Origin of the sequence: Pseudomonas sp. NBRC 111133, from assembly GCF_001320605.1 — a bacterium.
GTDB classification, from domain to species: Bacteria; Pseudomonadota; Gammaproteobacteria; order Pseudomonadales; family Pseudomonadaceae; genus Aquipseudomonas; species Aquipseudomonas monteilii.
In genome coordinates this window covers 1-48,365 of sequence record NZ_BCBJ01000117.1, presented here as the reverse complement: position 1 = coordinate 48,365, position 48,365 = coordinate 1, and the positions used below count along the sequence as shown (strand labels likewise).

The following is a 48,365-nucleotide window of genomic DNA, read 5'->3' as shown; positions in this document are numbered from 1 at the left end:
ACATTTTAGCCTCACTAAATGACATATCAAGCCGCATATCAAGTCTAGAGTCCAACTCCAAACAATCAAGACTGCGCACTCTTCCTGCGCCGCCACCAGGAAAAAAGTTTTCATTTAATGATGAATATTTTGGAAAGGGTGACGAGCTGTACGTCAATGGCAAAAGCATTGGACGCATGTATGACATCGAGAATAGTGGAATAGTGGTAGAAAACAACGGCGCACTCGAATCTATAAATTTTTCGGACCCCGCATTCCGTAAGGTTACTGGGATTCCGTTCTAACAAAAAAAGTTTCGTCATCTGGTTGCAGCACCAGGTGTTATGCGAACTCTTCAACGACATTGGTGTACCGCAATACACACCAATTGTGCTGCGGTAGGAACAGAAAAAGGCGGTAAAGCCCCACAGCATCAAGGCTTGGATGCCTTTTTCTGGCGACCCTTCAGATAAGAGAACCTGGCATGCTCGTATGGACGCGTTCCCCAGAAATACTTTCTAAAAACTGCTGCGGAAGAATCCTCTCTAGTACATCAAGTACGGAGCGCATGACGCTCAAATGTTGATCCCAATCCCCTCCTTCCACACGACGCCAAGCGCCCGGCATATATCTCACTAGAATTGAGAGGGAATATAAAATCGCAAGAGATGTTACTCTATATTCAGCCACTCCGCCTAACACAGGCATAATCAAAGTCGAACTACCTAAGTAAGGACTTTTGTGCAACAGCAGCGCCTCGTGCCAAGTTTCAAACCCCGAATGATCGATTCGCACTCGATAAACCTCTCCATCATCTGAGTTGTCAATTCTTGTTAACTCAGAAAATGGCCAATCTTGCGAGAAGATTTTAGATTCGGATATCTTATTTGATCGATCTTTAAGAAATATGTAGCTACTTGAAGGTTCCGAGCCTTTGAGCGCGCGGTAGGAGGCCATGTCAATATAGGGTATCAACCAGGCAGGTTCATCGTCGTAGACCTGAGTGAAGAGATCTCCCAATTCAGGTATCGCTGACAGTAGAGCTGACATATTTGCGTGAGACTGTGACGGATACTTAGCCAAATCGTCTAAATCGCTTACTGTTTTCGCCCTAGCTCGAGGATAAAAGCCCGTATCATATCCAAGAAAGCTGACCCAGTTTGGATAGAACCCGGTGGCTATAACCCCTACTTTCAAGTCTCCGAAGTTACCAGTGACTGGTGGTAGAGCGAAGAGACCGTGGCCTTGCTTAGTCATGCCCTCAAGCTCATCAAGATTGCCTGGCCCAATGGGGGATGCAAGCATCTCCGCGAAAGCAAGGCTCAGGGTACCGTAATATAAACTTAGAACACGCTTGTTTAGGCTTTCGTTAGGCGCCCCCTTATAGTAATCGGAGGCATTACTCAAAGAGAACGAAACCCCCAAAGCTTTTGAGTGAACTTGCGCATCAGTAAGCACAACTCCATCCGCTTTGGCACGTTTCAGAATCAGCTTTTTTGCGAGCTCTGCGCTGGAGAATTGGTTGAGTCGAGACCAAATCCCTTTCAACGGATTTTCTGAAACTATTCTTAGAATAGGACCATTGGTGGTTTTTCTAAGTTTAACTGGCTTAACGGGCGCCAATTCACTATTCCACTTGACAAGCAGTGGAAAAAAATCATCAATCGAAGAAACTGGTACAGTTATGCCTCTCGCATAAGCCTCAACATTATACAGCTGACCATTAGTGAAGATATGACTGACAGCTTTTTCTAAATCCTTATAGTGTAAATTGTCTGTAGCTGACGTATACATAAGAGCGACTGAATGTTTCACACTGTTTTTTTCAGCATCTATTACCAAATACTCTCCAGATATTGACTCGCTTTTGATTGCGGCCACCCAACCATGGGATAAGAGAGGGCCAAGTATTTGTTGCTTGGCTGCATCACGTAAAATCCCCATACGCAATTCTATGCCTGCACCGCCCATGCATTTAACTCCTTTATTGCTGAACACACCGCTACGAAATTATATAAACCCAACTAAGTCAAGGCTTACACCCAAATCATGCGTAGTAATCTTTTAAAGTTGCGCATCAGAGCGACTATTAGTCTCCTCTCTTCTGGCTACAACAAAATGCTCTGTATTCTCCAACACCCGAGACCACTGCTGTGAGATTTTTCGCTGAAATTCAATATCATCCGCGTGCCCTTGAGGGATGTAAAACTTGTCTATATCAGTCTGACTGAATTTGAAATATTTTAATTCTTGTGCCATTGCTCCAATTAGCTCAATCCAAGTATGGGCACGCTCCTCGCTAGGGGGTTGAGACAGTAAAGAATAGTACTTATGCCAGAGAATTTTAATGTTTGCACTGTCCGCATATACCACATCAATCATGTTGAGCGCCTGAGCAACTTGCTGCGATATAACCAACCCTTTTCTCTCCCCAACAAGAGTGAGAAATAGTTTTCGTTTTGCCTCAAGCTTATCTTTTCTTGCTTGGAACCAGATTGTAAAAATTACTCCAGTAATCGGCCCGGCAAAAATAGCTATAGCGGTTACCCACAACTGGAGCTGGGCTAATACCAGCTGTGCCTGAGCCAGTTCCTCTACTGTCATGTTGCCCCCCCTAAATGAAATTCGCACCTAGTAGCAAGTGGATATCTGGATAAAACATAGAATATGCCGACGCATTTCCTTTGTATTAGGAAACGGCTCCACGATGCTTTCGTAAGGCTAGTCGAAAAAACAAGAAGTAGCTTTTTTGACCGAACCCTGTAGTCAGTCTACTTGACGCTAACATGTTACCGCTCCCCAAAAAATTCCTCTCTCCAATTCATCTCTAATTGCGAAGGACCGTCCGTCGGGGACTTGGCAGCCCCCCCACAAAACCGCTCTAGATAGTGCCTTAAGGCAGCTAGTGAAAGCGGCCGGAGTGAAGAAATCTTCTTGTCAGAAGGCGTTGTTCCACAAAAAAGTTCCACGTTAACGCCGTGTATGCCGAGTGTTATGCTGCTTATCGATCATCTGTGGCTGCCGCTCGATGTCGAGAGGTAGGCCATCGCGTAACGCGTATGGCCGGTCAGAGCTCGACGCGAAATCCCTATAAACCAGCTTGCCCGGCAAACTTCACGAGGGTATCCAGCTTCGCCCAGGTCTTCACCTGGTCGCGCTTAGAGCCCACCGGGATCACCTGCGTGATGGCTCCACCGACGCGGATGCTCAACATCCACTGGCTGTGGTCACCTTCCCAGCGGCCGGCCACCGCGTCGCGCGCCTAGCGGGTGTTGGCCAGCACGCGCAGGGTATTCACATCCACCGCCTGGCCGATCACTGGCCGCGCTCCAGGGCCTGCAGGCGCGCCGTGGCGCCCTGCTCGATCACTAGGTACAGGCGCTCGATCTGATGAGCCTCCAGGGCCTTCAGTAGCTCCAAGGCTTCCACCATACCTTCTGCGCGCGCTTGGGCGATCAGGCAGTTGGCCGGGCTGTTGGCCATGTCGATTTCCATTAGGCGCTTGCGCAGCACCCCGTGGTAGGCCGATGGCAAGACCAGTCCGGGCATGAACTCACCGGCGTTACGCATAACGGTTCCCGTGTGTCGCATTTGACACAGGGGCAATCTCGAAATAGTCGCCGCTCTCGGCAACCCCCTGCACCGCGCCGGCCAGCACGGTGCCGTCGGGCAGCACCAGGGTGGCGCGGCTGACGCCCGGGGCCAGCAGCAGGGTCACGCCCAACTGGCGGTCGACCAGCACCGACACCGGCGCGCCGGCGCTGGGCCGGCTCACCACCACGTCGCTGCCTGGGCGCTCAGCGCTGCGGCCGAGCCCGGGCGCAGCGCTATAGGTCAGGGTCAGGTCGGCCGGTCCCCGGTAGGACAGCGCGCCGGCGCTCATCGCGCCTTGACCTGGGGCAAGGCCCGCATCAGGTCTTCAAACAGCTTGCCATCGATCACATTCAGGCTGTAAGCCGTGGTGACACTGCCAACCGTTTTGCCAAAGTGCACGCCCTGGTCATAGTCGCTCTCGGCCTGGCAGTGGTGGACCCCAAACAGCGCGTTGCCCAACATATGGCGGAACCCCTCGGGGGCGGACTCCAGGCGACGGCGCAGGTTGGCAGGCAACAGGGCCAGGCCCTCGGCAATTTGTAGAGCGAGGCGGTCGGTGGCTTGCTGCTGGGTTTCGCGCATGGAGAACAGTTCCTGATGCAAGGGGTGGGGTACGCCGAAATCACTTTAGCGGTTCTGGTCGCCCATTTCCGTCATTTTGGGTGACACGGGCCAAAAAAAGGCCCCCGCACCGTTCGGTATGGGGGCCTCTATTTAACGGAAAATCCGCTATAGACAACTAGCCCTTACGCAGCCGGCTCCTGCAGGACTAGGGTGCATTGGGTCAGTTGGCCGGGCGGGTCGTTACGGGTAACGGTCAGCCCCTCCAGCTTGCCAGCGGCCTCGCCGTTGTAGTGGAACACATCACCTTCGATGTACCCGATTTCCCAAGTGCTCTCGAAGTAACGGCCCTTGCGCACCTCGCCCAGCTTGAAGCCCTCCGGGTCGAGAAAGTCGTAATAGGCCTGGGGATCGTATTCGCTCACGGATTTTGTTCCTTGCTTGAATGATGGCCGAGTGTAATGAATTTGCCGACAAATGACGCTGCATCAAGGATTTCGTAACAATATTCTTCACGTTCCCCAGCATGCTCAAAGCATGGAGCTTGATCGGTTGGCTTGTCGTCCTCTGCGTAAATAGCTGATGCAAAGCGACTACGCGGATCAAAACAAGCCCCCGAGGGCTGAAGGCTGCCAATTCATGATTACCAGCTCACCAGTGACTTCCGCTTTGCAGTGGCGCTGGTTAGCAGTGCTGTAGCGGATATCCAGGCACTCAAAGTGGAAGCCATCAAAGGCGCGCCGGATGTCCGGATGGTCATTGATGCTGACCATCACCTTGCCCTTGCACCGCCGCATGAAGTCGGCCATGCGTTCGTACTCCTCAAACGGAAAGTCCACACCGTAGCCGACGGTCTGCCAGTAAGGTGGGTCCATGTAGAAGAAAGTATGCGCCCGGTCGTAGCGCTCGGCGCAAGCGAGCCAAGTCAGGTTCTCGACGTAGGTGCCGGCAAGGCGCTGCCACGCGGCGGACAGGTTCTCCTCAATGCGTAGGAGGTTGATGGCCGGCCCAGTGGTGGCGGTTCCAAACGTCTGCCCGGTGACCTTGCCGCCGAAGGCATGCTGTTGCAGGTAGAAGAACCGGGCCGCGCGCTGGATATCGGTCAGTATCTCGGGCCGCGTCATCTTCTGCCACTCGAAGATCTGGCGGGAGCTGAGCGCCCACTTAAACTGGCGCACGAACTCCTCAAGGTGGTTCTGCACAACGCGGTAAAGGGTGACCAGGTCACCGTTGAGGTCGTTCAGCACCTCCACCGGAGCGGGCTGGGGACGCATGAAGAACAAAGCGGCACCGCCGGCGAAGACTTCGACGTAGCATTCATGAGGGGGAAAGAGAGGGATCAAGCGGTCGGCCAGGCGGCGTTTGCCACCCATCCAGGGGATAATTGGAGAGGTCATAGGTTTGCAAGTCTTTACTGTATGGATAAACAGGTGTTAGGCTCGCCGCGCTTTGTGCACAAGGCAGAGGCCACGGCTGGACTTGCAGGAAAGGTCTGCGGGTTCGGCGGGCCGGGCTGGATGTTGACGCATCCGTCCCGGCTCGCCTCTTTACTGCTTGGTGACTTCGCGGACGTAGGCCTGGCAGGCCTGCAGTGCGATCAGCCCCCGGTCGCCTTCGTCGGTGATGGCGACAATTCGTTGAGCATGCGCTCGGTCAAGTTGGGCGCGTACGGCGCCAGGTACCACGCCTCCGGTGCCGGCGGTTTCTCGCACCCCGCCGTCACAACCCGGGCCGGTAAAGGTTCCTGCATCGACAAGGACTGACAACCGCAGATCAGAGGTAGCAAGCCGGTCACGCAGGCGAGCTTGAGTTTGTTGAGCATCTTCCATCTCCTTCCAGTGCGTTTGTGCCTGGACCTGCAGGCGGGATTCCAGGGCGCGCCGCGCCTCCTGTTCTTCAGCCAGCTGATCAAGCGCTGCTGCTGCAGCCTTCTCTCGCTCTAAACCGTGCGCGCGATCCTTCTCCGCCAACTGCTTGCCGAAGTCATCGGCCTGATCAGCGAGCTGCGCCTTGTAGGCGTTGGCCTGCCAAACCCAGGCTGCCCGGGCGCCGCCAGCGCTGGCAGCCAGCAGCAGCGCCACGGCGACCAGACGGGTGGCCCAGGCGCTCACTGCAGCACCTCGAGCGCTCGCTTGTAGAGCGCCTTGCGATCCTCCAGACCGTTGGCACCACCATTGATACGTTTGGTGATCGCCAGGATGTCGCCCTTGTCGGCCAAGCTGTTCAGGCCCTCTTTCTGCCAGAACCACCCAGCCGACATCGATGCGTAGACCGGATGCTCGAGCAGCTCGGGGGTATTGAGCAGGCGACTGTCACCGAACAGGGCCTCGCTGCACGCTTCGTAATTAAACCGGCCGGTCACCTGGATGAGCCCACGCCCTCTATACAGCTGGCCATCACCGTCTGCTGCAGGTGTGTTGCCCAAGCGCTGAGCCAGGCGACCGATGTCGTACTTCGACAGGTACTTGTCATTGCCGAGCTCACGCACGTACTGCAGCTGCCCGGACTCGTGCCCGATCTGGGCGAGAAACGCCGCCATACGCAGACGCGTGATGATGGCGAACTTACCCATGGTGGCGTTGAGCCCGGGAACAAAAACGCCGGCTTTCGAGCCGGCGTTAGGGAGAATCTTTTGAAGCTGTTGAATTGAGATAGCCATTGAGGTCTCCAGTCAGGGCCGCATGCGGCCGTGGGGTTACAGCTGCTCAACCTTGAGCGGCTTGGTATCTTTCATTTTCTTGCCCGAAGCCTTGGCCTTGCCCTTCTTGCCGCCGTTGCACTCGACGGTCGTAGTCCAGCCGGACTGGGTGAATACCTGCTCGACCCCGTCCACCAGGTACTCGCCATCGAGCCCCGGCTTGAAGCCCTGGGCGTTGATCGAGCGTTCGGCAAACAGGTCGGTGCGGCCGGGCATTTCCAGCCGCACGCCGGCGGTGCTGCGATTGAACGCAGCCAGGCGCGCCTTGGCGGCCTGCTGGGCAGCGGTTTTGTTGGGGTAGACATGACGGTCGGTGTGCACCGGCGGCAGGCCGTCCGGCGACTCCTCGTTGGCCAGCTCGACCACCTGCAACTTGCCCGTCTTCGGGTCCTGATGCTGGGTCTTCACCGCCTTCTGCGAGTTGCGATCACCGAGGCGGAACTGATAGCGGGAAACGTCCGTCTTGTTGATGGTGATGACCGCCAGCGCATTGCCGGTGGTGCTTTGCCCGCCTTGGCGCGGCATGACCAGCAGCTTGCTTTCGGCCACCTTGGCGGTGCAGTCGTACTGCTTGGCCAGGCGGGTGACAAAGTTGTAATCCGACTCATTGCGCTGGTCGACGCGCTCGACCTTGGTGTCGACCGGGCAAGACACCTCCCAGCCGTTGCGCTTGGCGATTTCGCCAACGATCTGCGACAGCGGCACGTTCTCCCAGCTGCCACTGCGCACGGTCTTGCCACTGCCACGCATGTCGCTGGCCTTGCCGCGAATGACGATGGTGTCGGGCGGGCCGCTCAACTCCACCTCGTCGACGGTGTAGGCCCCCATACGGGTCAATCCTTGGCCCTCATAGCCCATCATCACCACCACGTTGCCACCGCGCGCAGGCAGCGCAACCGCCTGATCGCGGTCATCAATGCGCAGCTCGAACTCGTCCGACTCCATGCCGGGCTTGTCCGAGGTGCGCAGCAGCAACAGACGGTCATTGATCAGCGCGGTAATGTCGCTGCCATCCGCGACGATTTGATACGTGGGTTTCATGCAGGGCTCCAGAAATGCAAAACCCCGCACTTGGCGGGGTTCGTTACGCGTAACGCGGGTTAGCCGAACAGCTGCAGCAGCTCGACTGCAGGCGCCGGAAGATCCGGCAGCAGGATCAGCAGGCCGGCGCAGTATGGCTGCGCCTGCCTGGCCAGATCCGGGTTGGCATCGAGCACGGCCTCGACCGTGCCGTTGAGGTGCCCGTAATGGTGCTGACAGATCACATCGAGCAGATCACCGTCAGACGTTCTGCAGGTCGTTGCCATAGCTCACAAACTCCAGGGTAAAGCCTTGTTTTCGAGGGATGCCGCCCGGCAACAGGTGGCTTTGTTCCTCCTCGATGCTGACCAGGCACCAGTCGCCCAGCACCTCGCCGTAGCCCGTCACCAGGTTCAACGCGCGCAGGTTGCGGCCGATGGAGCGCAGGGTGTTGAGCTGCTTGAGCCCGGCCTTGTGGTTGGGGAAGATCGCGCCCTTGAGCGTGATCTTTTCTTCACCCAGACCCACGGCCTGCTGCGCCACACTGCGGCGCAGGCGCTCCTGGCCCTGCCAACGAAACGACGCCTGCCGGCGCAGTTCGTCAAACGCGGCCGTGCCGAGGTTGAAGTAATACGGCTGGGCGTTGGGTTCATGCGGCTGGATGATCAGCAGGTGCGGGAACGGCGCCACAGCCTCCGGTGTCGGCGTGGCCGAGGCCAGCAGCCCGCCACTGGGCAGGATGTTGGACAGCGAGGGGCTGATTTTGCCAGCCACCCGGCCGACCTCCGACGACACCTTGCTGGCCATCTGCTTGAACGTGCCGAGGCGTTCTTGCACCTGACTGACGCCCGATACGGCGCGGCTATACATCGACGTCACCTGCCCGACACGGGCTTGCGCAACGCCGATGCTGCGCACCAGTCGGCCTGCCTTGGCGCCCAGCTCGGGCGGTAGAAACGGGATGCTCTCCAGCTCGGACGCGGCACCGGTAATGCTGCTGATAGCGCCGTTGAGCGGTGCCAGCATGCCGTCGGCGCTTTTCCGGCCGGCCTCCCCCGCTGCAACCAGGCTGGACAGTGACGACTCCAGCAGCTCCATGTAGGCCATAGGCCCTCCTTAAACGTGGGGTTGATCGAACAACTGCGACGAGGCTGTGCGCGCTGCCACCTCGCGCTGCCAGGCGTCAAACAGCCCGCGCATACCGTTCGCCATTTCGCTCAGCAATTGGTTCGGGTCTTTAACATCGCCGTGGACCGTGAGCGGCATGTTCGGGGCGAAAGTGAATGTGTTGTCCACTTTCGGCGCCGGCGGCGGTTCGGCTGCCTTGGCTGCCGGGGCTACCTCCGGCAGCTTGGGCGCCGGCGGCGCCGCTTTGGCCATCTCCCGCACCACATCACCCAGCCCGGCCGGCGGCAGGGCTTGAGGCTGCGGCCGCACCAGATCGGCACCAGGGAACCGCACCTTGGTGGCCGTCAGCGCCGGCACCAGGAACGGGTCTTTCGATGCAGGGTCGCGCGGGTCATACGACACCTCGGGCTTGGCCGGTACCGGGGCCGGTGCGGCTTCCCGCACAGCAGCCCCCAGTTTGGGCGCAGACGACTCGGGCTCAGCCTGCGGCCGCACCAGTCCAGCACCAGGGAACCGCACCTTGTTGGCGGTCAGCGCCGGCAACAGGAACGGGTCTTTCGACGCTGGGTCGCGCGGGTCATATGACACAGCCGGGTCCACCGGCGCCGGGGCAATCGCCTCTCGTACCGTGTCGCCCAACTTCGGCGGCGACGGTTCGGGTTGCGCCTCGGGCGCTGCAGGCGATTCGGGATCAGCCTTCGGCCGCACCAGATCAGCACCAGGGAACCGCACTTTGCCGGCCGTCAGTGCCGGCACCATGAACGGATCTTTCGACCCCTGATCGCTCGGACTATCCAGCACCGGGGGCGGCGTCGTGGTCGCCCGCACCGTATCGCCCAACTTCGGCGCAGGCGGTTCGGGTTGCGCCTCGGGCGCTGCAGGTGATTCGGGCGCAGCCTTCGGCGGCACCAGATCAGCACCAGGGAACCGCACTTTGCCGGCCGTCAGTGCCGGCACCTGGAATGGGTCTGTCGACGCTTGGTCGCGCGGACCGTCCGACACCAGCGGCTCCACCGGCGCCGGTGCGGGCTTGGTCGTATTGCGCACCGTATCGCCCACTGCAGGCGCTGGATCAGCCTTGGTCGGCGCAGTAGCGGCCTCAGGCTCGACTTCCTTGGCCGGCATCATCGTTACGCGTAACGCTTCACCCAGTGCCGGCGGCGATTCCGGCTCGGCTTGGCCATCGGCCGACTCATCACCAAACCAGCGCTTGCCCAGCCAGCCACCAAAGGACTCGCCCCCCATACCGCCTAGGACGGCGCCGACAGCACCGCCCACTGCGGTACCGATCACAGGCACCACTGAGCCTATCGCGGCCCCGGCTGCAGCTCCGGCAAGGGTGCCCGCCAGACTACCGGCGGCGCCGCCATAACCTTCGGCCTTTTCGTCCTTGGTCTCAGCGTTCAGCGCGACATCGATCGCAGCCGCACCGGCATCGATGATGTTGCCTCCTGGCAGATTCTTGGCCAGACGCGAGACACCCCGCACCGAGCGCGCCACCTTGCCCAGGTCATCGGTGGCGGTCAGGGCCGACAACGCTGCAGTTACCGGCCGAACCTTGGCCACGGCTGCCTTGGGCGGCTTTGGGGCCTCGACGGCAGGTGCAGGACGTACCGCAGTGCCCTGTCGCGCTGCGCGCCGACGCTCCCGGCGACGACTTCTGCGACTACCCCTTGCAGGCCCTCCAGGGCCGCCATTTGCAACGCTACTGCCAATCCCGCCGATAGCATCGGCGTTGACCACGAAAACGCGCTGGGTGTCGTTGGCGGCGGCGCCGGGGTCATCGGCTTGGCCAGGCGCTTTCGAGCCCGCCGAAAACACCTTGCCCAGTAGGCCCAGGCCGGTGTCGACCACCTTGTTACCGGTCTTGGGCAGTTCGATCGGCGCCCGCTCAGCACGCCCCACGCGCCCCGCCATGCCTTCCAGGCCACGGCCGCGCGCGATGTTGAACACCCCCCGACCGATCCGCAGTGCGCTGCGCGCACTCATGAATGCAATTACTGCCGCTGTAATGCCGCCAATACCCATTGCAATCGACGGGAACTGATCCGACAGCGAGGTGATGCCACGGGCGACCTTCGTCAGCCCCTGCGCCGCCATGTCGGTGGCCGGGCGGATGGCATCGCCAATGCTGCGCATTGAATCGTCCACCGCCTGGCCCAGCTCGGCCCACTGCTGCGCCGATGTCTCGCGGCGCTCAGCCAGGTTCTTGTCGAGGATGCCCGAGGCCTTCTTGGAGTCGGCCTTGAGTTCTTCGTACAGGCCCCGGTTCTGCCCGTAGGCAGTGAGCGCGGCCTTGACCTGCATGTCGGCGAAGATATCGCCGGTGCGCAGGGTCTTCTCCAGGGCTTCCAGCGCCGCCTTGGCCTTCTCCGGGTCGACCTCCTTGTCGATCTTGGCCTGGGCGTCCTTGATCTGCTTGGCCTTGGCCGGGTCGGTCTTCTCGACGTAACGCATGGCCAGGGCCATCGACGCCTCAATGACGTTCATGCCCTTCTGCAGGCCGGTATTCAGTGACGCCTGATAATCAATGCCAACATCGCTGTAAGCCTTCTTGATATCGCCGGCGCCAATCTTCTCCATCCAGTTTTTGAAGTTGTTCGCCGCTTCGTCGGAACTGCCGGCGGTCTTCATCTGGACCTGCAGCATGGAACCCAGCGAGGTCACCGCATCCAGCCCGGTGATGCCGTTTTTCTCCATGCCGGCCAGCAGCTGCGGGAACCACTTGGCCATGTCGCTGGCCTCGAAGCTGCCCGCCTGGCCTTGGTAGGCGATAGCCTCCAGCGCCTGCTGCATGACCTTCGGATCGCTGATTTTGGCGTTCTGCTCCAGCGCCTGGATCATCGACGCGGTGTCGACGCCCGAAGCGCCTTGGCCCACCGCGAACTTCGCCGCGACCGGCGCATACGACAGCGCCTTGTCCAGCTCCATGCCGGCGCCGACCAGCTGGTTGACCAGGTCGGCCACGTCATTGCGCGACATGCCCGTGTCTTTGGCCGTGTCGATCACCGTCCGGCTAAGCTGCTGCTCTTCGGGCTTGTTGGCAATGTCGGCCTTGATCGCAATGTCACGGATGACCGCTTGATAGTTCGCGCTGATCATCGTCGGCACAGCGGCCATGCCCGTGGCCACCACCGCCTTGCCGATATTCGACTTGAGCGATTCCTTACCCGATTGCAGCTGCTGGTGGCCCTTCATCTGCAACTCGGCGGCCCGCGCCTCGCGGCCCAGGCGCTGATACTCGCGGCCAAGCCTGCCGACCTCGATACCCTGCTTGCGCAAGGCATCCAGGTTGCTGTCCAGCTTGCGCTGCAGCTTGTCGGCACCGGCTGCGCCACTGTCGTGCGCGCGCTTCCACTCCTCGCGCAGCTTGATGGTTTCGCCAATGGTGCTTTTCAGCACCTTGGCCTTGTTACCTTTGGCTTCCAGCTTCTGGATGCCGTTTTCGGCGGTCTTGAACGCGGCACCGAGTGACGACGCGACGGCGCCGCCGACCACCAGCGATAACGCTACCTTGCTTGCCATCGGCTACCCCCTGTGCAAGCTCAATCGGTAAGCCACCAAACCATGTCGGCATACGACATGGTCATGATTTCAGCGGCCGAGAAATGCAGCTCGGCCGCGAGACGCTTGGCAGCGTGCTTGAGGGTGTCTGGATTACAGTTCGTCTTCTTGCACCAGAAATTTGTAACCAGTGGCGATGCGGTTGTAGTCCTTATAGGCGAGGCCTTCCAGGTCTTTGATGCCGACATCCGCCAGGGAGGCGAACAGGTTCAGCTCGCGCTGCTCATCGTCGCCGTCCGAGGTCTGCCCCGCGCTGCGAATATCCTTCACAGTCGGCGCACGTAGGGTGATGGTGGCCTGATCCACGCCATTGAGGGTGGTGGGCTTGGACAGGCGAACGGTGACGTTTTCAGCGGTCAGGGTCAGGTACTTCGGGGTTGGCTTGCTCATGAAAGAGTGTCCTTGATTCGGAAAGGGTTGCGGGAGGAAAGGTGTTACAGGCCGAGGTCGGCGCGCTGACTGGCCAGCTGGTCGGTGCCGTTGATGACACGCTTCATGCCGACCGGGTCAATCTCGTAGATGACCTCGCCGCCGACTTCGAGCTTGTAGTAGGTGACGGCAATACCGTGCTTGAGCTCGGCCTTGTCGCCGGCCTTCCAGTCGCCCATGTCCAGCTCTTTCAGGGTGCCGCGCAAGGTGACGACGACCGCGAGGGTTTCGCCCTTCTGGATCTTGAACGAGCCCCGGAAAACGCCGTTGAAGGCGTTGCCGTCGGCCAGGCCGAAGAACTTGAGGGAGTCCTTGCGCACACCGGTGGTGGTGAAGTTGGCTTCCATCTTCTCCATGCCCACGTCCATCTCAATCGGCATATCCATACCGCCTGGGCGGTACTCTTCCATTTTGAGAGCGAGCTTGGGCAGGGTCAGGCTGGGCACATCGCCCTGGAAGCTTTTGCCATCCACAAACAGGTTGGTGTTGGCGAGAATTTGGGGAATGAATGCCATGTCGGGGTCTCCTTAGGCGGCAGCGTTGAGCACTTCGGTCAGCCACTGGTTGGTGACATCGAAACGGAAATTGGGGTTTTCGGCCGGCGGCACGTCGGTGAGACGGATGTTCCAATACACCTTGCCCTGCTCCAGCTGGCTGGCCGTGTTGAGCACCGGGTCGGCGTAGACCTCGAAGTTGATGATCGCGCCCTGGTTCTTGAGGTCGCGCATGAACGCCAGTAGCCCCTCCGTCACGTCCTTGACGTAGGTCGCGGTGATCGAGCGGTCGACTGCCCACTTATGCCCGTACATGATCGCGTCCATCACAATGTCGAGCGTGCGAACGCGGGTGACAAAGGCCCACTTGGCATCGCTGGACAGTGTGCGGTTGCCCCACAAGCGGAAGCCGTCGTCGCGAATGATGGTGGCGATTTTGGCGTTGTTCAGCAGGTTGGCCCGACAGGTGTCGTCGCCGTCCAGGAACTCCACCGAGCGGGTGGTGCCAGTGATGCCGACGAATTCCTTGTTGGACGGCGAGGCCCAGAAGCCGTATTCGGTATCGGTCCAGGCAAACAGGCCAGCCGTCCAGGCCGATGCGGGCTGATCAACAGTGGCGTCAGCGGTGGTGTCCCACTGCTGCACGCCGGGGTCGACCATGAAGATGCGCTTAGAACCGAAGTTCTTGGCGTAGAGCATGGCGGCCTCGTCAGTGGTACCGGGACCGTCAACAATGGCAATGGCGCGCAGCTTGGCCGCCAAGGCATCCATGGCAGTGGCCACCGCCTGGGTGGCGCTGTGCTTGGGCGCCACGATCAGCCGCGGCTGGGCGTTGAAGCGGCTTTTACCGTCGAGCAGTGCCTGCAGGCCGGTACGCTTACCGTTGGCCAGCACTCCGCCGATGATCGAGGACGTTTGTGCGGCGGCATCGGTGGCCTTGGCCACGCCACAGCAGACGATCACTGCCTTGGCGCGGGTGTAGATGGCCCGGCAGGCCTTGGTGATGGCCGAGGCCTCACCGAACGCGGCCACCGCCTCGCGCTCGTTGGTGATCAGCACCAGGTCGTTGTACTTGGCCGTGGCACCTGCACCTTCGGTAAAGGTGTCGACCAGGCCAATGATCGAGGAGGACGGCAGCGCGATATTGCGCGCACCGGTGTCAACGAGCGTTACGGTAACGCCGTGAAAGAATCCAGCCATGGGAATGCTCCAGAAAGCACCAGGCCGCGACAGTGCGCGGCCCGGATACAAAAAAAGCCGCAGTGCGGCCTCAGGGGGTGACGTTGTTGCCTGGGAGGGGATCAGGCGGCGGCGTAGGCCTTGGAGACCGCACGAATCGCGTCGATTGCGGTGTCGGCGTAGCTTTCGGCCTCGGCGTGAGTAGTGGCCTTGAGCATGGCCTGCTTGCCTTTGAGACGGGCTGCGCGAATCTCGCACAACGCACCGCGCCAGGCTGCCGACTCGGCCAAGATCAGCTCGGCTGCAGCCTGGGGCGAAACCTCGGACGCGTCGACCACGGCTTGTACGGTCGCCGGCACCAGACCGTCGAAACCGGCCACCATGAACGCCTTGGCGTCGGCTTCGGCCATCTGGTTCTCGACCGCACGCAGCGGGTCACCCAGCACCGACGCGCGCGCCTGGTCAGCCGCCTGCTCGATCTGCTGCGCCGCGACCAGCAGGGCCGCACCAACCGGAAGTGCTTCGAAGTTGTAACCGAGATAGTTGCCGTCGCCAAACAGGATGTTCAGGTTATTTTTTTGCATGATTGCCTCAGAGGGTAGGAACGTTGGTGATGATGTTCGACAGCGATTTGGACTCAGTCCCGGCCGCTACGCTAGGCAAAATCCGGCCGGCCAGAGCAGCAGGGATAGTGGTATTGGTGACCCCCAGGCCGACCACCGAGGATTCGGGGCCAATGAGAAAGCCCCGGAAGGTCCCGCGAAGCTCCAGGCCGCAGTTGAAGAACCGCAGCGACAACATCAGCGGCGCGGTCGAACCACTGGAGAATGTCAGCGCGCAGTAACGATCAACGACTGCAGACGATGCCGGCAGCACCAAGGTGAGGTTGGCAAATTCCAGCGGCGAATGATTGGCCTGCCAGAAGGACCCCATCCGCACCAACCCGTCGGCTGTCGTGAACTCATTCAGAATCAGCTTGCAGGGACTCTCAAGCTCGGAGCGCACCATCAGACGCCGACCTTTCATCATGACGCTGACGTCCAGGGCGTAATCCCGCAGCAGGGTTACATCGAGATTCCCGCCTGATGGTGTCGAATCCACCGCGCGCTGCAGGGTTTTGAACGGGCTTGCGCGAGTACCGAGGTTTTCATCACTTCCGGTTTGAGAGTCGACGTAGAACGTACGACTGATCGCGGGCGCAGCGGCCACAGCAGCCGATACAGCGGCGTTAATGGCCGCCACTTTCCCGTTGAAATAATCAATCAGCTGTTTGCAAGTCGAGGACAGTTCAGCAACTTGAGATTCAAGACTCATAGGGGTCTAAGCTCCGTGAATATGTTTCATGACGATGGTTTGAAGGGAAATGATTGCCGTGGCATTGGCCACTGCTGCGCTCAACAGTCCATCACGCGCCTCGGTATGGGCCTGCTCGGCTAACGACATTCGTTTCAGCAGCTCGCTGATCTGATTGCCTGCAACTTCCTGGCGACGCTCCTGCGTAACGACCTGTTCCTGCTGCAGAACATTGCGCAGCTGCTCGGCGATCAAGGACGTGGCCATGGCGACAATCGGGGCAGCCATGGTCAAATTGAGCCCGGCGGCTGTGCTAACGATGGTCACACTGTCTGCCGGTAGCGCCTCCAGCGACAGGTCGTAAGCCATCAGCAGCTCGGTACCGGCGGCCTTGTAGGTCAGTGGCGTATCGGGACTCGACCACACCGCAAACAAGGTGCCGTCGGCAAAGTAGATGCCGACTTCGCGGACCCAGAAGGCTTTGTCGTCATCACCCAAAGCCGTCAGGTGAATCAGCGAACTGCTTAGCTTTTCTCCGCCGGAGATTGGGTATTTGACGACTTGGGCACGCAGCGCCTTCTGGTCGACAGTAGGTGTGTACCCCTGAGAACCGAGGCCGATGTAGGCGATTTCAGCCTGCACACCGGTGCTCGTTGCGTTCCAGATCGCCGCCAGGCCGGCCTTGGTGATCAGGGGTTTTAAAGCGGTACTCATAGAACAGCCTCCATCGTGACGCGCACGACAGTACGGGCGGTGACCGCATTGGCGGCCAGCAGCCCCGTTTCGTGGTGGATCGGCACGCCCTGCGCCTCGACAGACCATCGGGAGACGCAGCGCGCGTGGGTGGCATTGGCCAGCGATATGGCCTGCTCAGAAGGCGGTAACGGCACCGCCTGGGCTTCGGCAGAATGCCGCTGCAACTGCTGATGCCGGGAAACACTCACCAGCCCCATCGGCTGCTCAAAGAGCGGCAGCGGGATCGGCTGCACGTCTGCCGACCGACGCACCCAGCCTTGCAAGCGGGACGCATTGGCCGCCACCAGGCCGCCGTCGAAACGCGCACCGAGCCGGAAGGTGTAGTGGCTGCGCTCGTTCTTGGTCGCGTCGACCAGGGCGCGCAGGCGCTCCTCCAGTTGCGGTGAAATGATCGAGCCTTCACCCGGCCGGTTATCGTTGGCCCAGGCTGTGACCTGGAACGTGTACGGTGCGGCGTTGGGAATCTCGCGCCACTCCTTGTAATCCGCGTTCACCCGCACGGCCTTGAGCACACGCCGGATTGCGCCGACCGTGCCCTTGGTCTTGTGAACCGGGATCGCCTCGCGGATCAGCGCGCGTCGCTGCTCGTCGGTGTACGCCGCTTCCCAGCCCTCGACCTTCCACGCCCAAGCCAGCCAGGGCAGGAAGTTCGGCGGGCAACGTGCCGAGTCGGCCACGCCCCGGATAACGTCCGGGTCAAGGCCAAGGTCGGCGGCCGCCTCCAGGGCACGCTCCAGCTGGGTGGCGTTGAGCGGTAACAAGCTCATGCCACCACCTTCGCCGTCAGCGTGACCGAGGTGCAGCTGGGGTAATGCCGCTTATCACACACCACCCCGGCCGCTGGCTGCTTCAAGGTCACGCTACGAATCCCCGTTACGTGTAACGCGGCGTAGATGGCCGACAGGGGCAACTGCCCCTGCAGGCGGCGCGCTTCTGCGATAGCAGCATCCAGGCCAGCCCGTGCCGTGCCCTTCACCACGTCCGGGTCTGGCCCTTCTTCAATCTGCAGCTCGGCCTCCACCTTGAACTCAGCCGGCAAACCGGCGGCCACGCGGGGTCGGTCGGTGATCGGCCGTACTTCCTCGGCAGACAAGGCCGCCTTGACCTTCGCGACCAGCTGGGCCACCGGCGTGGTGCTGATGGGGCTGGGCAGGATGGCCACCGACACGTCGCCGGGCAGCGGGTTGGCCAGGCCAGCGTCGTAGTCGCAGACCACGACAATGGCCCCGGGGGGAAGCTGGGCACGCACGGCGGGCGTCAATTCCGCACCGATAAACCGGGGCGAATCGACCGACACATTGGTCAGCTCGGCCGATGCGCTCAGCCCGTGATACTCATAGGCCCCGCTGCTACCGGCCACTGACAGCGCCTCAAGCGACAGCCGCGTGCGGTAGCGCAGCGCTTCGTCGCCTTCCATCACCGCCTCAATCGGCGGCACCGCATCCGGGTCAGCCGGGCGAATGACCAGTTTCTCCACGCCGTAGTCAGCGGCGCGGTTCACCAGGTCGTTACCCTTGGCAAAGGCCAGCAAGCTCGCCTTGGCCGCCGCGTTGACCCGCGCACGCGTGAGCATTTCCCGGTAGGCCATGACTTCCATCAGCTTGACCACCGGGTCGGACTCCAAAGCTGCTGTCCATTGGTCCTCCATGAACTCGCGGAAGATGCCCAGTGTTTCCTGATACAGCTCCTCGAAATCCACGCTCTCCACCACGTCGGGCGGGGGTAGCAGGGAAAGGTCGATCATGCGGTTACCTCCATGACGGCAGTGCTGCCCAGGTATTCGCCGGTCAGCGTCATGCCGATCTGCCCATCAAGCACCGAGGTGACCACCACCCGCTCCAGCCTCAAGCGCGGCTCCCAGCGGCCCAACGAGCGAGCCACCTCGGCCTGCACCGCGCTTTTCCACCCCTCGTTGACCGGCATGTCGACGTAACGCCGCAGCTTGCTGCCGTATTCCGGCCGCATGCGACGGCTGCCGAGTGGCGTCGTCAGAATGTCCTCAATGGATTGGCGCAGGTGATCGAGGCCTGAGATAGCTTCGCCGGTGCGGCGATCCAGGCCGATCATGGTCAGCCGTCCAGGCGCTGCAGCTCAGGGTGGTCAGCCAGGAACGCCACCGCCTCGGCGTCATCGGCCGGTACGCTGACATGCTTGGCCACCACCTTGAATTCGCGCAGGTCCTCGCCCTTGGCCAAGTACAGCGAGCGCGAGGTGTAGACGGTGTCGGCGAAGGTGACTTGCGCCACTTCCTCGGTGACAGCCGGCGCGGATGCCGCAGAGGCTTCGCCAGCGTCCGAGGTGGCCGCCTCGTCGGTTGAAACGGTTCTCGCTTTAGTAGCCATATGGCCCTCCAGATAAGACAAAGCCCGCGAAAGCGGGCTGTCAGTGCTTGTGATTTGCCGTGTTGCCGGCGGTGTCGATGATTTTCCCGCCGCCGTTGATGTCGCCCGTTACGCGTAACGCGCCATTGATCTGCACGTTGCCCTCCAGGGTGATCGACGGCGCCTTGATCGTGGCGGCCTGTGCCTCGGCCGTCAGGGTGGTGGTCTTGGCGCTGATCGTGTCGTCGGTGATAACCGCCTTGCTGCCGCCGACCTCGATGGTGACCGTGCCCATGGGCAAGGTGATGGTGTAGGTGTTGGCTTCCCAGTCGTAGACCAGCGAGCCGCCATCATCGAAACGCCACACCTCGACATGGTCGCGGTTGTCCGGCTGGGGGCCGGCATTGCCGTACAGCCCCGGCACAAACGTGCCCTGGGCAGGGTCACCGCTCGGGCTGATCAGCGCGCCCTGCTCGCCCAAGCTGGGCGACCGCCAATGGCGGGCCTTGCCGGCGGCGAGGGCATGCCACTTCACCCAGGCACTGACCCAGTCGCTGCCGTCCGTCATGCGTAGCCTGCCGGCTATCAGGTCGACGGCGACCACGTAGCCCTTGATCACCTGGTCGGCCATCATCCGGTCATGCTGCGCAGTCACGTATGTCACACCAGATCCTCCGGCGCACCATACTGGTCCTCGTTGCCGGGGCCGGTGTCCGGGTCGAAGGCAAACAGCACCGGGCCGGGCTCTCTGGGCCAAGGCCACTCCTCCTCGCCCAAGTAAATGATCTGCGTCCACTCGACCACCCAAACCGCAAAGCCGTCCAACTCCGGCCTGCTCCAATCGCGCTCGGCCCGCACAAACTCAGCGAACCTCACCGGCAAGCCCCACGACTGCATACGGAGCAGCACAGCCAACTGAGCAGCCACAAATGCAGCAATGTGCAAGCACTTGTCTTCCTCCCCCGGTACAAGCACGCGCGCTTCAAAACGCGCATCGACCGCAGTCTGCCCCGTCCCCGGGTCCTCTTCGGCACTTTCGAATCCTGCCAGTTCGAGCACCACTGCAGGCGGTGGGACGACCTCAATGCCGCTCGGCATAGTCCCGACATACTGCAGGCCTGGAATGGCTTCCCTGATGTGCCGTTCCATGGCCGCGTACACCTGGCCTAGTGGAATGAAATCCTCATCCATTGCCTGACCTCCGAAGGTACTTCTGTAATTCAAAGTTCAGCTCTTGCTCCATGACGACTACCAGGCGTTCGTGCGCGCGACTGGTCCAAGCCTCGAAGTGAGGCCGGACGTCCTCCAGGGAGATCTTCGCCTTGGCCAACGGGAAGCGGCTGTCGTTCTCCGAGATCCAACCAGAACGTCGTCCACCGCCCCCTGATACCTCGCTATCCGGGTAGCTGTCCGCGTCGAAGTACTTGCTTGCAGTACGGATCCAGATATCCGGATTGCCGCCGTACACGGTCTTGAAGAACGCGCCTTGGTACTTGCGGCCCGCCACCGAAACGCCAGTCCGGCTCTGCCGGGGCCTACCCGCTCGACTGGCTTCGATGGGGTTGATGCCGAACCAGAGTTTGCCCTGACCGCTCCCGGACACCGGGAACGCCCTTAACCGCTGCCTCACCGCCGCGATAGCGATCCGCTCCTGGCGGCCTACCTCCCGAGCGACGTGCGTTCGAAGCCAACGCAACGTCTTGTTGATTGCCCGTCGTTGCGCGGCATGGGCCGCTTTGGGGACCAGTCTGGTGAATTCCTGAAAGCCCTTGAGCGCCTGCGGGTCCAGTTGCAACGAGATCAACCCGCTGCTGGCTGACTGCTTGTGATAGCTACCAACACTCATACCGCCTTCCTCAAGATCAGCGTCACAAGGCCATCGCCTCCAGGCTCGCTGCCGGCGATGGTGTAGATGCCACCACCGTCCTCTGGCGGCAGATCAATCACGACGCGTTGCTTCACCTCGACACCCGCGTTATCACCGACCCGGATTACCAGGTGCGGCTCACGCAGCGCGGTTCTGATCTGGCCGAGCTTGGGCTGCAGCCAAGGCGCCGAGAACATCCCAAGAACGGGGCGGCCTTCGATTTCCACCGGATCCGCTAGGACGTCGAAAACCACCTCGTCCACATCATCGATCAGATCGCGGAAAGCCATCGTCAACGCTTCAGGCGGATGATGGCGCGAGGGCGAGTAACCAGGTGCAGCGGGTTCGACTGTGCCTCACCGTCTACACCCTTCTTGAAAGGCATCATTTCCAGTTGGCTGTAGTAAGGCAGCCCCTCGGTATTGACCGTATCCATGTAGTCAGCCGGCGCGAACCGGGTGATGCACAGGCCGGGAACACCCTCCGGCACCAGGCGGGCCTCGTCATCCGGCACGAAGGAAACACCGCTCACCTTGCCGCGATAGCGTTCCCAGGTGATGCCGCCGAACTCGAATGCTTCGCGACCATCGGCACGCAGCGCAGCGGCGTATTGCGTACCTTCGTAGGTCTTCTTAACGCTCTGATGCGAGATCAGCGCCCGCCAGAAGTTCTTGCCGCAGAACGCTCGGGCACCGTTGCTGGTAGTCGCCCCCAGCGCCTCCTCCTGTGCATCCAGTGCGTCAACACACTTCACCCGAACATCGGTACCTGCGGTACCCAGCTCCATCTCGATCTCGATTGGCTGGAGTCCGAAACGATCATAGATATTGAGCAGCACGGTGCTACCGTCCGCATCCAGAACCACGCCGTTCAGAGCGCCCATACGGTGAAACTCATGCGTAGCGTCCAACTGGCGACGAGCCTTCGCCAGACGCTTGTTGACGACGTCCTGCACTGCCTGCAGTTCGGTTTGCTCACCGAAAGCACGAATGCCTTGGATCTCATCCGCCTTGATGGCGAAACGCTCGGGGAGATGCACAGTGTTGAAGGGGAGCAAGATTCGCTTACTGCCGTTGACCGCCAGCCCCGAGGTACCGCGCTCACCGGATGGCACCAATGCCAAGGTCTCGCCGTCTTTCTCGACTTGGACAGTCAACGTAGTGACGCCCTCCTCCTCGAACAGCCCCAGCTCGGCCAAGCGGCCGGGTACGAATGGTTGCTCGTTGATGGCAGCGGTGAGCGCTGGAACGGTGAATGCGTTGTCTTCAAAAATATCGATGTCGGCCATGAGCCACTCCAAAAATGCGAAACCCCGCACAAGGCGGGGTTGGGGTGAAAGGGGGTCGTTATTAGCGAACGATGATGAACTGGGCCGCCAGGGCCTTCTCCCCGTCAGGATCGAGGCCAGTCAGCAATGCTTCGCTCACTTCCGCCAGGCGTACGACAGCACGCCCACGGCGCACCACATCCGAGGACGCGACAGAAGCAAACAGGATGCACTTGGCCGTTTCGCTGCCGTCCTCGGCTTCAGGGCTGTACGGGGTGAACTGCCCGCTCGCTGTGAGCTGCCCGAGCACCTGGCCAGCCACCAGGGCATCGCCAGGGGCCAACTCGATCACTTCGCGGGAGATCTTGCCTGCGCCCTCGGACAGCAGGAATTCACCGGCATGGACCGGTTCTACATAGGTTTTGCTCATGTTCAGGCTCCTAGGCCGGGACGGGATTGTGTGGCCTGCCGACGGGCAGCCCAGATGCTGCTGGGGTTGGGTGCTTTCGCCTGGACCTTCTCAGGCAGGTCATCAGCTGGCGGCAGGCTGTTGTCGATCTCGAACCCCTTGCCGCCACCGACCAATTTGTCGAACAACCGCGCACGAACGGCCGTTGCGTCTAAGCCGGCCTGGACGAATTCAGCGGTCATCTCTGGCAAGCGGGCTGCAACGCAGAGGTCCCGTACCGACTTGGCGCGGGTCAGTGCTGCCTGCACAGTGGCTTCGTCTGCGAGCTTGGTCGATGCAATCAGCGGCTCGACCAGGTTGCTGATCCCGGCCTTGCTGCAGGCCTGGGTGATCATCAAGGCCAAGGCTGCTGAGTCGCTTGCGTTCGGCGCCGGGGGAGCAGGCTCGCTTTCGGGTGCGGGATCAGCCGGCTCGGTCACCACATCCTTACTGGCCTTGAGCTGATCCAACAGCGCTTGCGGGGTGTTGCGGTAACGCGCCATCGCCGCGCCATGCCCAAGGCAAGCCTGAACTTTGACACCATTCCCGACCTCATCGGCCAGCCCCAGCGCGACGGCCTCCGAGGCCGTGAGCCAGGTTTCGTCATTGACCAAACGTCGCAGCTCTCCGTCATTAATGTTCGGAGCCTTGGCCTTGTAAGCTGCGATCATTGCCTCGAAGGCCTGATCGAGCACGTCAGCCACCCGACGAAGATCCTCGGCATCACCGCCAACCCAGGTGTAAGGGTTGTGGATCATCAGCATGGCATTCGATGCCATGACCACTCGGTGAGCGCCGCAGACTGCCACACTGCCTGCACTCGCGGCCAAGGCATCGACTCGGCCAGTGCAACGCTCACCCAAGCGGTTGAGCGCGTTGTGGATGGCAAGGCCCTCGAACAGGTCGCCGCCGTTGGTGTTGAAGGCCACTACAATCGGCGAGGTGCCATCGTCAATCGCCTTGAGGTCCTGGATGAACTGGTTGGCAGTGATGCCCCAGGCACCAATCTCGCCGTAGACATAGACCTCGATGACCTTCGAGTCGGCATCACCCTCAGTCGCTGCGGTGATCGAATACCAATGCCCATCCTCGACCTGCGGGAGGGCCTTGGCCTTATTGAAGATGCGAAACGGCATCAACGGTTTCATGTTTTCCCCTTGTCATCGGAATCATCCGACTCGTCATCGATTGCCGACAAGCCGTTGTATTTGAGGCCCAGGCCATGCGCCCGAGCGATGTCGGCGGCGTTCTCTTCGTCCACGATCTCAGCATCGGTACCCGAGCGCAGGCACATCTCGCTGCGAGAGGTGAGCCCTGCCGCAACTTCGAGCATGCGCGCCTGCACGTCCTGAACTGGCTGGATGTAGGCCCAGCCCTGTGGCACCCACCGTGTCCGCAGGTACTGGCGGCGGTTCAGGGTGTAGTCCACCAGGTCCAGTGCCCCGGCCAGCACCGCCATGTCCATCCAGGCCGCTCGCACCGGGCGACACAGCTGGTGGACGTAGACCGAGAACTGCAGCTGCTCCAGGCGGCGGCGAAACTCGTTCAGCACCACCCGGATGACACGGTCGTTAACGCCGCGCATATCGCCGGTCATCAGCTCGTAAGGCAGACCCGCGCCGGCGGAGGCAGCCATCAGTTGCTGCCGCATAAAGTCGGGGTAGTTGTTGCCGCCGTCGGGCGGGTCGGAGAACTCGACCTGCTCGCCCGGCCCCAGCTCCTGCATCGTGCCGGGCTCCAGTGCCACCATTGGAGTGAAGGCATCACGGTCATGAACAACCGCTCCGCCGGTGATCATGTCCATTGGCGGGCCACCCAGCCCATCCGGCGCCGGTTTGCGAACAAAGCCGGCGAACAAGTTGGCCACCTCCTGCCGGAAGAGCACCGCGTCGTCGTAGTTGTCCAGGCTGCGCAGGCGCTTGAGGATCGGCGCCAGCCGGGGGACACCCCGCAATTGGCCAGGCTCCAACGGCTCGAAGATGTGCAGCATCTGATCGGCCGGGACACGCACAAGCGGGTTGTAACCGGCGTTGAGCGAAGCCTTGTCGCTGGGGTGGTTGCGGTAGCACCAGTAAGCCACCCTGCGGCCAATACCATTGAACTCGATACCGGCACGGATGGTGTTGCCGGTGCGCGTCACCTCGAATTTGTCGTGTGGCACAAACTCCGGCGCGAGACATTGGACCTGCAGCGGGACCGCCAAGCCATCCTCCAGCCGGCGTGGCCGCAAGCGCACGAAACATTCGCCAGACTGCTCAACAGTGCGCGCCACCAGGGCCTGCTGCCCGTAGAAGTCGGTGCGCTCGTCGGCGTCCGACTCGTCCACCCAGTCCTCCCACAGCTCCTGCATGGCTTTGCGCAGGGCCTTGTCGAGCAACCGTGGCTGCGGCGTGATACCGGTGCCGATCAGATTGCTGACCCGTTTATCAATGACGTTGGCCGCATACGGATCATTGCGCACCGCAGCCCGCGAACGTGACCGCAGATTGCGAAGGGCCGGCATGATCAGGCTGTTAGGGCCAGTATCCGGGGCGTCCCAACCAGAGGAGCGCCGCCCCTCGGCAGCGCCTTCATAGCTGGCCTTGATCCGCTCGGGCACCAGAAGTCCCGAACGCGTGGAGATGTAGCGGCCGCTCACAACCCCTTACCCCCATGGTAAAGCCGAACCACGCGGGAGCGCGGGCCGGCGGACTGGGACAGTTCGGTGCGGATCAGATCGCGGGCCTTGATCAGCTCGTCTACCGTCCGATACTCCACGGTGCGGTCGCTGTAACGAACTACCCGTTCGCCACGCGCAATCGCGCGCTCGACGGCCGCAAGGTGTGCCTGGGTATATGCCATGTCAGCGTCTCTTCAGATAGCCGCTGCTGGAGCTGCGGCGTTGCATTGGTTGAGGTGCCGGACGAGGCGGCGGTGGAGTGGATCGTGGAGCGGGCCGAGCTGGTGGCGATGTCGCTGAAACTGGAGCGTCGTCGGGCTCATCGTCGTCATCGTGTTGGTGCTCAATGACTGGTGGCTTTGCAGGTGACGGCTCATCAAACAGACTCGCCTGGGCCAGCGCCTGGCGCAGCTTGTCCCAGTCTTGCTCGCCGTAGCGATGCAACCCGAGGTAATAGGCCATGGCCAAGTTGTACACCTGAAGGTCCAGCGCTTCGTTGCGGTCGGCCTTGCCCTTGACCCACTCGATTCGCTTGTACCCTTTCACATAGCGGGCGATCTTTCGTTCCGCCACGCACTGCTGGAAGAACTCGTCGGGAAGGTCCTTTGCGAAGTGCACCGCGCCGGGACCCGACTCGAAGCCGTAGCGGTTGTAGATCCAGTCCTTGGCGGTGTCGGTACCAATCATCCACAGCTCGGCGCCGTTGCGTTCGGTCTGGCCCTTCCAGGTGACATCCACCAGCGAGGGCCGCTGGGCGATTACCGGCTTGCCCGGTTTGCTCGCCCCTTTGAGGGCAAAGACGTTGCGCCAGCGGCGCACACGGCAGAACTGATACACCTCATGAGTGTGATGACCACCGGAGTCAATGCCCGTGGCCAGAATGCCCAGGGCAACACCACAAGGATGGCGGTATCGAGCTTTCAGCAGCTCATCGAGCAAATCCCATGTCCGTTGGTCTGCTGGGTCACCAGGTATCACCCGGAAGTCAACAACCCAGCGTTCCATCCCGACGCCCCAGCCGATGACCATCACCTCCAGGCGATTGGCCTGGACGTCGACTGAGCAGGTCAACACCAGAACGCCAACGGTGAGGGTGCCGAGTACATAGTTTTCTTGCAGCGCTCGCGCCTGAAGAACCTCGGCCTTGGTCTGCTCGACCGCACTGTCCCATACCTTAGCTAAGCGGGTGTTGTAGAAAACCTGCATGGGCTCAAGGTCGCCTCGGTCCTGGGCACGTTTGGCCTTCTCGAATTGCTTGGCCAGATCAGCCCATGAGGTCCAACCAAGCGGGGCATACAGAGCGTTGAGGTGGAAACCAACCGTTTCCCCATCGCCCTGGGCGTGCGAACGCCATTCCCCTTTGGTGAGCATTTCACCCTTGTGGTGCTCCTCGATCAGCACATCGCAATCGGGTGAGGAGCACTTGTAGTGGACGGTCTGGAAATCAGCGGAGTACAGAAGGCGCTCCCACTCCAGTACCTGCATATGACCGCAGGTTGGACAGGGCACGTAGTAATACCGCTGGTCGCTGGTCTCGAACAGATCGGCGATGCGTGAGGCCCCCTTGATGGTCGGCGAGCTGGAGAAATAGAACTTTGCATTGCGGCCAAAGGTGCTGCCCCGTGTTTCAGCCAGATCGATAGGGTCACCCTCTTCATCGACGTCAATGTCCCAGCGGTCAATCTCATCGCCGTAGATAAATCGCGCAGCCAGCTCTGCCAGGTTGGAGGCCGAGCCAGCTGTGGTCGCGTAAAGCGTGCCACCCTCGAACTCCTTGGTATCCATGGTGTTGCGTGCATCCCGTGACCGAGAGGCAGCAACACGTGCTCTCAGCTCGGGGGTCGCGGCGATGGTCTTACCGATCCTCGCTGACACCCGCTTGGCCAGAGCCAGACTCGGCAGCAAGGTCAGGATGTTGGACGGCGACATGTGGATCAGCGCGCCTATCCAGTTCAGGGCGATCTGCGTTTTCATGAGCTGCGAGGCGACCATGGTGATGACGCGCTTGCAGGGGTGCGCTGGTGAGAGGCAGCGCATGGGTTCACGGGCATACGGTGTCCGCGCCGTGCGGTATTTGCCGGGCTCGGCGGCCCCGGTATCACGCGGAATGCGCATGTACTCGTCGGACCACTCGTCGACCCAAAGTTCGGGGTCTGGTTTAAGCCCTCGCGCATACGCAAGATGGTGGACCGCCGCCCCATCTGCATATGGAAATTGCATGGGTTTAGCTCTGTGAGTGAATGGCTTGCTCAAATTCAGCAGCAGTCATAGATGCAGCGTCATCAAGAACACGCCGCAACGCAGTGGCCAGCATCCGTTCAATCTGCCAGGGATCAGATATCGCGGAGAGCTCTGGAGCTAACTGAGCAGGAAGTGAGAGAACCTGGTCGCGAATCATTCGGCCAGCGGCGAAAGCAGCTTTATCAACAACTTCGACTTCTACCAACGTGCCGTTGGTCTTACGGAGATTGGTTTCCGTTAGCTCTGCTTGCGCCAATGCCAACCGGGCTTTCGCCTGCTGGTATCCGGGCGAAACTACTGGCGGAGGTGCAGATGTCAGCTGTTGGGGTGGTTGCGGGGCTGCAACCGGGATAACTTGGGGATTCGTGTTGCGCCGCCCTGGGTCGCTGGTCATCGCTAGGTACTGCTCACTTGCGTCTACGTCGACCAAACCGGCCTCCGTCAGAATCAGGCGCCCCTGCTGGACCAACTTACCAACGTACTGTCGTGACCATTTCTTGCTTTTTGCGTACTCGGTTCGAGTGAGATACGTCATGTAAACCTCTGTCAACCAAGGGCTGTCAACCTGTCAACCACTGTCAACCAACGTGGAAAAGCCAGCCGCTAACGAAGAGCCGCGGGTTTCCTGCCCCGTACCCCGGCCATACCGCCAGGGTCCCCCGCCCCACCAGGGCTGCCGGTCGGATCACTGACCAGGTTCGCCGTTCCGGGGCGGCACTTCGCAGACGCCCAGGCGCTTGGCCACCCAACGCTTGTACAAGCCGATGGCAACATCCGCACCAGCTGTGGCCGTGAGGCAACCGATGGCGCTGGCCGACCACATCGACATGCCCGCCGAGTACAGCAGCATGATGGTCGACAGTCCGCATACGACGCAGGCACCGGAGCGCAGCAGCACCTGGCGGAAAATGAACCAGCCGCTAACGCCGGCCATGTCGGCCCGCCACATCTCGCCTGACACCCCGCCGACCAGGGACAGGAAGATCACCAACCAGATTGGCATCTCAACTAACGCTTGCTGCTCGCTGTTCATCGAACCCCCCAAATGCAAAAACCCCGGCGCCAGGGCCGGGGTTTTCAGTGTTTGGCGGGCCGCTTTGTGCGCCCGCACGTCTCGAAGATGGGTACTTTTTACAGGTCGATTCCGGTGGCAGCAAGCGAGTTTTAATGCCACCCGGCAATAAGTGGTAAACGTCCGGGGAATGTCTGTCGAATGTCGGAAGAATACACCTTCCCGGCTTAGCTTCACTTTGGTGCTGCCCCATAGGTCCCAAAAGGGGTGGTGACGGTGGGACCTGTGGAGCCCTTTAAAATCAAGGGCTGTCCCACTGTCTGACTGTTTTTAACCTTTCCCCGTGTAAAGAGAGAGATTAAAAGCACGCTGCGCGCAACGCGCGCGTAATGCGCTGCACACGCCTATGTGCGCGCCTTCGTGTGGATGGTGGGACGGTGGGACAGCCCGCGACCTGCGCGGGCTTGAGCTAGGCTGACCTGCATAAAACGCGGCAGGACAGCAGCGGGACGGTAGGACCGTTGATGGCGAATCATGCCGCTCGCCCCAAGAGAAAGCCTGCGATACAAACGTGCGCCTCATGTAAGCGCTTGTAGTAGGTATCCCGGCTACACCCACAGTGCCGGTACTTTTGGTACAGCTCGCTGTCGGCGTTACAGTAGTGCTCACGAACCACCAGGTAGAGCTCCGGTGCCAGATGCTTGTTCACAATGATCTCGATGTCCGCAGACTCGTCCAGTAGCACCTTGCTGCCTCGGGTGCCACGTACAAGGTCACCCTTACACTCGATCAACAGGCCGAGCATGCTACCAACACCGCCCGCCGAATGACAGGGCTCCGGCGCATGGAGCTCCTGAGCCCACAGTTTCAGCATCTCGTCGATGTGCTTGATCAAAAGCACTCCTCCTTCGGCTGCGTGGACTGCTCCAAGGCGCTGCGCCCCCAACCATCAGGCTTCTGATATGCCCAAGGCCGCTTACCGCTCTTCGGCAGCGCAGCAAGCCGGCGACGCCGCCAACCTAGGCGGTGCATGATCGATCCCACCCGCATCTGCTCAGGCTTGCCCCAGTGGCCAGGGTCCAGGTTCAGAGCCTGCCCCAATACGTCGCTTCCGGTGACCGTCTCGCCGGCCTGGGATTCCTCTAACCATTTCAGAATCGGTCCCTCCCATTCATCCACCACGAAGCGCTCTTCCTGCTCCGCAGTGAAGAGTTCTTCCTCCTCCCGGGTCACCCACCAGATATCACCGGCCTGGTAGCAGAACATGGCCTCAGCCCACAGCTGGTCACGAACACGACGCAATGCCTCCAGGTCCACCTTGACGCAAGCGACCGGCCAATAGCGCCGGTTACCGGTGGCGTCCTTGAGGTATTCATCCTGGTTGGTGGTCCCCGCGAAAACACACTGGCGTGGCACGTCGCTCGTTCTTCGTCCATAGCTTTCGCGGTAGGTGTCGATGGATGCCGAGAAGAACTGCTTGGCCTTGGTGCTCTCTGCCTTGTTGAAGCTGTCCAATTCACCCAGCTCGACGATCCACTTGCCTCGGATGGCCTGGAACGCGTCCTTGTCCCCGAGGGTGAACGGTGTATCCATGAACCAGTCGCCGCCCAGGACGCCCAAAGCCGAGGACTTACCCGCGCCTTGCGCACCTTCGAGGATCAGCACCGCGTCCGCTTTACAGCCGGGCTTCATAACCCGTGCTACCGCCGATATCATCCAACGCTTGCCCACTTTGGAGCTGTATTCATTCCGCGGAACACCGAAGATCTCATGCAGCCAGCGCTCCAGGCGCGGCACACGATCCCATTCGAGCTTGGCCAAGTAGGTGCATACCGGATGGAAGGCATTGTCGTGCGCGACGACACTGACCGCTTCGACCACATGAGAGACCTTCACGCGCAGGCCCTGCTGAGCCAACCACTTCATCACGCGCATGTCGTCGATGTCGCTCCACTCCCCCGGCACACCGCCATAAGGCGCTGCACGAAGGCGCATGATCTTGGAGCTGAAGGCGTTGTAACCGATCACCCCGCTCCAGCGCTCATCATTGGCCAGGATCAGCTCGACGTTCTGCATATGGGCGATCAGGGCACCACTCTCGGTCCTGGCTAGCATGTCCTTCCAGCCACCGGTAGCCGGTGGTTTGATCACTGCCGTGACTTGCCGGCGAACGGCCTCAAGGCCTTCAGCGCAATGCAGGTCATTGAAGTCTGTCCACTTAACCTCACGCTCAGCCGAGAAGATCGGGCCGACCACCTGGCCACCCACAACCACCGCAGCATTGTTGGCCTTTTCCTCACCAGGGTTCCAGGGTTCGCCCGTCGGCCGCTTGGTCTTCCAGTCGTCATCGCGGCAGATGATGATGGACCGACCAGGGAAGCGTTCACGCATATGCTTGGCGACCGCCATCAGGTTGCCCGCATCGAAGGCAATGGCCACCGCCTGGGAGGTCGCCATGTGCAGGCTAGCGCCGGTGGCGTAGCCCTCACACACCAGCACAGGCTCACCGGGCTCAGGATGGCCACCAATCATGTGGAAAGCACCATCCTTGGCCATGCCATGCGGCCAGTAGGACTTGTCCCGCCCGGTATCATCTTGGACAGCCGGGAAAATCACCTGCAGGCCGACAATGGCGTCCTGAGCATTCTGCATCGGAACCAGCACCGCGCCCGACTTCGGCGCATAACGGACGCCGAAACCGACAACCTGCTTTCGATCCAGGTAGGCGCTACGCCCCTTTTCGGGCATACGCTTGAACAGCGCTTCCGCACGCTTGGCCGCACGGCGTGCAGCGTTCGCGGCGATCTCGGCAGCACGCCGTTTGGCGTCAGCCTGCCGGGCGCGCATCACTTCACGCTCGTCCGGGGTCAGCCCTCGGCCGTCGGCCTTCACCTTCTGCGTTTCGCCCAGGCGCCAATCGCCAAAGCTTCCGAATATAAGGGTTTGCCCCTTCTCGGCCAGATGCTCATGCAGCACATACCAACCGTTCTTTTCCTTGCCCTTGTCATCCTTGGTGCGGCAGCGGGTCAGCTTGCCGAAGATCAAAGGCTGGTCAGGCTGAAGGCCGTAGTCATGCAACTGGTCAAGAACCTTATCCAGCATAGCGAGCCCCTTTCTTCTCGAAGTATCCCTGGCATTCGATGCAGCGCTGGCAACCTTGCACAGCTAACCGGCGCGGCTCAGGGATGGAGCCCCCACAACCAACGCAATCTTCCAGTGACTCACACTCGGGCGCAGGCAAGCGTGCCGACAGAACCAGGTCCAGGTGCCATTGGGTGCGATCATTCGCCAGATCTGCGATATCAGCCACGACGATCCCCCCGAGTGGTCTGGTTGACGTACTCGGCACGGCGATACATGCCGAGCAGCCCCTGGATGCCTCGGAACACCTGATTTTGGATCTCAGCCAGCTCCTGATCGTCGACTTTTCCATCACCGATGCTACGGGCCCAGGTTTCGGCCAGATTGGCGACCTGCCGGAAGAACTCGGCAAGGCCTATCGTCAATGTTTCAGGAATGTCATGGGTATAGGCATCAGACAGCTCTTGCCAGATGGTGTCGCCAACAAGGGCGTGGATCGAGTCAAGAATGCGTGGGTCTTTGGTCAGCTCCAGGATCTCACTGAATTCTTGAACGTTGACAATATGAGTGGGATGGGTAGGAGACAGCTTGTGCTGGAGGGTAGTGGCATTACGGCCGGTGGTGGCGGCAATGGCGGCAGCACCGCCTGTGTAGTCCCGCACAGCGTGGTACAGCGCGAGTTCGAGCGGAAGCACTTCGCGCTTGGCGCGCTCAATGCAGCTCATTGCAATTCGGCTCATGGCGTTGGTCCTTGTCGGTAGCCAGTGCCTGCGGCGTGTTGTGGTGAAACCAGCACCGCATAGCGTTGTAGGTGTGCAATAGCCGGCCCATCAAGGGCAGAAACGGCTTCAGGCCGGGACGGCGCTCCATTGACCAGCCCCGGCGATACAACCACCTCCCGTGGTGAAGGAGGTGACACCCAGGCTCCCTGCCTGGGCGTTACGATCAAGGTGAGTGGACCTATGTGGTGTGCCCGACTACCTATCACGCGAACCGGCAGCATCGTGGTGCTACTGCCGGATTTGGAAGACGATCACTCGCCTTCGCTTCTGGCACATGGCATTACGCCACTTAAGCTGCCAGTGCCAGCGACGAGCGGTGGTGATACACTCGCCGCATGGCTCGTTAAGAGCCATTGCCAGTGATGTCGCCCGACTATCACTGGCACCCCGCCGCCCTATCTGTGGTGGAGAAAGGCGGCACCCCAGGCACTTGTGCCTGGCCCCCCGGGTCCAAGGACAGTAGTTTCGTGGTGTGCACCACATCCTTGAACGCGGCCCGGTAGCGCTGTGGTGGTACTACTGGGGGAAACCAGGCGACCTTCGGGTCGCCTTTTTTCTATGTCGGCCTTTGTCTCTGAGGAGCCGCCACTTCAAGCAACCAGGACACTTCAAATGGATTACCTTTTTGTCCAGCAGCATTCGCTAAACGCTCTGCATAATTCGTTTCGCCGGTGTAATCCGTCCTAGGCAAGGAGCCAGCCAGGCGCCATTTATTCAAAGCCTGATAACTTATCCCGCATACCTTGGCAGCAGCACCGATACCTCCAACAGCTTCAAAAGCGAACGCTATCGCATTCGGAAAATCTTCGGGCCGCAGCATTTCAACCTCCTTTATCAACCCGTAGTTGATATTATAGATCAACTGACTATTGCGCAAGCTCTGTGCAACCATCAACCCATGGTTGATAAAAATGAACTACGCGCAGCCTTCAGCGCGCGACTACATGAGGCCCTCGACGACGCCGGTGTTAGAAGCCGAGGCAGAGGCGTGGACGTCCACAAACGCCTGAAGATGGTCGGGGTTCATAAAACGACTCAAGCCATCAGTAAATGGCTGAATGGCGAGGCAATTGCGGAAGCTGACAGCATGGCCGCGCTGTGCGCCTGGCTGAACGTACGCCGCGAATGGCTGGAGTATGGGGTACTCCCTAAAGCCCAGGAACCTAACAGTAAGGTTCACCAACTCCAGGTCGGTGCTCAATCCAATGTGAGTGGAATATTGGAGCGTTTCGGGAAGGTGCCTCTAATTTCCTGGGTTCAAGCAGGGGCATGGTGTGAAGCCATCTCAAATTTTGAGCCCTACCAAGCAGATAGCTGGCTGTCATGCCCAGTCCCCATCAGCGACAGCGGTTATGCCCTAAAGGTACTTGGTGACTCAATGACAAACCCTGGGCCAGGGAGAAGCTATCCTACCGGCTGCATCATTTTTGTAGATCCAGAGGTAGAGGCACATACAGGTGATCGTGTCATAGCAAGGGTACCAAGGACCAATGAGGTGACCTTCAAGGTGCTTGTGTCAGATGCTGGACGTCAATTCCTGCGGCCCATAAATCCTCAGTATCCAATCATAGACATCACGGAAGAGACCCACATCTGCGGTAAGGTCGTGGGCTCCTTCATCCCCGAGTGATCAACCCATCGACCCACGGCCCTCTTAAAAATCAATTTCCAGTTGACATAAAACAACCACAAGTTGATATTTGCCTCACTCTTCCACCACAGAGTGAGGCAATACCATGCACGCCACCGCATCACTACATGTCCATCCAGCAGCCGCAACCATCGACCTAACCTTCAAAGTCCGGCGACTGGCCAAGCAACACGGCTGCGCATTCGTCACTACCAAACGCCCTACGTCGTCCCCCGCTTCAAACTGCACGCCTCCACACGATGGAGGGCACGCGGCATGAGCTACGCACTGAGCCACAACGCCTTTGCCTGCCTTAAAGCGCAGACCAACCTGACAGGGCAATTCACCCACATCCTTCGCGACGAATCGAACGGCGCGCGCGCCAAGGCAACGCTGCAGACTGAGGTCTATCTCGACCAGGTCACCGTGGTGATCCGCATGGGTTCGACGGTGAACAGTCTGACACTGCCAGCGAACAACCTCGCCAGTGCGCGAAAGGTTGCGGCGCACCTCGAAGCTATCGCCAACGGCAAGCTGGACACAGCCGACATGCCACATGTCGAGCCTGTACTCGCCGACGTGGCTTAGGAGGTGGACATGGAACGCACACTTGCACAGACCGCCAAGCACTTCGGTATCAGCCGCAATGAGCTGATCAGCCGCATGCGCGAGAACGAGTTGCTGAACGAACGCAACCTGCCCCGCTACCCCACCCGAGACCGCGAGTACCTCCGGACCAAAGAGGGCAAATGGTTTCACCCCGAAGCCGGGATGCAGTACAGCGAATCGACACGCGTAAAGCAGGCCGGGATCCCCTGGCTTGCAGAACGTCTGGACCTGCAACTTCCGACACCACCGGAAGACAAGCGCTATGCGGCCTAGGCAGTACGCGGCCCAGATCCTCCAGTTCAAGACCCGTGAGGAGCGCAACGCAGCGCTCCTAGAGGTTCCTGAAGAATGGCGCGACCTGGTACGCAAGCACTGCGAGGTCACCTGGCACCATCCGTCACGCCACAAGCTCAGGGAGAGCCCGAAGCCTGATGAGCAATACCAACCAAATCGCGCTGCGCCTGCCGCACGCACCTGATGCAACCACTGTTGAACTGCTGTACCGAACCTTTGGCGATGTGCTCATCCCACTCGACAAGGTGCGCGTGCAGTACTTCCGCAACCTCAACGAAGACACCTTTGCCGAACAACTGAAGGTCGGTCGGATCTGCTTGCCCATCACGACACTGGACAACAGCCAGAAAGCCCTGAAGTTCGCCCACATCCGTCATGTGGCGGCCCTGATCGATAGCAGGGCTTACCTGGCGGATGAAAAGCAGTCTCGGCAGCCAGATCAAGAAAAGCAGTAACACCCCAGCAAGGGCCGCCACCACCGGCCCGCACACCACAAGGAGTAAGACCCATGACCACCCAACAGGTCATCGCCCTCATCGTCATCAGCGCGTTCATAGTCGGACTGTATGCCTACGCCTATTTTCTTGGCAGAAAAGCAGGCCGAGCCCACCACCTACACGGCTTGCTTCTTGATCTTCCGTCGAACGCTGCCAGTCGCTTCCCCATCATGGGAATACCACCACAAGTCCTGACCCCGGAGGGAAGCGGGCACGCGACAGCACAGGACTCTAGTGAGGCAACTCCCGCTTCGCTCCGCGAAGTCCGTGTTGTCGACGCGCAAAAAACAAAAAGTCTCTGCTGCGAAGCAGCAGGCATTATTCCCCCCATCAGCAGCCTCGCCGAGGCACTGATACCCCACGACAAGCTGCGCGAGGCACCGCCCGCTGATGCAACGCTAATCGCTAAAAATCGCCCGCACGCGCAGCCTGCCGTGGGGTATACGCACCCATCCGCCGCCAGCTGTATCGAGGCCGCACTGGACGCAACACTGGCCGAGCAGAACGGTACGTACGCCACCTGCGGGCAAATGGCCCAGGCAATTGAGGCTGCCCTGCAGCAAGCCGGGTTCCTGTCTCCTGATGATCAGTCCTATCAGGGCATGCCGGTGACCAGATCGGACTATGACCTGCTGATCAATACGGCCGAGACATTGCGCCTGGCCGAAAGGACTTGGAAAGCCCTTCCAGGCACCGAGCCAGGCTGCAAACGGGCCACGCAGCAACAGCAGGACATCCAGGCGCTCGCATTGCGCGTCCACTTCGAGCTGCGCAGAACCCTGGCCATCGGCACAACAGCGGGGAAAGCAGCATGAGCCGCACTCAACACATCATCTTCACCGCAACCTCGCTTGAGCACGCACTTTCATCCGTTCGCAGCCTCCACGACATGAGTAGAGAGCTGATAGCCCAAGAAGTGTTCCGGCAGATGTCGGAGCTAGCCGCCCATCGACTGACACCAACGACCGTCTGGTGTGGCCCAGGCGGACTGTACCAGTCGAAGTTGGATGCAGCCCGCAACGGCGAGCAACAGATCGACTCAGCCATTCTGGTCGACACTTCAGATCTTGCAGATCTGGCCGTCGACATGAACGACGCGCATGACGCCATGAGGGCAGCTGATTTTGCTAATCGCCGGTACTCTGCCGCAGTCCAGCACACATACCCCAAGGGGACCAAAGTGCAGGCCGATGTAGGCGGTCATTTAATTACTGTGGAAATCACTGGTTACGGCTCTTATTGGAGCAACCCAGGCGAGCTGTACGGCACCAACGTAAAGACAGGAAAAGCCCGCCACTTCAGTCACAGACATGTGCTGGAGGTGCAGCCATGATCAACGATCTGCACCCTGTCAGCGTGCCACGCGAGCTTCTGGAGCAAGCCCTGGATGCTGCAGCAGCTGTTGGCATGCAGGACGTGGCTGACGAGCTGGATCGCATCCTCACTCCAACCATCGCGAAAGCAGCCGAGCTAATCGACGGGCTGCCATCAGTCGCTATCGAAGGCGCCCAGCTGGTTATCCGCATCACCACCGAGTGCCTCTTGCATGCGGTCACTTGCTCACCGGAATGGCCGGTCGACTACATGGGCGCTCCGATCAGCATCCAGAACGGTACGCTACTGATACAGGAAATCATCCACGAACTGCAGCGTGAGGACGAGCAAGGCACCAACCAGATGCACCGTATGCTCGACCAAGCCGCCCAGGACGCTATCAACAACGGCAGCGAGGCAGTGAGTTATGACTGAGCGCATCCGTCCAACCATGGCCTCCCACAGCCTCGACTTGCCCGCCATCTGCGATGTTTGCGGCAAAGGTCGGTCAACCCGTCGACACATGAAGTGCAGCCAGCTCCGCCAACACCGAGAGGGTGATAAGTGGGCAGCCTACATGGCCAACGTGGCCGCAAAACAAGCACTGAGTGAAAGGACCATAGCCCGCCGGGGAGATAACGAATGAAAACTGCAGTGCCTAATCCCACCCTCGCCGGCGCGAAACTATCAGCGACGGTCAGCACCGGGTTCACAGCCCGGAGCGAGTCAGGCGCCCCTGCTCAGATGGCGATCATTGACGAACAAGGCAACATTCTCGCAGTCGGAAAAGATGTCGCATGGGCCGCCTGGCGTGTATGCGTCGAGGTACAGGAAAATTTCTGGGAGGGACAAGGCCACCTGGTGGTACACACTAGCCCGCCCGGCCTCCCAATAGACGACAAGAAGTCAGCGTAACCATCAGTCTGGGCGGTCGACGCCGGCCGCCCACTTTCCAGACTTCCTCTCTACCCTGAGCCATCGCCGCTGTCCTGCCTTGGAAATCAGCAAGACATCGATGTACCAAGCCCTCCGCCCCTCTGGCACTACACCACGCATATAAATCACGATGCGGTCGAAAGTATCGATCATCAATTGCCGAACCTTATCCCGCGCTTCGACCTCTTGCGCCTCGACACCAGCAGCCAGATCCAACCATACCTTCGCATCCGCTGGCCTTTGCCTGGAGGCGATGCCGGCTAATTCTCGCTCCTCCTGATGCAGCTTTGCTTTGGCCGCAGTCAGCTGCTCTTCTAGATCGCGGGCTTTTCGTAGGAACGTAATCGGCAGTACTCCATCGCCCTCCCCCAATGCCAGAGCCTCAGTAATCCGGCCAAGCTGCGCTTCGAGATCAACTACGTATTTTCGCGAGATCATTACCCCTTGCTGCAGATCACCACTCGGTCCAACGGGCTGCTGCAAGCGCAGCAAGTTCATCTGATCGGAGCAAAATGACATGACAGCCCGCTCGACAGGAGCCACGCTGCAGCTTCCGCCAACATCACACCCCCCTTTGTTCATGTAAGACATGCACATGATTCGCCGATGCCCGTCCATCAAGGTTCCATCGGAGCGAACCTTATGCATCACATTTTGCGCAGTCATTGGCGTGCCGCAGTAGCCACAGTAGGTAATACCGATTCCAGTCACGACTCCAGGAATGGCGCCCTTTCCACGTCGACGGCTTCGTTGACCTCGCAGTAATTGCAATTCGTCAAATTCAACATCTGACAATAACCGTGGGTAATAATCTTTAAGAAGAAAGTCTTCGCCGTCGACGGAAATCTGCTTCGCCCCTTTTAAAGCCACCAATTTGATCAACCGATAGATCTGCTGGGGAGAGATTCCGAGATAGGAAGTATCGAAACCTCGCTCTTGCATCATCGCATGCGCTCGATCAGCACCATACCCTTCGCGATACTTCTCTATGGCAAACCGCACAACTTCCACGCGCTCGGGAATCAGCTCCCAGTGACCATCGACAAGACGCACCCAGCGAGGATCGCTGCCATTGCGGATCAAGCCACGGTAATGGCCAGCAACCCATCCGTCACACAAGCGCTTGATCGAGGCCTTCACACGCTTGCTTTTTGTATCGCTCTCTTCGTGAGCCCGAATCATGACCAGAAGGCTATAAACCAGGTCCATTGGCTGCGCTTTCAGCCTTTCCCTGTTGTACTCACGGCCGTCACTCGCAGTGACCACGGTAATCCCCGCGTTGATGATCTGGGCCAGCTGCGCTTGCGCCTGTATGGGTTCCGCCCGGCTTAGACGATCCAGGCCTTCAACCACCAAGACGGAGCCGACCGGGATGCGCCCCTCGTCAACAGCCTGAAGGAAAACGCCTAAGGCACCTTGTTTAATGTGCCGCTGGTGGAATGCAGACAGGCCCTCATCCCTCAAAGAAAGCGACTCATCTAGCGTAAGCCCCCTTGCTGCAGCCCAGGACTTCGCATACTCCGCCTGCCTGTCCGCACTATTCCCAGCCGCCTGGCGCGGGTCGGAGAACCGAAGATAGCTGTAGACCAAACCCTGAGACGTTTGCATGCCCTGATTCCACTCCAACCGGGAAAGCTAGAGTATATATTATCCTTCAGCAGCTACGCCAAAAAGCACATGAGAACGTCAGGGCCTTAGCTACCCGGGATTGAAAATTTAAACGACTTCATCAATGATGTCTGGATCAACCTTCACAAGAACAATGTGCGCCCATGAACATTTCGACACTCCTTATATTCATACCAGCCTGCTTTGCGCTCAACATGGCTCCGGGCCCAAACAATTTACTTTCAATAAATAACGCCACACAATATGGCTTCTGGGCTTCATGCATGGCGGGCATAGGCAGACTAATAGCGTTCGCGGCCATGATAGCGCTGGCCGCAGCAGGCCTCGCTGTCGCACTCGAAACTTCCGAACTAGTATTCTATGCAATAAAAATCCTTGGTGCTGCCTACCTGTTTTATCTAGCCTTCAAGCTATGGACGGCAAAATCACAGCAGCAAGAGGCAAGACAAATCAAAACAAAAAACATAGCAGGTTTAGCGAAACAAGAGTTTCTAATTGCAGCTGGAAACCCAAAGGCGATATTGATATTTACAGCATTCCTGCCACAGTTCATAAACCCGGCCCATGACGTTGCCCCGCAGTTTGCAGTGCTTGGGATTCTATTTTTGATACTTGAGATGATCGCGCTGGCAGGCTACGCGTTGATTGGACTGCACCTGCGCCGCTGGTTCAGTGATCCCAAAGGCAAACGTCTCTTCAACCGCATCTGCGCGGTGTTGCTGTCGGGGGCCGCCTCGATATTGCTCGCCACTCGACGCGCCTGAGAGCGCTCAGTAAAGCGGATTGTTTAATCTCTATTGTGCATCACTGGGGTCGCCCGCCCCCAAGCAAAGTGCTCGACCTATACCACCCCAGTAAAAACCTAAACTATTCAGCGCGTAAAATCGTAGGGCCACCTTTGAAAACCCGGGACCAAGCAACGATCTCTAACGTAATTTACCGCTTCCCTTGTTAACCAGTCGATCTAGCCTTTTCAAATATATTCCAAGCCGACTGGCTGACTCATAAACTTGATCTGTCATATCTGTGAGCTGCCGACTATAAACTGAGCTATAGTGATGATCTAGCGAGTCCATGAGTTGGCTTAGTGTATGCGGGGTATCAATGGAATCAGTAACGCTTTTGACAGATTTAAAAACAGAGCTCAACCTATTATTGACTGCCTGAAAGACCAGCTCACCTTCAGAGCCCTTTATCTCCCCGCTACTAATATAGGCACCTAGCAATAACGTAATTAAAGACCTCTCATCCAGATGCACATATAAGTGATCTCGAGACAACTCAGTGATATCTTGGTACAAGCGCAACCACAAAGAGGCTTGAGGCCCCTCTCTCAACCTTCTAACTGTGTCATTCCCAGAATAGAACAAATATGAATTGAGTATATATTCAACCCGCTTAAATCCTTCAGGAAAATCAAAAATGTTCAATCCAATGTTAACGCCATTGAAAACCACATCCCCGTACTGACTAGATTTTTCGGAAAAAGACACTCCCAGAGAATCCTGAAGATCCTTTAACATATCTATCAAAAGCAAACAATCAGCACTTTTACCCGAAGCATCAGACTCTAATAAGTCAGCTAAACGACCATATTTAAGAAGGCTCGACTGCAGACCATTCTCTTTAAAATCAGAGCAATTAACATTAATCACATACTCTACATTTGTCGGCTTATTACTAGCAAATACCCGGCCATACAACTCGTCGCGAGCCCTGAACTTCAACCCATTGCCAAAATGCCACTCTAGCGCTTCCAGCCTCTCAATAAAAACCCTTCGATGATTAATGTACTGATCCAATGTTAGCGCATTTAGCTGCCTCTCCGCCAACAATCTATTATCCTGCTGCTGATATATCAAAAGCAATAACGTCCCGGTCGTGGCCGCAGCCCCCAGCAGAGTAAAAGATCCGCCCAGCAGAGCGCCAAACGCTGACCAATCGTTAGCCGAGCCGGAAATACTACCAGAATTCATACTATAGAGAGTAAAAATTGCCACTGGAGAAATCACAGCAGAAACTGCCACGAGAATCATGATGTATTTTATAGCGCGCCTTGACTTACCTTGCATGACTTCCATTTCGACCCACTCTGTGAAAATTGGTTTTCTATTTGCAACAAAGACATCAAAGCTAGCTTTCCCCTAGCCTCATCATGAATTTCACCAGAAAAGATTGCTTGCTGCCAGCAGACTTTCATCTGTGAACTGATTTCGACCTTACTCTTAACTGAGCTACTGGTTCTTACGAAAGTGCGCGCAAGCGCTCCCTGACATCGATTGCTGTATAGCCCAATACGATAAAACCTTATTGACCATCAGTAGGCTTGCCGGCCGCCACCCAGAACTCCTGGCGTGCCAGGCGCCACGTGCCACTCGGGTGGTCACTTGCCACCACGGCTTCGCCCACCGGTGCGCGCCACAGTTGCCAGGCGATGTAGAACAGGTAGGCCGCACCCACCACCTTGATGGCCAGGAACAGGTATTCGCTGGTGTGCAGCACCACCGCCAGACCCATGGCCGCCAAGGCGATCATGCCGCTGAAGGCCAGGATACGCCCGCCACCCGCCACGCAGGCGGTGCGCAGGCCGTAGCGGCTGGCGTTATGAAGCGACAGCAGGTTGTTTGGCCCGGGCGCCATGTTCAGGGCGAAACAGGCGGGGATGAAAAGCAGCAGGCTAGAAAGGTCCATTCTTGTTTTCCTTTGGCAACAGGCGTCTATTTCGGCGGGTGCCGGGCCTTCCGGTCAAGTTACAGCCAGCGTGAAAAACTGTACGGGTGCGCGGCAACTGTTACCCTGCTGGCAAAACCGAGGACCTTGTGATGCCCCGCCCCCACACCGCGCTATGGCGCGACCCGGCACTTGCGCATGTGGAAAGTCGCCGCGCCTGCCATAGCCGGGCTTGCTACAAGGCCCACAGCCACCCCACGTTTTCCATCGGCGCGGTGGATGCTGGCCATAGCCATTTCACCGGGGCTGCCGAGGGGCAGGAACGCCTGACGCCCGGCACGCTGGTGTTTGTCCCGGCCCACCGCGTCCATGCCTGCAACCCCGCGCCCGGGCAAGCCTGGAGCTACCAGATGCTGCATGTGGACGCCGACTGGCTGACGCAGTTGCGGCTGGAGTCGGGGCTGAGCGGTGCCGGGGCAGGCGAACCGGCGCGTATCTGCCGGGCACCACAGGTGTATCGGCAATTCTGCGAGTTGAACAGTCTGTTGTTCTCCTGCGCCAGCAACGGTGAGAAGGATGCAGCGTTGATTGCCTTTCTGGGGGACCTGGACTACTCGGCCCAGCCGCCGCTATCTGCAGCCCCCGCCCTGGAGGCAAGCGCGCTGAGCGGGTTGGTCGCGCGCATCGAAGGCCAGGACCCGGCGCACTTGAGCCTGGGAGCACTGGCCCATCAGGCCGGGCTTGGGCGCTATCAGCTGATCCGTGCGTTTCGTGCGGCTACCGGGTTTACACCGCATGCCTACCTGCTCAATGCCCGGGTCAATCGCGGGCGCCAGCTGTTGGGTGAAGGGGCGGCGTTGGCGGAGGTGGCCTACCAGCTCGGGTTTGCCGATCAGAGCCACTTCCAGCGGGTGTTCAAGGCCCATGTGGGAGTGACGCCGGGGCAGTACCGAGGGCGCTGAAGGCCCGCCGCCTGGGCTTGCAATATTGTTCAATACGCCTCACAGGCCCTGCCGCAGACTGCGGTTTTCCGCAGAGCAGCCCCACCCATGCAACAGTTCCTGATCATCGCCCTCGCCCACTTCCTCGCGCTGCTATCACCTGGGCCGGACTTCTTCCTGGTGGCGCGCACCTCGATCAACAGCGGTTGGCGCATCGCCAGCGGTGCCTGCCTGGGCATCGCCCTGGCCAATGGCGCGTTCATCGCCATGGCGTTCACCGGCCTGTCGGTGCTGCAGGAAGGCAGCCTGCTGTTCACCGCCCTGCAACTGGCGGGGGCCAGCTACCTGCTGTACATCGGCGTGCTGTTTTTACGCCATGCCGGGCAAACCCGCCTGGGCGCAGTCGCGGGCGAGTCGGCGGTACCGGGTTGGTGGCGGGGCTTGGGCATGGGTTTGTTGTCCGGCATCCTCAACCCCAAGAACGCGCTGTTCTATGCCAGCCTGGCCAGCATGGTCGCCAGTGCCAACGACAGTTGGAAAACAGCGTACGCCTTGTGGATGTTCAGCATCGTGCTGCTCTGGGACTTGCTGGTTGCCGTGGCCATCGGTAACCGGCGGGTTCTGCGGCGTTTCGCCCGCAGCCTGCCGTGGCTGGAGCGGGCCTCGGGCGTCATGCTGGTGGCATTGGCGTTGGCGTTACTGCTGCATCTGGCGCGGGGCTGAGCAGTTTCAGCGTGCGCATGTCCATCAAGCTGAAGTGGCCGCTGGCCCAACCGCCGGTGTCCAGGTGCCAGACATTGCCCAGCAGCTTGGGCTCCAGCACCGGCGTGTGCCCCACCAACAAGGCGCGAAGGCCTTGCACCGGCTGGGTATTGCCTTCCTTCAGCCGCCGCCGCGACCACTGGCACACTTCCCGCACTTTGGGGTCGTCATCCAGTTCCAGCTCCAGCCAACGCCTCAAGGCTGCCCAATCGGCAAACGGGCTGTCGGCATGCAGCAGGCCTACCAGGCCATCTGCGCTTTCCACTTCTATCGCAATCGGCAACTGCTCAAAGCGCTCCACGTAGCGAAGTTGCTCGGCCCGCGGCAGGTCGAGGAACCAACTCCCACCCGCTGCACGGTACATCTCCAGGTCAAGCCGCCCCCCTCGCACGCGGGTGATTGCCAACGCCTCATGGTTGCCTTGCACCGCGTGAAACCATGGCTGCGCAAGCCATTCCAGAGCGGCCTCGCTGTGCGGCCCACGGTCGACCAGGTCACCCACGCTGAACAGGCGGTCCACGGCCGGGTCGAACCTTACCGCTTCCAGGCACTTCTCCAGCCGCTGGAAGTGGCCATGGATATCGCCCACCGCCAGGTCCCGCCCCCGGATGTTGGCAAGCAACCGCCGAAACCGTCCCATTACAATCTTCCTCTGCTGGTGGCGCCATGGCAGGCGTAAAATGGAAGCACTCCCACTCTACCCCGGAGGTGCATCATGCGTACCGCCCTCGTGTGTGCCGTGCTCATGGCGCTGTCACTCCACAGCATGGCACAAGGTGCCCCGCCCGCGCAGGTCGAGGTGCGTTTCGACCACCCGGAAAAATTCCGCGATGCCAGCCTGGACAGCCACGGTTATGAGCGCGGCGCCGATGACTATGTGATGAAAACCCTCACCCAGTACTTGCAGAAGCTCGGCCAACGCTACCTGCAACCGGGCCAGCAACTGGTCATCGACATCCGCGATATCGACCTGGCCGGGCGCTTCGAGCCTTGGCACAGCCAGGCCTACGATGTCCGCTTCATGCGCGAGATCACCTGGCCGACGATTGACCTGACCTACACCCTCAGCCAGCCGGGCAAACCCGCCCGGCAAGTGGAGGAGCGGGTCAGCGACAAGATGTACCTCAGCCGCCCGGGCCGGGTCGCCAGCAGCAGCGACCGCCTGTATGCCGAGAAGGCCATGCTCAACGACTGGTTCCGCCAACGCTTCGCCGCGCACCCGGCAACCTGAAAAACCCTTCACTGGTACAGGCGTTGGTGCCGGTAGTATGCTCGGCCCTTCAACCTGTACCAGGGAAGGGTTTAGATGAAACTGTGTGCCGTACAACTGGCGTCGCTCAAGGGCGATGTACCAGGCAACGTCCAACGTCACCTGGCCTGCATCGAGCAGGCGGCGGCGCTGGGTGCCGAGCTGGTGGTCTTCCCCGAACTCTCGCTGACGGGCTATGAGCCTACCCTGGCGCGCCAGGCCGCCCTGCCGGTCAGCTCCGCACGGCTGGACCCGCTGCAAGCCGCCTGTGACCGCTTGGGCATCACCGCTGCGGCTGGCTTGCCGTTGCCGACACCCGAAGGTATCCGCATCGGCATGCCGATTCTCAGCCCCATGGCTGCGCGCCAGGCCTATGCCAAACGGCGCCTGCATGAAGACGAGCTGCCTTACTTCACCCCGGGCGATCAGGCATTGCTGCTGCAGGTCGGTGAGCACCGAGTGGCACCGGCAATCTGCTACGAGTCGATGTTCATGGCGCACGCTGCCGCCGCCCGCGAGCACGGCGCCGACCTGTATCTGGTCAGTGTGGCGAAAACCGCCAAGGGCATCCGCGAAGGCTACCTGCATTACCCGGCAGTGGCGCGTGAACTGGGCATGCCGGTGCTGATGGCCAACTGCGTGGGGCCGGCCGACACGTTCATCGGCGCCGGCGGCTCGGCGGCGTGGGACAGCCAGGGACGCTTGCTGGCGAGCCTGGATGACCACAGTGAAGGGCTGATCCTGATGGACACTGGCAGCACCGGCGCCGTGGCCCTGCCCTTGGAACTACGCCCGGCATGATCTACCTGTTACTGGCGCTGCTGAGCTACGCCTGCACCTACTACCTGGTCGGCCTGCTCATCCAGGGCCAACTAGCCGATGTGGCCGAAGGCTTACGCCATAGGCCGGACGCGCCTACACCCGGCGAGTACCTGCGCGAGGTCAAGCCCCATGCACGACGGGCCCACCGGCATTACACCCTGATGGCCGGGTCGGTGTTGGCCATACTGGCCTGCGTGGTCGCCAGCTGGTTCAGCTGACGCGTTACAGGTCCAGTGCCAGGCTTTGCCGGCCCTCCAGCGCCAGCAGGTACTGCTTGGCCGCCAGGCCGCCGGCAAAGCCGGTGAGGCTGCCTGATGCACCGATCACGCGGTGGCACGGTGCGATAATCGAAATCGGGTTGCGGCCGTTGGCGGCGCCTACTGCGCGCACGGCGTTGGGGTTGCCGATCTGCCGGGCGATGTCACTGTAGCTCCGGGTTTCACCGAAGGGTATCGCCAACAACGCGGCCCATACCTGGCGCTGGAACTCGGTGCCGGCAAAATCCAGCGCCAGCTCGAAACGCTGCCGCTTACCCGCAAAGTACTCACCCAGCTGTCGTGCAGTTTCCCGCAGTACCGGGCACTCGTCGTCACGGTACAAGTCGCCGAGGCGAACGCGGTTTTCCCGCTCTTCTTCCCACAATACGGCTGCCAGGCACTCGCCGCGCGCCACCAAGGTCAAAGTGCCGACGGGCGACGACATGAGGGTGAATGCGCTGGACATAAGCGTTTACCTGCCTGTTTGCGATGGGCGTACTGTACGCATCCACAGCCCTGTGCGCATCCGCTTTGTTGCTCAGGTAATGGCACAACCGGCAATCCGCCGCGCTTCGTTGAGGTTGACCTTGGGGATCAGTTCGGCGGGAATGCGTGAGGTGGCCGACAGGTTGTAGACGTGAAAATGCGCGTTCACCACCTCCCGCGCCATCAGCGTCAGCGACGGCAGGATGCGGCTGTCCCAGTGCTGATCCAGCCCGCATGGCGAACAGTGGCCCTGCCCGTTTTCATAGAAACGCCCCACGGTCTGGTCAAGGTCCACCCCGACCAGCAGCACTTCTTCAAAGCCCAGGTGATACGCCAGCTGCAGGGCCACATAGGCCACTGTGCGGGCATCGAAAAAACCATGGGCCAGGTCTTTGCTGAAGGCAATCGAGCGGCTGCGCTTGCTCCACAGCGCGCGGTTGCACACGCAACTGTCACCATGGCCGCGCAAACCGTCCAGCAGGCCCGGTGTGTCGGCTTTGTGCAGGGCATAACACTCGGTACTCGCCGGCACATCGGCACCTTCGTACTGCTCGGGCCAGAGTGCCAGGCGTTTGCTGTCGCGCAAGGCAGTGGCAAACAAGACCGGCTGCTGCTGGCTAAAGCTTTTGTCGGTGCACACGTAGAAGAAGGGATGGATACGGTGTTTGGCGGTCATGGCGACCGAGCCGTTCATGGCAATGATGGGCAAATGTGCGAACTCGCCCAACGGAAAATGCCTGGCAGAAGCGCCGGAGGCAAGGATCACCACGGGGCCCTGCTGGGTGTTGCGACACGCCTCGAAACTGGAGAACGCCCCGCGTTCAGCGCCTGGCTGCGACGGAAGTGTGTTCATCTTTGGCATCTTTGACCGGACAGTACAAACCACAATACTGATCCGTGTATATGCCGTGGCCGCTTTTACCTAACTTTACCTGGCTGAACATGAGCAAACCGCCTTCCCTTGCCTGGCGGGGATTCGGAACGCTTGCGCCCCTGGAAGGCGCAAGCCAAACCTAGATTTCAGCCTGGCGAATGCGCTTCTTGTCGATCTTGCCGACACTGGTCTTGGGGATCTCGTCCACACAGCGTAGCGGCCGTGGTATCGCCCATTTGTTCAGGTGCCCACTGTCGACATACGGCTGCAGGTGCCCTGGCCAATGCTGGCTGGTCCAGTTGCACACCGTCACAACAGACCACCAGAGCCAACGGTTGTTCCCCCTGTGGGTCAGGAATACCGATGACCGCCACCGAGGCGACGGACGGGTGTTGGCTGATGAGATTTCCAGCGCCACCGAACTCACCCACTGGCCACCGCCTTCCGGAGCAAATAGGCGGCAAACCTGATGCCGAGTCCGAACGCACCGTCGTACCCGGCACGTGCTTCGACTACGTGCTGTCCAAGGCCGGAAGCCGGCAACCCTACAGCGTCAGCTTCGACGGCAACGGCAAAGTGGACAAGACCGCCTTCATGACCTGCGCCGAGTGGAGCAATGCCCAGCACAAGGCCCGCCTGCCCAGCATGGGCGGTTCCAGCGGCTCGGGCTACTGACTCAGTCCAGGCATTCTCGGGCAGCCTGGCGCAATTTGTCGCCCGACAGGAAGCTGCCCTTGTAGAACGTCGCGCGGCTGCCATCGCGAGAATCGACCACGTCCAGCACATCGTCGCTCGCTACGGCACTGGGCGCCGTCAGCCGATAACCGTGGGCGATCGACTTCTGCGTAGCCTGGGGCGCCAGTGCCTGCCACTTTGGCAGGACACAGGCGGCGTACTGCTGCGGCGATTTCTTGGTCAGTTTACTGGCCGTGGGTTTGCCGGGGGTTGCGCAGCCGGCAAGGCTGGCAACTAACGCAGAAGTGATAAAGATACGAAAGGTAGGCATTTTCAATTGGCCATTA

At 60.0% G+C, this 48,365-nt stretch carries 61 protein-coding genes and 2 pseudogenes; 15 read left to right on the top strand and 48 right to left on the bottom strand.

Going from position 1 to position 48,365, the window contains the following annotated elements:
• On the top strand, positions 1 to 284 hold a 284-nt coding region (locus APH36_RS32390), incomplete at its 5' end, for a hypothetical protein (RefSeq protein WP_218187331.1).
• A gap of 160 nt (positions 285 to 444) precedes the next feature.
• Here APH36_RS32390 and APH36_RS31275 read toward each other — a convergent pair.
• The 40 genes from APH36_RS31275 to APH36_RS31260 form a co-directional block, all read right to left on the bottom strand.
• A complete protein-coding gene (locus APH36_RS31275) occupies positions 445 to 1,950 on the bottom strand; it encodes a YaaC family protein (RefSeq protein WP_082426459.1) in 1,506 nt (501 codons plus the stop codon).
• 93 nt (positions 1,951 to 2,043) lie between these two features.
• Entirely contained in the window at positions 2,044 to 2,583 is a 540-nt protein-coding gene (locus APH36_RS26020) for a DUF6680 family protein (RefSeq protein ID WP_060501171.1), read from the bottom strand.
• A 711-nt stretch (positions 2,584 to 3,294) separates the two neighbouring features.
• A complete protein-coding gene (locus APH36_RS26015; RefSeq protein WP_060501169.1) occupies positions 3,295 to 3,549 on the bottom strand; it encodes a hypothetical protein in 255 nt (84 codons plus the stop codon).
• Entirely contained in the window at positions 3,542 to 3,754 is a 213-nt protein-coding gene (locus tag APH36_RS26010; RefSeq protein WP_156342203.1) for a hypothetical protein, read from the bottom strand. The genes APH36_RS26015 and APH36_RS26010 overlap by 8 nt, the downstream gene beginning before the upstream one ends.
• A 104-nt stretch (positions 3,755 to 3,858) precedes the next feature.
• Positions 3,859 to 4,155, bottom strand: a complete 297-nt coding sequence (locus APH36_RS26005) for a hypothetical protein (protein WP_060501165.1) — start codon at positions 4,153 to 4,155, stop codon at positions 3,859 to 3,861.
• 164 nt (positions 4,156 to 4,319) lie between these two features.
• Entirely contained in the window at positions 4,320 to 4,559 is a 240-nt protein-coding gene (locus tag APH36_RS26000) for a hypothetical protein (RefSeq protein WP_060501163.1), read from the bottom strand.
• Positions 4,560 to 4,736: 177 nt separating this feature from the next.
• On the bottom strand, positions 4,737 to 5,531 hold the full coding sequence (locus APH36_RS25995; protein WP_060501161.1) for a DNA adenine methylase: 795 nt from the start codon (positions 5,529 to 5,531) through the stop codon (positions 4,737 to 4,739).
• Between the two features lie 150 nt (positions 5,532 to 5,681).
• A complete protein-coding gene (locus tag APH36_RS25990) occupies positions 5,682 to 6,245 on the bottom strand; it encodes a lysis system i-spanin subunit Rz (protein WP_060501159.1) in 564 nt (187 codons plus the stop codon).
• Entirely contained in the window at positions 6,242 to 6,793 is a 552-nt protein-coding gene (locus tag APH36_RS25985; protein WP_060501157.1) for a glycoside hydrolase family 19 protein, read from the bottom strand. The genes APH36_RS25990 and APH36_RS25985 overlap by 4 nt, the downstream gene beginning before the upstream one ends.
• Positions 6,794 to 6,829: 36 nt before the next feature.
• Positions 6,830 to 7,873 carry a phage late control D family protein gene (locus APH36_RS25980; RefSeq protein WP_060501155.1) on the bottom strand — a complete coding sequence of 348 codons (1,044 nt, stop codon included), beginning with the start codon at positions 7,871 to 7,873 and terminating at the stop codon, positions 6,830 to 6,832.
• Between the two features lie 59 nt (positions 7,874 to 7,932).
• Positions 7,933 to 8,139: a tail protein X gene (locus APH36_RS25975; RefSeq protein ID WP_060501153.1), complete on the bottom strand. Its 207-nt coding sequence runs from the start codon at positions 8,137 to 8,139 to the stop codon at positions 7,933 to 7,935.
• Positions 8,114 to 8,959, bottom strand: a complete 846-nt coding sequence (locus APH36_RS25970; RefSeq protein ID WP_060501151.1) for a phage tail protein — start codon at positions 8,957 to 8,959, stop codon at positions 8,114 to 8,116. Before APH36_RS25970 ends, APH36_RS25975 begins: the two co-directional genes overlap by 26 nt.
• A 9-nt stretch (positions 8,960 to 8,968) precedes the next feature.
• Positions 8,969 to 12,505, bottom strand: coding sequence for a phage tail tape measure protein (locus APH36_RS25965; RefSeq protein ID WP_060501149.1), 3,537 nt, complete (start codon positions 12,503 to 12,505; stop codon positions 8,969 to 8,971).
• A 132-nt stretch (positions 12,506 to 12,637) separates the two neighbouring features.
• Positions 12,638 to 12,934 carry a phage tail assembly protein gene (locus APH36_RS25960; RefSeq protein ID WP_060501147.1) on the bottom strand — a complete coding sequence of 99 codons (297 nt, stop codon included), beginning with the start codon at positions 12,932 to 12,934 and terminating at the stop codon, positions 12,638 to 12,640.
• 44 nt (positions 12,935 to 12,978) lie between these two features.
• On the bottom strand, positions 12,979 to 13,488 hold the full coding sequence (locus APH36_RS25955; protein WP_060501145.1) for a phage major tail tube protein: 510 nt from the start codon (positions 13,486 to 13,488) through the stop codon (positions 12,979 to 12,981).
• A gap of 12 nt (positions 13,489 to 13,500) precedes the next feature.
• A complete protein-coding gene (locus APH36_RS25950) occupies positions 13,501 to 14,667 on the bottom strand; it encodes a phage tail sheath family protein (protein WP_060501143.1) in 1,167 nt (388 codons plus the stop codon).
• 101 nt (positions 14,668 to 14,768) lie between these two features.
• Positions 14,769 to 15,230: a hypothetical protein gene (locus tag APH36_RS25945; protein ID WP_060501141.1), complete on the bottom strand. Its 462-nt coding sequence runs from the start codon at positions 15,228 to 15,230 to the stop codon at positions 14,769 to 14,771.
• A gap of 7 nt (positions 15,231 to 15,237) precedes the next feature.
• On the bottom strand, positions 15,238 to 15,960 hold the full coding sequence (locus tag APH36_RS25940; protein ID WP_060501138.1) for a hypothetical protein: 723 nt from the start codon (positions 15,958 to 15,960) through the stop codon (positions 15,238 to 15,240).
• A gap of 6 nt (positions 15,961 to 15,966) precedes the next feature.
• Positions 15,967 to 16,653, bottom strand: coding sequence for a phage tail protein (locus tag APH36_RS25935; RefSeq protein ID WP_060501136.1), 687 nt, complete (start codon positions 16,651 to 16,653; stop codon positions 15,967 to 15,969).
• Positions 16,650 to 17,462 (bottom strand): phage tail protein I, encoded by an 813-nt coding sequence (locus APH36_RS25930; protein WP_060501134.1) that lies wholly within the window; start codon positions 17,460 to 17,462, stop codon positions 16,650 to 16,652. Before APH36_RS25930 ends, APH36_RS25935 begins: the two co-directional genes overlap by 4 nt.
• Positions 17,459 to 18,439, bottom strand: a complete 981-nt coding sequence (locus APH36_RS25925) for a baseplate J/gp47 family protein (RefSeq protein ID WP_060501132.1) — start codon at positions 18,437 to 18,439, stop codon at positions 17,459 to 17,461. The genes APH36_RS25930 and APH36_RS25925 overlap by 4 nt, the downstream gene beginning before the upstream one ends.
• Positions 18,436 to 18,762 carry a GPW/gp25 family protein gene (locus APH36_RS25920; protein ID WP_060501130.1) on the bottom strand — a complete coding sequence of 109 codons (327 nt, stop codon included), beginning with the start codon at positions 18,760 to 18,762 and terminating at the stop codon, positions 18,436 to 18,438. The genes APH36_RS25925 and APH36_RS25920 overlap by 4 nt, the downstream gene beginning before the upstream one ends.
• A gap of 2 nt (positions 18,763 to 18,764) precedes the next feature.
• Positions 18,765 to 19,037, bottom strand: coding sequence for a hypothetical protein (locus tag APH36_RS25915; protein ID WP_060501129.1), 273 nt, complete (start codon positions 19,035 to 19,037; stop codon positions 18,765 to 18,767).
• A 40-nt stretch (positions 19,038 to 19,077) separates the two neighbouring features.
• The gene (locus tag APH36_RS25910) at positions 19,078 to 19,680 is read right to left on the bottom strand and encodes a phage baseplate assembly protein V (RefSeq protein ID WP_060501127.1); all 603 of its coding nucleotides are present in this window, start codon (positions 19,678 to 19,680) and stop codon (positions 19,078 to 19,080) included.
• Positions 19,677 to 20,207, bottom strand: a complete 531-nt coding sequence (locus APH36_RS25905) for a hypothetical protein (RefSeq protein ID WP_060501125.1) — start codon at positions 20,205 to 20,207, stop codon at positions 19,677 to 19,679. Before APH36_RS25905 ends, APH36_RS25910 begins: the two co-directional genes overlap by 4 nt.
• Complete coding sequence (locus APH36_RS25900) at positions 20,200 to 20,862, bottom strand: hypothetical protein (RefSeq protein WP_060501122.1); 663 nt, start codon at positions 20,860 to 20,862, stop codon at positions 20,200 to 20,202. The genes APH36_RS25905 and APH36_RS25900 overlap by 8 nt, the downstream gene beginning before the upstream one ends.
• On the bottom strand, positions 20,859 to 21,173 hold the full coding sequence (locus APH36_RS25895) for a hypothetical protein (protein WP_060501120.1): 315 nt from the start codon (positions 21,171 to 21,173) through the stop codon (positions 20,859 to 20,861). Before APH36_RS25895 ends, APH36_RS25900 begins: the two co-directional genes overlap by 4 nt.
• Before the next feature lie 2 nt (positions 21,174 to 21,175).
• Positions 21,176 to 22,171, bottom strand: a complete 996-nt coding sequence (locus APH36_RS25890) for a major capsid protein (RefSeq protein WP_060501117.1) — start codon at positions 22,169 to 22,171, stop codon at positions 21,176 to 21,178.
• A gap of 61 nt (positions 22,172 to 22,232) precedes the next feature.
• Complete coding sequence (locus tag APH36_RS25885; RefSeq protein ID WP_024087073.1) at positions 22,233 to 22,580, bottom strand: head decoration protein; 348 nt, start codon at positions 22,578 to 22,580, stop codon at positions 22,233 to 22,235.
• Between the two features lie 2 nt (positions 22,581 to 22,582).
• Complete coding sequence (locus tag APH36_RS25880) at positions 22,583 to 23,746, bottom strand: head maturation protease, ClpP-related (RefSeq protein WP_060501115.1); 1,164 nt, start codon at positions 23,744 to 23,746, stop codon at positions 22,583 to 22,585.
• Positions 23,743 to 25,236 (bottom strand): phage portal protein, encoded by a 1,494-nt coding sequence (locus tag APH36_RS25875; RefSeq protein WP_060501113.1) that lies wholly within the window; start codon positions 25,234 to 25,236, stop codon positions 23,743 to 23,745. The genes APH36_RS25880 and APH36_RS25875 overlap by 4 nt, the downstream gene beginning before the upstream one ends.
• Positions 25,233 to 25,439, bottom strand: coding sequence for a phage head-tail joining protein (locus tag APH36_RS25870; RefSeq protein WP_010953942.1), 207 nt, complete (start codon positions 25,437 to 25,439; stop codon positions 25,233 to 25,235). Before APH36_RS25870 ends, APH36_RS25875 begins: the two co-directional genes overlap by 4 nt.
• Before the next feature lies 1 nt (position 25,440).
• A complete protein-coding gene (locus APH36_RS25865; protein WP_060501111.1) occupies positions 25,441 to 27,477 on the bottom strand; it encodes a phage terminase large subunit family protein in 2,037 nt (678 codons plus the stop codon).
• A gap of 4 nt (positions 27,478 to 27,481) precedes the next feature.
• Positions 27,482 to 28,033 carry a hypothetical protein gene (locus tag APH36_RS25860; protein WP_060501109.1) on the bottom strand — a complete coding sequence of 184 codons (552 nt, stop codon included), beginning with the start codon at positions 28,031 to 28,033 and terminating at the stop codon, positions 27,482 to 27,484.
• A 150-nt stretch (positions 28,034 to 28,183) separates the two neighbouring features.
• Entirely contained in the window at positions 28,184 to 28,531 is a 348-nt protein-coding gene (locus APH36_RS25855; RefSeq protein ID WP_029885198.1) for a phage holin family protein, read from the bottom strand.
• 511 nt (positions 28,532 to 29,042) lie between these two features.
• Positions 29,043 to 29,405, bottom strand: coding sequence for a hypothetical protein (locus tag APH36_RS25850; protein ID WP_060501107.1), 363 nt, complete (start codon positions 29,403 to 29,405; stop codon positions 29,043 to 29,045).
• Positions 29,402 to 31,612, bottom strand: a complete 2,211-nt coding sequence (locus APH36_RS25845; protein ID WP_060501105.1) for a VapE domain-containing protein — start codon at positions 31,610 to 31,612, stop codon at positions 29,402 to 29,404. Before APH36_RS25845 ends, APH36_RS25850 begins: the two co-directional genes overlap by 4 nt.
• The gene (locus APH36_RS31265; protein WP_024087064.1) at positions 31,602 to 31,820 is read right to left on the bottom strand and encodes a TraR/DksA C4-type zinc finger protein; all 219 of its coding nucleotides are present in this window, start codon (positions 31,818 to 31,820) and stop codon (positions 31,602 to 31,604) included. The genes APH36_RS25845 and APH36_RS31265 overlap by 11 nt, the downstream gene beginning before the upstream one ends.
• Positions 31,813 to 32,331, bottom strand: a complete 519-nt coding sequence (locus APH36_RS25840; RefSeq protein ID WP_024087063.1) for a phage regulatory CII family protein — start codon at positions 32,329 to 32,331, stop codon at positions 31,813 to 31,815. The genes APH36_RS31265 and APH36_RS25840 overlap by 8 nt, the downstream gene beginning before the upstream one ends.
• 598 nt (positions 32,332 to 32,929) lie before the next feature.
• Complete coding sequence (locus APH36_RS31260; protein WP_082426460.1) at positions 32,930 to 33,193, bottom strand: hypothetical protein; 264 nt, start codon at positions 33,191 to 33,193, stop codon at positions 32,930 to 32,932.
• Positions 33,194 to 33,271: 78 nt separating this feature from the next.
• On the opposite strand from APH36_RS31260, the gene APH36_RS31255 reads away from it, so the two are divergent.
• From APH36_RS31255 to APH36_RS25800, 7 genes are all read left to right on the top strand, one after another.
• The gene (locus tag APH36_RS31255; RefSeq protein ID WP_082426457.1) at positions 33,272 to 34,003 is read left to right on the top strand and encodes a LexA family transcriptional regulator; all 732 of its coding nucleotides are present in this window, start codon (positions 33,272 to 33,274) and stop codon (positions 34,001 to 34,003) included.
• Between the two features lie 276 nt (positions 34,004 to 34,279).
• Positions 34,280 to 34,591 (top strand): hypothetical protein, encoded by a 312-nt coding sequence (locus tag APH36_RS25825; protein WP_060501099.1) that lies wholly within the window; start codon positions 34,280 to 34,282, stop codon positions 34,589 to 34,591.
• A gap of 9 nt (positions 34,592 to 34,600) precedes the next feature.
• A complete protein-coding gene (locus tag APH36_RS25820; RefSeq protein ID WP_041167313.1) occupies positions 34,601 to 34,885 on the top strand; it encodes a phage antirepressor KilAC domain-containing protein in 285 nt (94 codons plus the stop codon).
• Between the two features lie 158 nt (positions 34,886 to 35,043).
• The gene (locus APH36_RS25815; protein WP_014756547.1) at positions 35,044 to 35,361 is read left to right on the top strand and encodes a pyocin activator PrtN family protein; all 318 of its coding nucleotides are present in this window, start codon (positions 35,044 to 35,046) and stop codon (positions 35,359 to 35,361) included.
• Positions 35,362 to 35,414: 53 nt separating this feature from the next.
• A complete protein-coding gene (locus APH36_RS25810; protein WP_060501097.1) occupies positions 35,415 to 36,218 on the top strand; it encodes a hypothetical protein in 804 nt (267 codons plus the stop codon).
• Positions 36,215 to 36,736, top strand: a complete 522-nt coding sequence (locus APH36_RS25805; protein WP_060501094.1) for a hypothetical protein — start codon at positions 36,215 to 36,217, stop codon at positions 36,734 to 36,736. Before APH36_RS25810 ends, APH36_RS25805 begins: the two co-directional genes overlap by 4 nt.
• Positions 36,733 to 37,152, top strand: coding sequence for a hypothetical protein (locus APH36_RS25800; RefSeq protein WP_060501092.1), 420 nt, complete (start codon positions 36,733 to 36,735; stop codon positions 37,150 to 37,152). The genes APH36_RS25805 and APH36_RS25800 overlap by 4 nt, the downstream gene beginning before the upstream one ends.
• A gap of 483 nt (positions 37,153 to 37,635) precedes the next feature.
• Here the strand turns inward: APH36_RS25800 and APH36_RS25790 are convergent, their stop codons facing one another.
• On the bottom strand, positions 37,636 to 39,261 hold the full coding sequence (locus tag APH36_RS25790; RefSeq protein ID WP_060501088.1) for a recombinase family protein: 1,626 nt from the start codon (positions 39,259 to 39,261) through the stop codon (positions 37,636 to 37,638).
• Between the two features lie 164 nt (positions 39,262 to 39,425).
• Here APH36_RS25790 and APH36_RS25785 point away from each other — a divergent pair, with 164 nt between their 5' ends.
• Positions 39,426 to 40,046 (top strand): LysE family translocator, encoded by a 621-nt coding sequence (locus tag APH36_RS25785; RefSeq protein WP_060501086.1) that lies wholly within the window; start codon positions 39,426 to 39,428, stop codon positions 40,044 to 40,046.
• Between the two features lie 162 nt (positions 40,047 to 40,208).
• Here the strand turns inward: APH36_RS25785 and APH36_RS25780 are convergent, their stop codons facing one another.
• The gene (locus APH36_RS25780) at positions 40,209 to 41,363 is read right to left on the bottom strand and encodes a hypothetical protein (RefSeq protein WP_060501084.1); all 1,155 of its coding nucleotides are present in this window, start codon (positions 41,361 to 41,363) and stop codon (positions 40,209 to 40,211) included.
• 241 nt (positions 41,364 to 41,604) lie between these two features.
• Positions 41,605 to 41,973 (bottom strand): annotated as a pseudogene (locus tag APH36_RS25775) (LysE family translocator); the annotation flags it as partial.
• A gap of 131 nt (positions 41,974 to 42,104) precedes the next feature.
• Here APH36_RS25775 and APH36_RS25770 point away from each other — a divergent pair.
• Complete coding sequence (locus tag APH36_RS25770; protein ID WP_060501080.1) at positions 42,105 to 42,914, top strand: AraC family transcriptional regulator; 810 nt, start codon at positions 42,105 to 42,107, stop codon at positions 42,912 to 42,914.
• 87 nt (positions 42,915 to 43,001) lie between these two features.
• On the top strand, positions 43,002 to 43,616 hold the full coding sequence (locus tag APH36_RS25765; RefSeq protein WP_060501078.1) for a LysE family translocator: 615 nt from the start codon (positions 43,002 to 43,004) through the stop codon (positions 43,614 to 43,616).
• Here APH36_RS25765 and APH36_RS25760 read toward each other — a convergent pair.
• Entirely contained in the window at positions 43,564 to 44,295 is a 732-nt protein-coding gene (locus APH36_RS25760; RefSeq protein ID WP_060501076.1) for a metallophosphoesterase, read from the bottom strand. The genes APH36_RS25765 and APH36_RS25760 overlap by 53 nt on opposite strands.
• Before the next feature lie 75 nt (positions 44,296 to 44,370).
• Between APH36_RS25760 and APH36_RS25755 the strand changes: the two genes are divergently transcribed.
• The 3 genes from APH36_RS25755 to APH36_RS25745 all read left to right on the top strand — a co-directional run bounded on the left by APH36_RS25755 (position 44,371) and on the right by APH36_RS25745 (position 45,944).
• On the top strand, positions 44,371 to 44,886 hold the full coding sequence (locus tag APH36_RS25755; RefSeq protein WP_060501074.1) for a DUF3016 domain-containing protein: 516 nt from the start codon (positions 44,371 to 44,373) through the stop codon (positions 44,884 to 44,886).
• A gap of 75 nt (positions 44,887 to 44,961) precedes the next feature.
• Entirely contained in the window at positions 44,962 to 45,705 is a 744-nt protein-coding gene (locus APH36_RS25750) for a carbon-nitrogen hydrolase family protein (RefSeq protein ID WP_060501072.1), read from the top strand.
• Positions 45,702 to 45,944 (top strand): hypothetical protein, encoded by a 243-nt coding sequence (locus APH36_RS25745; protein ID WP_019097539.1) that lies wholly within the window; start codon positions 45,702 to 45,704, stop codon positions 45,942 to 45,944. The genes APH36_RS25750 and APH36_RS25745 overlap by 4 nt, the downstream gene beginning before the upstream one ends.
• A gap of 4 nt (positions 45,945 to 45,948) precedes the next feature.
• On the opposite strand, the gene APH36_RS25740 is transcribed toward APH36_RS25745, so the two are convergent.
• The 3 genes and pseudogenes from APH36_RS25740 to APH36_RS31240 all read right to left on the bottom strand — a co-directional run.
• Entirely contained in the window at positions 45,949 to 46,449 is a 501-nt protein-coding gene (locus tag APH36_RS25740) for a methylated-DNA--[protein]-cysteine S-methyltransferase (protein WP_060501070.1), read from the bottom strand.
• A gap of 72 nt (positions 46,450 to 46,521) precedes the next feature.
• Positions 46,522 to 47,322: a hypothetical protein gene (locus APH36_RS25735; protein WP_060501068.1), complete on the bottom strand. Its 801-nt coding sequence runs from the start codon at positions 47,320 to 47,322 to the stop codon at positions 46,522 to 46,524.
• A gap of 160 nt (positions 47,323 to 47,482) precedes the next feature.
• Positions 47,483 to 47,782 (bottom strand): annotated as a pseudogene (locus APH36_RS31240) (fatty acid--CoA ligase); the annotation flags it as partial.
• A gap of 64 nt (positions 47,783 to 47,846) precedes the next feature.
• Between APH36_RS31240 and APH36_RS25730 the strand changes: the two are divergent.
• The gene (locus APH36_RS25730; RefSeq protein WP_367616156.1) at positions 47,847 to 48,083 is read left to right on the top strand and encodes a hypothetical protein; all 237 of its coding nucleotides are present in this window, start codon (positions 47,847 to 47,849) and stop codon (positions 48,081 to 48,083) included.
• Here the strand turns inward: APH36_RS25730 and APH36_RS25725 are convergent.
• A partial coding sequence (locus tag APH36_RS25725) for a hypothetical protein (RefSeq protein WP_256219348.1) occupies positions 48,020 to 48,365 on the bottom strand: 346 nt, incomplete at its 5' end. The two genes, APH36_RS25730 and APH36_RS25725, sit on opposite strands and share 64 nt — an antisense overlap.

What these genes read in the sequence shown, in the direction of transcription:
- APH36_RS26020 (WP_060501171.1), bottom strand. Translation starts at nt 2,583, where the DNA reads ATGACAGTAGAGGAACTGGCTCAGGCACAGCTGGTATTAGCCCAGCTC.
- APH36_RS25765 (WP_060501078.1), top strand. Translation starts at nt 43,002, where the DNA reads ATGCAACAGTTCCTGATCATCGCCCTCGCCCACTTCCTCGCGCTGCTA.
- APH36_RS25760 (WP_060501076.1), bottom strand. Translation starts at nt 44,295, where the DNA reads ATGGGACGGTTTCGGCGGTTGCTTGCCAACATCCGGGGGCGGGACCTG.
- APH36_RS25960 (WP_060501147.1), bottom strand. Translation starts at nt 12,934, where the DNA reads ATGAGCAAGCCAACCCCGAAGTACCTGACCCTGACCGCTGAAAACGTC.
- APH36_RS25845 (WP_060501105.1), bottom strand. Translation starts at nt 31,612, where the DNA reads ATGCTGGATAAGGTTCTTGACCAGTTGCATGACTACGGCCTTCAGCCT.
- APH36_RS25945 (WP_060501141.1), bottom strand. Translation starts at nt 15,230, where the DNA reads ATGCAAAAAAATAACCTGAACATCCTGTTTGGCGACGGCAACTATCTC.
- APH36_RS25745 (WP_019097539.1), top strand. Translation starts at nt 45,702, where the DNA reads ATGATCTACCTGTTACTGGCGCTGCTGAGCTACGCCTGCACCTACTAC.
- APH36_RS25935 (WP_060501136.1), bottom strand. Translation starts at nt 16,653, where the DNA reads ATGAGTACCGCTTTAAAACCCCTGATCACCAAGGCCGGCCTGGCGGCG.
- APH36_RS25915 (WP_060501129.1), bottom strand. Translation starts at nt 19,037, where the DNA reads ATGGCTACTAAAGCGAGAACCGTTTCAACCGACGAGGCGGCCACCTCG.
- APH36_RS25900 (WP_060501122.1), bottom strand. Translation starts at nt 20,862, where the DNA reads ATGAGTGTTGGTAGCTATCACAAGCAGTCAGCCAGCAGCGGGTTGATC.
- APH36_RS25870 (WP_010953942.1), bottom strand. Translation starts at nt 25,439, where the DNA reads ATGGCATATACCCAGGCACACCTTGCGGCCGTCGAGCGCGCGATTGCG.
- APH36_RS25950 (WP_060501143.1), bottom strand. Translation starts at nt 14,667, where the DNA reads ATGGCTGGATTCTTTCACGGCGTTACCGTAACGCTCGTTGACACCGGT.
- APH36_RS25895 (WP_060501120.1), bottom strand. Translation starts at nt 21,173, where the DNA reads ATGGCTTTCCGCGATCTGATCGATGATGTGGACGAGGTGGTTTTCGAC.
- APH36_RS25985 (WP_060501157.1), bottom strand. Translation starts at nt 6,793, where the DNA reads ATGGCTATCTCAATTCAACAGCTTCAAAAGATTCTCCCTAACGCCGGC.
- APH36_RS25980 (WP_060501155.1), bottom strand. Translation starts at nt 7,873, where the DNA reads ATGAAACCCACGTATCAAATCGTCGCGGATGGCAGCGACATTACCGCG.
- APH36_RS25735 (WP_060501068.1), bottom strand. Translation starts at nt 47,322, where the DNA reads ATGAACACACTTCCGTCGCAGCCAGGCGCTGAACGCGGGGCGTTCTCC.
- APH36_RS25855 (WP_029885198.1), bottom strand. Translation starts at nt 28,531, where the DNA reads ATGAACAGCGAGCAGCAAGCGTTAGTTGAGATGCCAATCTGGTTGGTG.
- APH36_RS25840 (WP_024087063.1), bottom strand. Translation starts at nt 32,331, where the DNA reads ATGAGCCGAATTGCAATGAGCTGCATTGAGCGCGCCAAGCGCGAAGTG.
- APH36_RS25785 (WP_060501086.1), top strand. Translation starts at nt 39,426, where the DNA reads ATGAACATTTCGACACTCCTTATATTCATACCAGCCTGCTTTGCGCTC.
- APH36_RS25970 (WP_060501151.1), bottom strand. Translation starts at nt 8,959, where the DNA reads ATGGCCTACATGGAGCTGCTGGAGTCGTCACTGTCCAGCCTGGTTGCA.
- APH36_RS25750 (WP_060501072.1), top strand. Translation starts at nt 44,962, where the DNA reads ATGAAACTGTGTGCCGTACAACTGGCGTCGCTCAAGGGCGATGTACCA.
- APH36_RS25790 (WP_060501088.1), bottom strand. Translation starts at nt 39,261, where the DNA reads ATGCAAACGTCTCAGGGTTTGGTCTACAGCTATCTTCGGTTCTCCGAC.
- APH36_RS25820 (WP_041167313.1), top strand. Translation starts at nt 34,601, where the DNA reads ATGGAACGCACACTTGCACAGACCGCCAAGCACTTCGGTATCAGCCGC.
- APH36_RS25865 (WP_060501111.1), bottom strand. Translation starts at nt 27,477, where the DNA reads ATGCAATTTCCATATGCAGATGGGGCGGCGGTCCACCATCTTGCGTAT.
- APH36_RS26015 (WP_060501169.1), bottom strand. Translation starts at nt 3,549, where the DNA reads ATGCGTAACGCCGGTGAGTTCATGCCCGGACTGGTCTTGCCATCGGCC.
- APH36_RS25815 (WP_014756547.1), top strand. Translation starts at nt 35,044, where the DNA reads ATGAGCAATACCAACCAAATCGCGCTGCGCCTGCCGCACGCACCTGAT.
- APH36_RS31275 (WP_082426459.1), bottom strand. Translation starts at nt 1,950, where the DNA reads ATGGGCGGTGCAGGCATAGAATTGCGTATGGGGATTTTACGTGATGCA.
- APH36_RS25920 (WP_060501130.1), bottom strand. Translation starts at nt 18,762, where the DNA reads ATGATCGGCCTGGATCGCCGCACCGGCGAAGCTATCTCAGGCCTCGAT.
- APH36_RS25890 (WP_060501117.1), bottom strand. Translation starts at nt 22,171, where the DNA reads ATGGCCGACATCGATATTTTTGAAGACAACGCATTCACCGTTCCAGCG.
- APH36_RS25940 (WP_060501138.1), bottom strand. Translation starts at nt 15,960, where the DNA reads ATGAGTCTTGAATCTCAAGTTGCTGAACTGTCCTCGACTTGCAAACAG.
- APH36_RS25905 (WP_060501125.1), bottom strand. Translation starts at nt 20,207, where the DNA reads ATGGATGAGGATTTCATTCCACTAGGCCAGGTGTACGCGGCCATGGAA.
- APH36_RS25740 (WP_060501070.1), bottom strand. Translation starts at nt 46,449, where the DNA reads ATGTCCAGCGCATTCACCCTCATGTCGTCGCCCGTCGGCACTTTGACC.
- APH36_RS25955 (WP_060501145.1), bottom strand. Translation starts at nt 13,488, where the DNA reads ATGGCATTCATTCCCCAAATTCTCGCCAACACCAACCTGTTTGTGGAT.
- APH36_RS25975 (WP_060501153.1), bottom strand. Translation starts at nt 8,139, where the DNA reads ATGGCAACGACCTGCAGAACGTCTGACGGTGATCTGCTCGATGTGATC.
- APH36_RS25995 (WP_060501161.1), bottom strand. Translation starts at nt 5,531, where the DNA reads ATGACCTCTCCAATTATCCCCTGGATGGGTGGCAAACGCCGCCTGGCC.
- APH36_RS25885 (WP_024087073.1), bottom strand. Translation starts at nt 22,580, where the DNA reads ATGAGCAAAACCTATGTAGAACCGGTCCATGCCGGTGAATTCCTGCTG.
- APH36_RS25755 (WP_060501074.1), top strand. Translation starts at nt 44,371, where the DNA reads ATGCGTACCGCCCTCGTGTGTGCCGTGCTCATGGCGCTGTCACTCCAC.
- APH36_RS25930 (WP_060501134.1), bottom strand. Translation starts at nt 17,462, where the DNA reads ATGAGCTTGTTACCGCTCAACGCCACCCAGCTGGAGCGTGCCCTGGAG.
- APH36_RS31260 (WP_082426460.1), bottom strand. Translation starts at nt 33,193, where the DNA reads ATGCTGCGGCCCGAAGATTTTCCGAATGCGATAGCGTTCGCTTTTGAA.
- APH36_RS25780 (WP_060501084.1), bottom strand. Translation starts at nt 41,363, where the DNA reads ATGGAAGTCATGCAAGGTAAGTCAAGGCGCGCTATAAAATACATCATG.
- APH36_RS25770 (WP_060501080.1), top strand. Translation starts at nt 42,105, where the DNA reads ATGCCCCGCCCCCACACCGCGCTATGGCGCGACCCGGCACTTGCGCAT.
- APH36_RS25925 (WP_060501132.1), bottom strand. Translation starts at nt 18,439, where the DNA reads ATGATCGACCTTTCCCTGCTACCCCCGCCCGACGTGGTGGAGAGCGTG.
- APH36_RS26005 (WP_060501165.1), bottom strand. Translation starts at nt 4,155, where the DNA reads ATGCGCGAAACCCAGCAGCAAGCCACCGACCGCCTCGCTCTACAAATT.
- APH36_RS25805 (WP_060501094.1), top strand. Translation starts at nt 36,215, where the DNA reads ATGAGCCGCACTCAACACATCATCTTCACCGCAACCTCGCTTGAGCAC.
- APH36_RS25825 (WP_060501099.1), top strand. Translation starts at nt 34,280, where the DNA reads ATGAGCTACGCACTGAGCCACAACGCCTTTGCCTGCCTTAAAGCGCAG.
- APH36_RS25880 (WP_060501115.1), bottom strand. Translation starts at nt 23,746, where the DNA reads ATGAAACCGTTGATGCCGTTTCGCATCTTCAATAAGGCCAAGGCCCTC.
- APH36_RS25860 (WP_060501109.1), bottom strand. Translation starts at nt 28,033, where the DNA reads ATGACGTATCTCACTCGAACCGAGTACGCAAAAAGCAAGAAATGGTCA.
- APH36_RS25800 (WP_060501092.1), top strand. Translation starts at nt 36,733, where the DNA reads ATGATCAACGATCTGCACCCTGTCAGCGTGCCACGCGAGCTTCTGGAG.
- APH36_RS31255 (WP_082426457.1), top strand. Translation starts at nt 33,272, where the DNA reads ATGGTTGATAAAAATGAACTACGCGCAGCCTTCAGCGCGCGACTACAT.
- APH36_RS25810 (WP_060501097.1), top strand. Translation starts at nt 35,415, where the DNA reads ATGACCACCCAACAGGTCATCGCCCTCATCGTCATCAGCGCGTTCATA.
- APH36_RS25965 (WP_060501149.1), bottom strand. Translation starts at nt 12,505, where the DNA reads ATGGCAAGCAAGGTAGCGTTATCGCTGGTGGTCGGCGGCGCCGTCGCG.